Raw genomic sequence first — 56,403 nt, 5'->3', positions numbered from 1 at the left:
CGATGGCGATCAGGGCAGCCGGCAGCAGGCCGCTGGTCAGAAGGATACGTGCGGTGTCCGGCATGTGCTGCAGGGCGCCCGGTTCCAGCTGCAGGCCGAGACCGATGGAAAGCGAAATGGCGAAAATCACCATGTTGCGCCGGTTCCAGTTCACATCCGACAGCATCGAGATACCGGCGGCAACAACCATGCCGAACATCACGATGACACCCCCGCCGAGAACCTCGATCGGAACGGTGCGGATGACCGCGCCGACCTTCGGGATCAGACCGCAGACGATCAGGAAGATCGCGCCGATGGTCACCACATGGCGGCTCATGACGCCGGTCATGGCGATGAGGCCGACGTTCTGGCTGAAAGAGGTGTTCGGGAAACCGCCGAAGAAACCTGCGACAGCCGTGCCGAGACCGTCGGCAAAGGTCGCACCGGCGATTTCCTTGTCGGTCGCTTCCCGTCCGGCGCCGCCCTTGGTGATGCCGGATACATCGCCCACGGTTTCCACCGCGGAAACGAAGGCCATCAGGCAGAAGCCGAGCACGGCCGCGAACGAGAATTCGAAGCCGTATTTGAACGGCTGCGGCAGGGCAAAGACAGCCGCACGGTCCCAGGACGTGGAGACGGCTTCAAAGGTCAGCATGCCGGTGGCAAGGGCGAAGATGTAGCCGGCGATCAGTCCGAGCAGAACCGCGGAGACCGACATCATGCCCCTGCCGAAGAACTTCAGCCCGAGTGTCACCACGATCACCACCAGAGCGGCCGCCCAGTTGAGCAGCGAGCCGTATTCCGGCGTGCCGATGGCTGGGACACCGCCGGCGGCATACTGGATGCCCACCTGAACCAGCGCGAGACCGATCATCGTCACCACAAGTCCTGTCACCAGGGGAGGCAGGGCGAAGCGAATCTTGCCGATGACGAGGCCAAGGCACGCATGGAAGAAACCGCCGATGATCACGCCCCCGAACAGAGCCGCGAGACCGTCGACCCCCTTGCCGGCAACAAGCGGGATCATGATCGGCAGGAAGGCAAAGGATGTGCCTTGAACGATCGGCAATGCCGCACCGACCGGGCCGAGGGTGATCGTCTGCAACAGGGTCGCGACGCCGGCAAAGACCATCGACATCTGGATGAGATAAAGCAGTTCGGGAAAGTCGGGAGAATTGGACCCGAAGCCGAACCCGGCTGCACCGGCCACGATGATGGCAGGTGTGACGTTGGAGACGAACATGGCCAGGACATGCTGGATGCCGAGCGGGATCGCCTTGTAAAGCGGTGGCGTGTAATTGGGATCCCGGAGCTGCTCCGGAGATCCGATCGATGAATTAGACATTTCTGCTCCTCTGAAGGTCGTGTGAACGTCTCCGCCTCGTTGAGCGGGCAGGGATCGTTCTGAAAGGGAGGCTTATTCCTTGTTGTCGGCCTCCACTGTCCAAGGGTCGGGAAACCAGTGTTCCTCCAGGTTGGTTCCGTCCCCGATGCGGTCCACGACCGCGTAGCGGCCCGCTTGCCAGAGCGGGGCCAAAACACCGTGCCAGGTGCCGCGATACAGGTTGATCGCCTGTCCGGGCTGGCTGATGAATGCCTTCAGGTTGACCGGCAGGCCATTCTCGTCGTCAGCGACGACAACCAGCATCGGCACACCGTCCAGTGGTATGAAGGCCTGACTGCCTTCCGGGTGTCGCTCGACCATGTCGACGACATAGGGAAACGACCGGGCCTTGGCATCGAACAGGCTGATGCCTGCCCGGCCTTCGCCGAAGTCGAGCTTCGCCCGGTCATGATGACGGCCGCACATGCCTTGATTTATGATTTTGTCGGGCGCGCCCGCCACCTCGAGAACATCGCCATAGGGGGCGAAGGCCTCTGCGGTCAGGATCGATGGGGCAATGAGACGGCTCACGGCAGCAGGTCCTTGAGCCGGAACTGGGCAATCCGTTCCACCTGGCGGCAGGCTTCTTCGAATTCGGTCGCCCGGTCGTTGTCGATCCGGCGCTGGAAGGCGGCCATGATCGAGGCCTTGTCGTGATCGCGCACCGCGATGATGAACGGGAAGCCGTGTTTTTCGACGTAGGTATTGTTCAGCCGGGTAAAGGTCTCGCGTTCCTCGTCGGTCAGCATGTCGAGACCGGCGCTGGCCTGCTCGTTGGTGCTTTCCGCCGTCAGGCGGCCTGCCTGTGCCAGCTTTCCGGCAAGATCCGGGTGGGCAGTCAGAACGCCGAGGCGCTCTTCCTCGCTTGCGGAGCGGAACATCCGGCAAAGCGCGTTGTGAACACCGGCGGCACAGTCATGAGCCGGGCCGAGTTCCAGCTCGAAGGCACGTTCGGCGATCCAGGGGGAGTGCTCGAAGATGCCGCCGAAGGTTTTGACGAACTCGGCTTTTTCCATGCGGCTGGGGCGAAGACCCTTCTGCGGCGGGTGCGTCTTGGCCCAATGGTCCGCAATCTGGATGCGGCGCGGACACCAGACGCCTTCATGAGCCTGGATATGATCGATGAATTTCTTCAGCGCCATGATCTTGCCCGGACGGCCGACGAGGCGGCAATGCAGGCCGATGGACATCATCTTCGGCGTGTCCGTCGTGCCTTCTTCATAGAGCATGTCGAAGGCGTTCTTCAGATAGAGGAAGAAATCCTCTCCATCCGTCCATCCCGGTGCCGTCGCGAAGCGCATGTCGTTGGCTTCCAGCGTATAGGGAATGATCAGCTGATCACGGCCATCGGCATCCAGCCAATAGGGCAGATCATCATCATAGGTGTCTGAAATATAGGCAAAACCGCCTTCCTCGGCGACGAGGCGAACGGTATTTTCCGAGCAGCGGCCCGTGTACCAGCCGAGCGGGCGACTGCCGACCACTTCCGTGTGCAGTCGGATCGCCTCGGCAATGGCCGCACGTTCCTCTGCTTCGGGCATATCCTTGTGTTCGACCCACTTCAGGCCATGGCTGGCGATTTCCCAACCGGCGTCCTTCATGGCCTGCACCTGTTCCGGGCTGCGGGCCAAAGCGGAAGCGACACCATAGATGGTCAGCGGAATATCAGCCCGCGTAAACAGCCGGTGCAGGCGCCAGAAACCGGCGCGGGCGCCGTATTCATAGATGGATTCCATGTTCCAGTGGCGTTTGCCCTGCCACTGGGCGGCACCCGGAATATCGGACAGGAACGCCTCGGACGCCGCATCGCCATGCAGCACGCAATTCTCGCCGCCTTCCTCGTAGTTCAACACGAACTGGACAGCGACTCTGGCCCCGCCTGGCCACTTTGGATCCGGCGGGTTCTGACCATAGCCACGCATGTTCCGGGAATAGCGATTCAAGACGGACCTCCTCGTGATACCAACGTGTTTTGAACCAAGCAAAGACTATGCCTCATTCAAGGGCTGGCATGTTGTCTTCTTATAAAACAGAATAATGGACATGACTTTCTCGTCTTTTTAGAAAGTGCTTCCTGTGAACCACGGGTGCCCTTCGATTGAGGCCCACAGCATCATGCGCGCAAACTGACATTTGGAGGAGGCCAAGATGGCCGGTTACCTGACGACTCACGTGCTCGACACCGCCCAGGGTTGCCCTGGAAAAGGCATCAAGATCGATCTTTATGCAATTGATGGTGACAACAGGACCTACGTCCGCAGCCTGGAAACCAACGACGACGGCCGCACCGACAGCCCGATCCTGCCGAAAGACGAATTCAAGACCGGAACCTACGAGCTGGTGTTCCATGTCGGCGCCTATTTCGACGCCGCTGGGATCGCTTTGCCGGACCCGAAATTCCTCGACACGGTGCCGCTGCGGTTCGGCATGTCGGAAGAAGCCCACTACCACGTGCCGCTTCTGGTCTCGCCGTTCAGCTATTCGACTTACCGGGGGAGTTGAGGAAAGTCGCTGTTTCGAGTGTCTTTCCAAAGTTTCAGCCTCATCCTGAGGAGCGAGCCTGCTCGCGTCTCGAAGGATGGGACCCTTGCTCCAAACAAGCGGCCCATCCTTCGAGACGGACCCAAGGTCCTCCTCAGGATGAGGTTTTTTGCTGAGCTGGGGTATCGACAGCTTCGATCGGTGAACACCCGTCCGGACAAGGTTGAAGCGCTACCGGCTAATCGATTTCTTTCTGCTTTCCGCGGACCTCATGGAACGCCTCGGCAGGCAATCCATTGCCCGTCTCCTTCTTCAAAATAATCTCCCGATGCGGATAAGGGATGCCGACCTTATTTTCCTTGAAGGTGTCCCAAAGCGCCAGCAACACCTTGCCGCGTACGTTGGTAAGTCCCTGCTGCGGATCCCGGATCCAGAAGCGCAGGACGAAGTCGAGCGAACTGTCGCCGAAGCCCGTAAGCCAGCAGACCGGACGGCGGGAGCCTTCCACCCGGCCGACCGTCATCGCCGCTTCGATGGCAAGCTTCGAAACTTCATGCGGGTCGGCGTCGTAGGAGACGCCGAAATTGACGTCGAGGCGGACAAGTTCGTCGCTGAAGGACCAGTTGATCACACGGTGGGTGATGAAGTCCTCGTTCGGGATCAGATATTCGCGTCCGTCCCGCGTTACCACGGAAACGAAGCGGGCGCGCAACTCGCGGATCCAGCCGAACGTGCCTTCCAGCGAGATGGTGTCGCCCGGTTTGATCGACTTGTCGAGCAGGATGATGATGCCGGAAATGAAGTTGGAAATGACCTTCTGCAGGCCGAACCCGAGACCGAGGCCGACCGCCCCGGTAAAGACGGTGAAGGCGGAGAGATCGATACCGACCGAGGAAAGCGCAACCGTTCCGGCCACCAGGATCAGCCCGAACTTGGCGACCTTGCCGATCAACACGCGGATCGACGGGGTCAGCTCATCCGACTTTTGTACCTGCTCATCGAAATAGCGCCCGAGGACCACCGCGACCCAGACGGTTGCAAACAGTAGCAGAACCGCCTTCAGGATCAGCAGCAAGGACAACCGCATCTCGCCGAGTGGCAACGCCAGACTGTCGAGGAAGGTGCCGGCCTCATCGTCGAAACCTAAAATGACCAGCGCAACATAGATCCAGGCGAGCCAGCTGAGCGTTCTTGCCACCAGCCGGTTGCGGATAACCCTCGACAGAACCGAGACAAACAGCCAGGCGAGCGACAGCGACAGGGCAATCGCGATGAAATGGCTCCGGCTCGGCCAGGTGACGCTTCGCATCACCGTAAGGGCAATGAACAGGAATAGGCTGAAGAAGATCCACTCGATCCGCCGGAGCAGGGCCACCACCACACGAAGCAGGCCCGGATGGCCCCTGATTTCACGTGCACGGGCTTCTAGCCTCGGTTCGACACGAAGGCTCAGCAGCTTGGCCAGGCCGAACAGAACTACGATGATGGCAAGCTGATAGGCAAACCAGGGCGCAGTCAGGTAGCTGAGGGCCAGCGTGGCCCAGGATTGAAGTTCGGCAACGAAACTTTCGAGGTTCATCAAACCACCCGTCCGTCTGTTTCCCGTCGAAGCATCAACAGCTTAACAGCATTCCTGGCCCGCGGCCAAGGCGGCTGCAAAACGCCTGCTTGTTCGAGAAGGATACGGCGCGGCCGCGCAGGTGGTTCACACAGGCGGCTTTAGCTGGCGCTGTCGATCTCCAGCTCAGCGCGGAAACGGGACACCCAGTCGGCATTGGTGGCATCTGCCAGTTTGGCAACGCCGGGCACGACACCCTCCGCTGCTGACGCTTCCAGGCCGAGCCGCTGAAGAACCAGTCTCAGCGTGCCCTGCGGATCTGCCGAAAGCGCGTCATAGGTAATCCGCAGTGGGGAAATGCCCTGGATTTCGAACCAGGCTTGCCAGTCGCGGTCAAACCGGGTGAAGCGATCGTGACAGGCGCGGATTTCAGCGGCGTCATATTGCAATTCGCGCGGTTCCGACAATCGCTCGAGCTCGGTGCCGTCCGGAGCCCTGTGCCAGAGGCCGGATTGCTCGGCACGAACGAAGGAAACCGCCTGGTCGACCTTGTCAGCACGGGTCAGGTGAATGAACAGCGTCTTGCCGAAGGCGGCTTCAAGACGCGTTAGATCGCTTTCATGAGCCGGTTGCAGGATGGCAAGTTGTTTCATGAAGAAATCGAAGCTGTGCCGCTGCAGTCGCAGGCCAAAAAGACCTTTGCCCCGCGTGCCTTTTTCGATTGCTGCCGCAAAGATGCGGCGCAGCGTTGCCTGCTCGTTTTCCCCCGGCACAACATCGACATTCAGGTCCTCAAGCCAATCCTCCTGGGACGGCTCGTGAAAATAGGAGCCCGGATGCCCGGAAACACCCGTCGCCACCAGAAGCTTGCAGAGCAGCGTGCTGCCGCTACGGGGGGAGGTGCACAGGATGTAGGACGAGTAGCCGATCATGGGGTGTTCATTTCAAGGATCGGTGACAGGTGCAAGACACCTGAAGCAATGCGCGGGGACTGCACCGGACATTGGCTTGAACTTGCGACGGATTTTGATCAAGGGGTGTCTGGCGAGCAACACCCTGTCCGTGAATTTGCCAGAGAGGATCGCTCATTCCGAGGTTGGCCGATGCCTCGAACTATTGGCGGCAAATCCGGAGCAAGCGGCCCATCCTTCGAGACAGCGCTACGCGCTTCCTCAGGATGAGGGGGCTGGGGGCTGGAAGATCGTCTCTGTTGCCGGACAGGTTTTGGGATACCTTGCCAACCGCGCAGACGTTTCGTTTGCCATAGCCGGCAGTGCCGTTTTCGTTCAAGCCCCGCCCCCCAAGGCTGTCACCCCGGACAAGCGCAGCGCAGATCCGGGGCCTACTCGCAGAGGCAGCTCGCTGAAGCGGGCGCATTGAGAACCACGCCTGAGTTCTGGAAATGAGCAGACCTCGGGTCTCGCGTTGCTCGCCCGGGGGGGCTTCAAAGGGATGAGCACCGGCGTACATTTGCGTCTGAGGTCTTGCTGGCAAGCACTCAAGTTATGCCATGCGACGACTGTCAGACCGCCATCAGTCGCAGGCGGCGGTGATAATGATCTCGACCTTCAACTCCGTCCGGGCAAGTTTGGATTCGCCGCAGGCCCGTGCAGGGGCATGTCCTTCGGGCACCCAGGCGTCCCAGACGGAGTTCATGTCGGCGAAGTCGCTCATGTCCGACAGCCAGACGATGGCTTGCAGAATATTCTTGCGTGAGGACCCTGCCTTTTCCAGCAAAGTGTCGATGCGCGACAGGCAATCCCGTGTCTGGTCGGCGACGCTCGTGCCATCGCCCACCTGTCCGCACAAATAGGCAACACCGTTGTGCTTGACGATTTTGCTCATGCGGGGGCCGGTTTCGATGCGTTCTATCATGTGACGGGTTCCTGTTCGTCGGTTTCTAGGTCTGTCATGGCCGCCAGTTCACCGAGTGTGACCGGTTTCAGTGGTGGCCGGATGCGGTAATAGCCGGTGTCGTCCTGTGAACGTCCACTTTCGTCCGCAAGAAGGTTCGTGACCGTCAGGCCACAATAGCGGCCCTGGCACGGGCCCATGCCGGGCCGTCCGAAAGCTTTGGCCTGGTTGGGTCCAAGGCAGCCCAGACCGGCATAGCGGCGAATATCGCCTGCTGTGACTTCCTCACAACGGCAGACGATGGTGTCGTCGGCAGGCAGCAAGGCTTCGCGGAACGGCGGATAGGCCCTGTCTATGAATGGCCGGGCGGCCATTTCGGTTTCCAGTTGCCGATTCAGTGGGGTGGCGTCCCGGTCACGATCTGCCGGCGTGGTTTTGCCGAGATCGCACGAGATTTCCAGAGCGGCCAGCCTGCCCTGAAGCTGCGCAGCTGTTGCACCGCCAATACCCGCGCCATCACCGGCAATGAAGACGTCCGGAAGCTGCGTACGGCCCCAGCCGTCCTTTTCCGGCACGAAGCAGTGCTGATCTTCGTTCCAGTGATGCGGCACATCGATGGAACGTGCCGCCTGGGGGTTGGGTACCACACCATGATGCAGCAGCACCGTTGCACACTCCAGCCTGTGCCGTTTGCCTCCCGACGTGAAGCTTATCGTTTCGGCCTGCGCCTTGCCTTCAATGGCAATTGCCGATGCGCCGGTGTAGCGGGGAACGCCCGCCTTGCGGATTTCGGCAAGCAGACCCAACCCCTTGGCAAGCAGCCGCCAGCCGCGCAACGCACCGGACAAATGCCGAAGCGCTGCCTGCCTGTCGGCGAATGTCTGTGTTTCCACCAGAGCCACGGGCGGTGTGCCTGCCCGGCACATCTGGGCGGCAACCAGATAAAGCAGGGGACCGCTTCCGGCCAGAACCGCCCTTTCGCACATGAGGCCGGATTGCTTCAACAGGATCTGCGCCGCACCCGCGGTCATCACGCCCGGCAGGGTCCAGCCCGGGACTGGCATCGGTCGCTCCAGCGCACCGGTGGCTATCAGCAGGCGTCTGGATTTCGCGGCGGAGGCAGCACCGTCTCGTGTGAAGGAGACACATGGCCCTTTTTCGATTTGCCACGCGGTTGCGCCGCTCAGATGCCGGATCATCGGATGATTCAGCTCCTCGATGAGAGCGTTACCCTTGGTGTAATCGCTGCCAAGGATCTGCGCGCGGCCTTCCGGCACGTTTCCGACGCTGCGATAGATCTGTCCGCCGGGCCGGGCCTGCTCGTCCAGAAGCAGAACGGAAAGCCCGGCATCCGCCGCCGTTCTGGCAGCCGCCATTCCCGCCGGACCGGCGCCGAGGACAAGGAGGTCAGCTTCAAGCATCGCCATCTCCTCCGGTGCCCGGCATGCCAATATCCATGCCGGCACTGACCGTGCACATGCAGGCCTGCCGGGTAACGCCGTCTATTTCAACCAGGCAGTCGAAACAGGCGCCCATCATGCAGAACGGCCCACGCTCTGCGCCTGAAACGGGCGTCTGCCGGAAGGAACGGACACCGGCAGCCAGAAGTTCGGCTGCCAGATTGCCGCCGTCGCGCAGCATCAGGTCCTTGCCGGCGAAGCGAACGCGGACCCGCCCGGCACCTTGTTCCAGCTCACGAAAGGGCGAAGCGGTCTTCACTGAACACCTCCAGGTCTGGCGCCGTGTTTGTCTTTTCCAGCCAGTCGGGCAGGAAAGAGGCATGGGCGGCGGCAAGCGTGATGCCGCTATGACAGGTCACGAGGAACGCGCCCGGCATCTCCGGGCTTTCCTGATAAATCGGCAGGCCGTCAGGCGAGAGAACGCGCAAGGCACCCCAGCTGCGCACCAGTTGAGCCTTGGCCAGAATGGGATAGGCGGCGATCGCTTCGGCCGCGAGACCGGCAAGCCCCTTGGCGGTGACCTTGTCGTTGAAGCCGACTTCTTCGTTGGTCGCGCCGATCTGTATGCCACCTTCATCGACCTGGCGTGCAATCAGGGATGGCCGGTTGAGGATTCTGGGCAGTTTTTCCGTAATCAGAACCTGGCCGCGCTGCGGCCGGATAGGCGCCTTGAAGCCGAGTTTCGGGCCGAGTGCAGCCGAACCGAGACCGGCAGCCAGCACCAGCTTGTTCGCTTCGACCACGGTGCCATCGCTGCAGTTGATCCTGAAAGAGCTGTCACGCGTGACCGTGTCGACCGTCTTGCCGTTCAGCACGGTTCCGCCGTTGCCGCGTACACCGGCAGCAAGGCCTCGCAGCAACTTCAACGGATTGGCGTGGCCGTCCTGATGATGAAGAATGGCCCCGGCAACCTTCGGGCCGACTTCCGGCTCTTCCCGGCGCAGTTCGTTGTGGCCCAGGATTTCATAAGGATAATCACCGCCAAGCTTTGCCTTCAGAATTTCATACTGGGCAACTGTCTCGGCTAGTGTCTCGTCCGAGAAATGGAGATCGTAGCCGCCCTTCTGCTCCAGCGCAGCGTCAAAGCCGGTGGCTTCGCGCAAGCTGGCTGCGAAATTTGCCCACGCGGCGGCGGAGCGCTGAGACCAGCGGGCATAGGCAGGCTGTTTCATGCCCTTGGATTGCACCCAGACGAGGCCAAAGTTGCCCCGGCTGGCGCGGAAACTGCCGTCGTCACCGTCAAGAACGGTGACCGACCTGCCGCGCTGGAGCAGACCCCAGGCAACGGAAAGCCCCACGACGCCTCCACCAATGATGGCGTAGTCCGATTCCATGATGTTTCCCGAATAAGATCAATGTCCGGGCGGCGGTTGCCGCCCGGCGGTTCACGGCTGTCAGTTCAGCACACCTCAGTGAGGGGCCCCTCAGTTCAGGGCCTTGTCTAGGATCGACTGGCCCCACTCCTGACCGACATCGTTGAGAAGCTCCGGCCAGACCGTTTCGCGAACCTTGGCGGCCATGCCTGCAAGCTGTTCGTCGGTGAGTTCAACCACATTCGCGTCGAGTTCGTCAGCAAGACGCTGTTCCCATTTGCCCTGGTCTTCCTCGGCAACAACCCAGCGTGCCGCCTCGAAGTCTTCAGCAGCCTTCTTCATGGCCGCCTGATCGTCTTCATCGAGACCGGAAAGCGCCTCGTTGGAGATGATCATGAACCAGACCTCGAAATGGGTGTTCGCTGGAATGTAGGACTTGGTCACGTCCCGGAACGACGCGTAGTAGCCTTCCGCGCCGGAGCCGATGACACCGTCGACCACGCCGACCTGAATGGCCGTGAAGGCTTCGGAGAAAGGGATCGGTGCCGGAATATAGCCGAGCGCCTCACCGGTGAGCTGGAAGCTCTTGATGCCTGGGACACGAACCTTGATGCCCTTCGGCTCGGTGGTGCCCGGCGTGACAGCGTCGCGGTTAAGCGAAATACCGCCGAAATAGACCGGGTAGGCCGCGAGCATGGTGATGTCCTGCTTTGAGAACAGTTCAGCCATGGTTTCGTGCAGCACACCGCCGGGCCCATAGATCTTGCGGGCGTCTTCCCAGTTGGAGGCAAGGAACGGCACGGACGCGATCTGCATGCGCCGGTCCGTGCCGGTTGCCGCCGGCTGGGTTGCCATTTCGATGGCGCCGACGGACACACGTTCCTGGACGGTAGTGTAGTCGCCCAAGGCCGAAGCGGCGTAGATCTCGATGTTGACGTCGCCGCCGGTGGCTTCCTTCACGGCTTCGGCATAGGCCTTCAGTTCAACGTCTATGGTGGCGCCTTGCGGGCGGACATGGCTCATCTTGAAATCGGCCGCCTGGGCAGCGCCGGAAAGCCCGATCAGTGTTGCGACGGCAGTCGCGGTCAGAAACTTCTTCATGTTGGTGTTCCCCGTGGTTTTCATGTTTGTCCTCCCAAGAAAGTCGGTTCGATTCTGTGTTTGTGAGCCGGCTCAGTAGCCAAAGAGACGCGGCAGGTAGAGTGAAAGGTCTGGCCAGAAGGAGGTCAGGAAGACCACCGGCACATATCCTGTCAGCACCAGGAACATCGCCGGCGGAATGACCTTGGTGACCTTCACCTTGCCGATGCGTGCGCCGAGATAGAGGATCGACGCATAGGGCGGGGTGACCCCACCCATGGCGGTGTTGACGCCCATGATCGCGGCGAACTGGACCGGGCTGATATCGAGCGCCTGCATCAGCGGCAGCAGAAGCGGCGCCACCAGAATGATGGCGGTGGCATCGTTGACGACCATGCCGATCAGGAACAGCAGGATGTTGATCAGGATCAGCAGAACGATCTTGTTCTCGGTGATGCCGAAGATGACGCTGACCAGTTTCTGCGGTACGCCCTCATAGACGAACATCTGCCCCAGGATCATGGAAAACAGGATCATCAGCATGATCGCGCCGACAGCCGTTGCCGCTTCCTTGCCGGCAAAGAGGAAGTTGTCGAGACGCAGGCCCTTGTAGATCAGGAAGCCGACCGGGATTGCGTAGATGACGGCAAGGGCGGCGGATTCGGTCGGTGTCATGATGCCGCCGTAGATGCCGCCAAGGATCATCACCGGCATCAGGAGGGCCGGAAAGGCGTAGATGCCGCGTTTCGTGATATCGGCGGTGAACTCTCGCGCAGTCGGCTTTTCGTCCAGAACCAGATTGAACTTGCGCGCCATCCAGAGGTTCACGGCCGAGAAGTTGAACATGATCAGGAGGCCCGGGCCGAGCGTTGCCAGGAAACAGGCTGCAATCGACGTGTCCGTTACCCAGCCGAACAGGATCATGGAGAGAGACGGCGGGATCAAAAGGCCGAGGATCGACGAGTTTGCGATCAGCGCGGTGGCGTATTCCCGCGGATAACCGCGCTTTTCCATTTCGGGAATGAGCAGAGGCCCGATGGCGGAAATACCGGTGAGGCCCGAACCGGAAATCGCACCGATTATGGCGCAGCTGACCGCCGCAACGACGCCCAGACCGCCACGGACATGACCGACGAAGGAATTGACGAACCGCAGCAAGGCCGCTGCTATTCCGCTTTCCGACATGATGGTGCCGGCTAGAACGAACAGAGGAATGGCAAGCAGCGCGGGGTTGCCGAGCTGCTGGAAGCCCCAGAGCACCATGCCTTTCATGGTAACGTCGCCGATGAAATACATGACCATCAGTGCGGCGCCAAAGCACCAGGGTAGCGGGACGCCCAGGGTCAGCGTGATAACCAGAACAAGAATGGCCAGAAGCGCGATCTCGATCATCGTGCGCCTCCTTCCGCCGTCCGCAGGCTGCGGACATGCATCAAAAGATAGGTGACGGTGTAGGCCATCATCAGCACCAGCCCGACGACCAGCGCGACATCTGCATAGAAGGTCGGGATGTAAAGGGTCGGGCTCTCGCGCCAGACCCGCCAGGCATAGCGTGTGTAGTCCCACGCCCAGGTCAGCAGCCAGATGCCGACAACGAGGCTGATCAACTCGCCGACGATGGCCAGAATGGTGTGCTGGCGCTCTGTCTTGAGAAAGATTTCAAGGACGTTGGCGCGGATGTGGCTGTTTTCCCGCGAGGCGTTGACCGCGCCGAAAATATAGAGCCACAGCGTCGGATACATGATCGTTTCTTCCAGCCCCATCACCGGGACCTGAAGCACGTAGCGCGTGACGACCTGAACAAACTGGCCAAGCGCAACGATCAGGATCAGAGCCGTCAAAAGGCACTGCGTGAACCGTTCCAAAACCACCCCCGTATTGTTGGCGCCCTTTTTTTGGCGCTCGAACACCCTCTGTCTGGAAGGGGAGTATGGAGTTGGCTAATCCATAAAGGCAAATTCGAAATATTGCTACTTTCATAGAGTGACTTTATAGTTTGGTTATGAACCTCTCCTTCCGCCAATTGCAGACTTTCGTGCAGGTGATGCGCACCGGATCCGTCTCCGAAGCAGGGCGTGCGCTGGGGCGAACCCAGCCTGCCGTCAGCGCCATGATCGCAGGGTTGGAACGGGAGGTCGGCTTCCAGCTGTTCGAGCGAGAACGCGGCCGCCTCGTGCCCAAGCCCGAAGCGCACTATTTTCTGGAGGAAGCTGAGTTTCTGCTGGAACGGCTGACACGTTCCACCCGCACGCTGCAGGACATCGGCAACCTGGAAAAGGGCAAGCTGCGTATTGCCTGCAATCCGGCTGCCTCCAGTTTCTTCATGCCCCGGGTTCTGGCCAACTTCCTGCGGGACAAGCCCGACATCGAAGCCTCGCTGATGATGCGCTCATCTCCCGTCGTCACCGACTGGATCGCCTCCCAGCAATACGATATCGGCTTTGCCGAAACACCGGAGCCGCGGCGAACCATAATTTCGGAGGTCTTTGCCTTGCCGGGGGTCTGCGCCGTGCCTAAGGACGATCCGCTTGCCCGCAAGAAAGTCATCACACCCGCTGATCTTGATGGCAAGCCGATGGCAATGCTGTTTGACGATCACTCGATCAGCGAACAGACCCGCAAGGCCTTTAATGAAGCCGGAGCTAGGCTCAACAAGCGTTTCGAGCTCAGGACGTTCCTGCCCGCACTGCAGCTGGTTTCCGAAGGTCTGTGCTACACGATCTGCGAGGGACTGTCGGCGATCAGCCACCAGGAAAGTTTCGGCGACCAGAACAGCCTGGTCTTCCGGCCTTTCAAGCCGGAGTGCTTTCTCAACATGTCGCTGCTTACCCCGGCCAACCGGCCGCTTTCCCTTCTGGTGGAAAGCTTTGCTGAAGTTTTGCGTGCCGAGATCAAGGCACTCGTGGAGAGAGCCGCCGGTCTCCGCGATCTTCCTTGAGGTCTTGGTGAAGAGGTGCGACGGCTAACCCTCAGTGGGTGTTTGCCAACTCCGCAAGTGACTTCTGGATATGCGCCACCATGAAATCCAGGAACAGGCGTACTTTCGGGTCTTGGCGGCGGCGGTGCGTGTAAAGGCAGGCCATCTGCACCGGGATCGGCGGTTCGTTTTCCAGCACCGGCACCAGTTTGCCCGAAGCCAGATAGTCGGCAACTTCAAACGCCGGTTTCAGCACGATGCCGTGGCCTTCCAGCGCCCAGCCGGTCAGGACATCGCCATGGTCGGATTCGAACGGGCCGGATACCGCGACTCGCTTGACGCCAGTATCCGTCTGCAGCGGCCACTGGAATTCCGGCGCACCGGGATAACGCATGTTGAGGCAGTCATGGCGGCCGGCGGCAAGCTCGTCGCTTGTTTTCGGGTTGCCCTTGCGGGCGAGATACTCCGGAGAGGCGCAAAGCAGCCGGTCGCAATCGGCGATCTTGCGGATCTTGAGATTGGAATCTTCCGGCAGGCCAAGGAAGAACGCGGCATCGAGACCTTCGCCCGTCAAGTCGACCTTGCGGTCGGACAGGCGCAGGCGAATGTCGATCAGCGGATTGGCTTCCTTGAATTTCGGGATCGCCGGGGCGATCAGCCGCTGGCCCATGCCGATGGGGGCGGCAACAAACAGCGTGCCGCGCGGTGAACGGGTGACATTGCTGATCTCCGCTTCTGCTTCTTCCACCGCCTCGATTATTTTTGTTGCACCGCGATAGAACAAGTTGCCATGCTCTGTCGGGCTAAGGGCTCGGGTGGTTCGCTGGAACAGGCGAACGTTCAGGTGCTCTTCCAGTTGGGACACCCGCGACGACGCGACGGCGGAGGAAATCCGCAGATCGCGTGCGGCGGCGGACATGTTGCCCAGCTCGTAAACGCGCAGAAAGGTTCGGATGTTTTCCAGATACGCCATGAGGATGTCCAACCGGGCCGGTTTATTGTTCCGATTTTTTTGAAACTGCTCGGAATTATCCCGAGATACCAGAAAATTCTTGCATGAGCTAGCTTGGGTCAAACGAATTTGGAGGGGAAGCAATGCTGGACATTGCCATCATTTGGGACTGGATCGCCTTTGCGGTTCGCTGGCTGCACGTGATTACGGCGATGGCCTGGATCGGCTCGTCGTTCTATTTCGTCGCGTTGGACCTTGGCCTGAAGAAAGCCCCGGACCTGCCCAAGGGGGCCCATGGCGAGGAATGGCAAGTCCACGGCGGCGGCTTCTATCACATCCGCAAGTTCCTGGTGGCCCCGGAAAACATGCCGGAACACCTGGTCTGGTTCAAATGGGAAAGCTATTCCACGTGGCTGTCCGGCGCGGCTCTCCTGATGGTCGTCTACTGGGTCGGCGGCGAGCTTTACCTGATCGATCCGGCAAAGGCCGATCTTGCCCTGTGGCAGGGTATCCTGATTTCCGCCGGTTCTCTGACCATCGGCTGGCTGGTTTATGACCGGCTGTGCAAGTCGAAGCTCGGCGAAAGCCCGACGCTGCTGATGCTGCTGCTGTTCGCGCTGCTGGTGGCCATGGGATACGGGTACAACGAGATCTTCACCGGCCGCGCCACCATGCTGCATCTCGGTGCCTTCACCGCGACGATCATGACCGCGAACGTGTTCTTCATCATCATTCCGAATCAGAAGATCGTGGTGGCGGACCTGAAGGCAGGGCGGACCCCGGACGCAAAATACGGCAAGATCGCCAAGCTGCGCTCCACCCACAACAACTACCTGACCCTGCCTGTCGTGTTCCTCATGCTGAGCAACCACTACCCGCTCGCCTTCGCTTCGGAATACAACTGGTTGATCGCTGCCCTTGTCTTCCTGATGGGGGTCACCATCCGGCATTACTTCAACACCAAGCACACGGGTGCTCCGGCACCGACCTGGACCTGGCTGGCAACGGCGATCCTGTTCGTCGCCATCATCCAGCTGTCCATGGCACCGCTCCAGCAGGATACCTGGGAAGCGTCGGATGCCCGTCCGTTGACGCAGACCGAACAGGTATTCGCCAATGCGGAAGGCATCGATGATGTCATGAACATCATTCCCGGCCGCTGCGGCATGTGCCACGCCCGCGAACCCTTCTACGAAGGCATCCACTGGGCACCCAAGGGCCTGCATCTGGAAACCAAGGCAGACGTCGTGCGCGCCGCAAAGCAGATCTACCTCCAGGCAGGCGTTACCAACGCCATGCCGCCCGCCAACGTCTCCTTCATGGAAGAAGACGAGCGCAAGAAGATCATCGAATGGTACAAGAACGCCCGCGAACAACTGCCTTTCGGTATGGCCGCAACGCACTGAGCATCTGCAGATGAACCACCCGGGACGCTCCTCCTTGCGGGGAGCGTTTTTTGTTTGGGGCAACGCCCATGTGGGCGTGCTGACAGGCAAACGGCAATCAGATGCGTTGCGGACTGCGCAACGCGTTCAGATTTGTTCCGGCACTTCCGCCACAGGCAGCGTCACGAGGGCTATGCCGGGATCGTCCGGAGAAGTGCCGACGGAAAAGCCGAGCGACTGGCACATGGAGATCATCGAGGTGTTTTCTTTCAGAACCTCGCCCTTGATGACCTCGATGCCGTCTTCCCTGGCGTAGCGAATGAGCAGTTTCATCAAGGTCCAGCCGAGGCCCTGTCCCTTCAGGTCGGAGCGGACCATGATCGCGTATTCGCCGGTTTGATGGTCGGGATCCGCGTGCAGGCGGACGACGCCGAGCAAACTGCCGTCTTTGGGTTCGATGGCAGCAAAGGCGATTGCGCGGGCATAGTCGAGCTGCGTCAGCCGGGACAGGAACCTGTGGCTGAAATCGCGCACAGGTGCAAAGAACCTTAGGCGCAGGTCTTCGGGTGTTACCTGCTCGAAAAACGTCTTGAACAGGTCCTCGTCCTCCGGGCGCACGGGCCGGATGAAGATCTCGTGCCCATCCTTCAACTCAAGTGTCTGTTCCCATTCCTGGGGATAGGGGGCGATGGCCAGGCGGGAACTGCCGGCACGTCCCGGTCGCTTTTCCGGATGGCACAACGTCATGCGGGCATCGAGCCCGATAAGCCCGCTCGGCAGGGCAACCAGTGGGTTGATGTCGAGTTCCTGTATCTCGGGAATATCGATGGTGATCTGGGAGAGTTTCACCAGCGCCTGGGCAAGGGCTGCCTTGTCGAGGGCTGGGCGCGCCGGTCCGCCATCCAGAAGCCTGGCAATTCGTGTGCGGGAAATCAGTGCTTCTGCCAGATTGAGATCCAGCGGCGGCAATTCCAGCGCGACGTCTTCGCTTTCCTCGATTGCGGTACCACCATGGCCGAACACCAGGACCGGGCCGAAGTCCTGTGTTTCGGCAACGCCCATATAAAGTTCCAGCCCGTGCCGGTCTTCCAGCATCGGATGAATGGAGAGCCCGGCGATCCGGGCGTCCGGGTAGTCCCGTCTGGTCTTTTCGATCAGTTCTTGTGCCGCGTGACGGACGGCTTCAGGGCTTTCCAGCCCCAGCCGCACACCATCGATGCGCGACTTGAACGGCAGATCCGGTGAAATCAGCTTGGCAACGCAATGAGCCGCGGTCTTGAAGAAAGGCTCCGACAGTTTGCCGGCTTCCTCTGGCGTTGTCGCCATGGCGGTTGCCATGATCGGCAGATCATATGCTTCCAGAACGGAGACCACTTCCGGCGGGCTGAGCCAGGTGCGGTCTTCCTGTAGCGCCGCTGTGACAATGCCGCGTGCCCGCGCAACATCAGGTGAAAACGTGCTGGGCAGGCTGGCCGGGGCCGCCATAAGGAATTCGCGCGCCTGCGCATCATGCGCCAGATGCATCAGGCTGCGGGCAGCCTCTGCCGGGCTGGCATAGTTCGGGATGCGCGCTTGGGAAAGGGCAGCACGCGTTGCCCCATCACCACCGATAAGACCGGCGACAAGGGCCTTGCGCCGCCCGGTGCGTCGCCTGTCCAGTGCCGCCGCATCGGCAATTGCCTTTGCGATGGCCGACAAGGGCTGGAAGGCACTGGCAGCCTGAAGCACGACCGCACCATCCACATTCGGATCTTTCAACACCGTGACGATTGCCTCGGTGATCTGTTCCGGTGTCACGTTCTCCTTCAGGATTACCGAACCATCGGCAGCGGGTGTCACCGACAGGCCGGCATGGCTCCGGCTGGTGTCTTCAAGGGCTGTTCGAGTTTCGGTGCCAAGCTCGGCGAAGGAGCCGCCCAGATCCATCAGCCTGTCGACGGCAAGACTGGCAAGACTGCGCCCGTTCGCAATGACGGCAAGCTTGTCGCAGCGGGGAACGCGAATGTGGGAGAGGGTTTCCAGTGCCTCGAACATCTCGTCAAGATCATGCACCCGCAAAAGGCCGGTGCGGCGAAACACGGTCTCATAGACCCGGTCAGTTCGTGCGAGTCGCCCGGCGTGGGTTCTGCCCGAGCCGCCTGTATCCCGGCTCTTGCCGGAGCGGATCACGATTACCGGCTTGCTGCGGGCAGCTGCCCTGGCGGCGGAAATGAACTTTCGCGGGACCGCGATGCCTTCCAGGTGAAGCACGATCGCACGGGTATGATAGTCCTGCGCGAAATAGTCGATCAGGTCGCTGATATCGACATCCATCCGCGCGCCGAGAGAAACGACAGCGGAAAATCCGGTGTTGTGGGTCTTCGCCCAGGAAAGCGTTGCATTGAGCACGGCACCGGAACGAGCGAAAAACGCGACTTCCCCCTTTTCGGGGCGCTCCGCGCTGAGGAGTGCGTTAAGTCCCCTGGCGGGAACGGCAAGGCCAAGCGTGCCTGGTCCGATAAGTCGCAAGTTCGTCGCCTGCGCGGCTTCGCGGCACTCCTGAAGCAACTCTTCAGGCCAGGTTTCAAATCCGGGCGAAGGGATAAGCACGGCCTTGGTTCCACCGGCAGCAAGGATCCGGATCTTTTCCGGCAGCGCTTCCGCTTTGGCGAGATAAATTGCCAGATCCGGCATTTTCTCCAGATCGGCCAGCCGAGCGACCTTTCGGCCCTTGAAAGGGACATCCTCGTCGATCCCGACGAGCGTTACCGGATGGCCGGCCTCGATATCCTGCAGGCAGGAAATCAACTTGCTGGTCAGGACGCCCGGATGCCTGCAAGGGCCGATAATGGCTATCGATCCTGGCGCAAAGAAACCGTCGAGGTTGCGAATGGTCATGAGATCGATCCTTTGAAAAGCTCCGCAAGGAACAAGGCGTCTGAAACGAACCTAGGTCTCGCGTCGCAAAATTCACGAACAAGAAGCGAAAAACAACAGGGTGGTTGCAGACGAGCGTCCGGCCTTGCCGGTGTTTCGAGCCTGCAGTTTCATCATGTTTTCCGGTCAAAAAAAGCCCGCGGACCGGAGTGTGTCAGGTTCGCGGGCTTCATGCATCGCAAAATCTCGGCGATCGAGTGTGCGCCAGTGGCTTAATGGGCCATCAGAACCGGTACGGTCATGGCTTCCAGGATTTCCCGGGTTGCCCCGCCGAACAGGAATTCACGCATGCGGCTGTGGCCGTAACCGCCCATCACAACCAGATCGTTGCTGTTGTCGGAGACATGGTTGAGCACCGTGTCGGCAATGCCGGCTTGCGGGTTGGTGACAACCTCGACGGTGACATCCATGTTGTGGCGTGCCAGATAGTTGGCGACGTCGGCACCCGGTTGGCCGGTTGCTTTCGTGGCTTTCTTCTCGACGACCAGGACCGTGATCTTCTCCGCCTTTTCCAGAACGGGCAGAGCCGCATGGATGGCCCGTGTCGCGGTGGAGCTGCCGTCCCAGCCAACCAGCACGTTCTTCGGCTGGAAGGATTTGCTGCCGATGTAAGGCACAAGCAGAACCGGTACGCCGCTTTCAAACAGGACGGTCTCGATCAAGAGTTCACGCATCGGCTCCGGCTTGTCCGGATTGGCCTGACCGATGACCACCAGGTCTGTCGGGCGGCAATGAACCAGCACGTTTTCCAGGGGGCCGCCGGTGAGGATTTCCGCGAGCCTGCTTTCGCTCTTCACACCTGCCAGACGGGCCAGCTCGTCGAATTCCTTCTTGGCCTCGGTGGCCGCGGCAACCGCCTGTTCGTGTGCTGCCTGCAAATAGTCGACCGGCATCGGCGCGGCCGCGAATGCGGGAACGACCGGCTCGAACGACACAGCCAGTCCGGTGACATGGGCATCGTAGTTTCGGCCGAATTCCAGGGCGTATTTGGCGGCCGGCTGGTCACCTGCGAGATCCAGAACGGTCAAAATATCTTTGATAGGCATATATCCCTCCAGCGGCCGGTATCATGTCATCGAACCAGCCTCGTTAAAAATCTATAGGTCTGAATGTGGTGAGTCCTTGACGCGCATCAATGTCACCAACTTGTTCTGATAGCCGGTCGGGTGGCGGGAATGAAAAAAATGCGCAATATGGAGCCATGTCAAACCGCTGGCTCTATCTGGCCCTGCCACCGTTCCTGCTCGTGGCTGTCGCCTTCATGCTGGTTCAGCTCTTCATGGAGCTGGATGAGGACAGCGTTGACAGGAAGGCCGCCGAGCGGCTGACGCTTTATCGCCAGACGATTTTGGGCGAATATCAGAAGTACCGCTATCTGCCTTACATGATTGCGCGGGATCCCCGCGCAACGTCAGCGCTGGGCCTTGGCCAGCCATCGGAAAGCGCCAATCGGTTCCTGCAGGAAATGGCCGAAAATTCAGGCGTGGATCTGCTCTATGTCATGAATGCTGAAGGCACGACCCTGGCGTCCAGCAACTGGCAGGAAGACTTGTCGCTGGTCGGCCGAAACTACGGTTTCAGGCCTTATTTTTCAGCCGCCATTGAAGGCGAGGAAGGTCGCTTCTTTGCAATCGGCGCGACCTCGGACGAGCCGGGCTTGTTCCTGGCACGGCCGACGCCGGTCAGCGGCAAGCCGGTTGGTGTGGCTGTGGTCAAGGTGGACATGGGCCCCCTGGAAGAAGCCTGGGCCGAAGGTGGTGAGACCGTCTTTGCCTCCGACGCCAATGGCGTGATTTTCCTGTCGAGCCAGCCCGATTGGCGCTACCGGACGTTGACGGCGCTGCCGCAGGAGGTGCGCCAGATGATTGAGGCAACGCGCCAGTATGCCGGTCGGGAATTGTCCCCGGTCAGCGATAGTTTGGATCAGGAAAGACAGCAGCTCGTCATCGACGGCAAGAACTACCGGCACAATTCGGCGGATGTCGGCCTGCTTGGCTGGACCCTGCATTTCCTGGTCCCGGTGGAAGAGACCCGCAAGAGCGTGCTGCCGATCTGGGCGGCAACCATTTCGCTCTGCCTTGTATATGCGGTCATTGTCCTTGTACTGCGCGGTCGGCGTCTGCGCCAGGCCTCCGCGTTGCTGCGTCAGGAATCGGCCGGACTGAAAGAGCTGAACACCCGTCTGGTGGAGGAGATTCAGGAACGGCGGCGCGTTGAAAAAGAGCTTCTGGAAGCACAGCGCGGCCTTGCCCGCTCCAGCCGTCTGGCGGCTGTGGGCGAAATGTCCGCGGCAGTCGTGCACGAACTCAGCCAGCCGCTGGCGGCCTTGCGCATGTTCGTTGCCGGAACACGCAAGTTCCTGGAAAAGGGCGACACGGAAACCGCCTCGGAAAACCTTGACGAAATCGATTCCCTGCAGATGCGCATGGCCAGCCTCACGCAGGAACTGAAGCGCTTTGCGCGGCCCGGTGAAAGCCGTATCGAGAAGATTGACCTGACAGAAAGTGTCCGGACCGCCGAAAAGATCGTGCGGCCCCGGTTTGAAGAGACCGGCTGCCTTTTGAAACTGGACCTTCCGCCCGATCCGCTGGAGGCGGAAACCGCTCCGCTCAGGATCGAGCAGATCCTGGTCAATCTCTTGCGCAACGGTGCCGATGCAACGGCGGGCGAAGAGGCCGGTGAAGTCAAACTGCACGCGGAACGGCAAGGGACAGAGCTGGTGCTGGCAATTTCCGATAACGGCCCCGGCATCCCGGAGGACCTGAAGGAACGGATCTTCGACCCGTTCTTTTCCACCAAGACCAGCAGCGGGGGCATGGGGCTCGGCCTTGCCATATCGATGCGGCTCGCGGAGGACCTGGGCGGCAGCTTGTCGGTGCGTGCAAACACCCCCAAGGGTGCTGTGTTCGAATTGCGTCTGCCTGCCTTGTCCGGCGAGAAAGCCAGTGAAAGAGCCAGTGACAGCGCCGGTGACAGGGCCTCCGGCACCAGGACCGAACGGGAACCAGAAGCCGCAGAATGACCGACCTTTCCCAGAAGATTCCAGTCCTCATCGTCGACGACGATCCGTCCATGCGCGCGGCCCTGCGGCAATGGATAAGACTTGCAGGTTTTGAAACCCATGAAGTTGCAACGGCAGGTCAGGCGCTTGCCAGATTGTCCGCCGAATTCCGGGGTTGCGTCGTTTCGGATGTGATGCTGGACGGGGAAGACGGCGTCTCGCTTCTGCGCAAGATCGGGGCGCTCGACGCGGATCTTCCAGTGGTGCTGATTACCGGTCACGGCGATGTGCCGATGGCGGTCGAGGCGATGCGGGCCGGGGCCTATGACTTTGTCGAAAAGCCGTTCGATCCAGATCTGATTGCCGACGTGGTTCGCCGGGCGTGTGACAGGCGTGCGCTTGTTCTGGAGAACCGTTCGCTACGCACGCAATTGCTCGATAGCGCGGGTCTGGAAAGCCGCCTGATCGGCAATAGCCCCGCCATGCAGGCCCTGCGCCAGCAAATCCTGCATTTTGCTGCAACGGATGCTGCGGTTCTCATTACCGGTGAAACCGGCACAGGCAAGGAAGTGATTGCCCAGGCTCTGCATGATTTCAGCCCGCGCAAGGCGGGGCCTTTCATGGCGATCAACGCGGCAGCCCTGCCGGAGGCCATGGTGGAAGCGGAGCTGTTCGGCCATGAGGCCGGCGCTTTCACCGGTGCAGACAAGCAAAGGACAGGAAGGATCGAGGCGGCAAGTGGCGGCGTCCTGTTCCTGGACGAGATTGTCTCCATGCCGCTGGCGTTGCAGCCGAAGCTGTTGCGCGTGCTGCAGGAGAAAAAGGTAGACCGTATCGGCGGCACAAGACCCGTCGATGTCGATATCCGTCTGGTCAGCGCCGCCAATGTCGACCCCAGGGAAGCAGTGCGCAGCGGACGGCTGCGCGAGGACCTGCTCTTCCGGTTGAATACGATTGAACTGCGGGTACCGCCACTGCGCGAGCGAGGCCGTGATGCGCTCCTGCTGTTCGACACGTTCCTGAACCGCTTCGCCGCCCAGTATGGTCTGGATGCCCCGGCCACAAGCGCCCGCGACGAGGCTTTCCTTCAAACCTATGGCTGGCCGGGAAACGTCCGGGAGCTGCGCAATGCCGCCGAGCGCTTCGTGCTCAACGCACCGGTCACGCCGCAGCCGCTGGAAGAACTGGTGACCGGCCAGCGGGAAACGGGACCGGTTCCCGTTGGAGGTGGCCTGAAGGAGCTGATGGACGCCTATGAGCGCAACCTGATCGAAGGTGCCTTGCGTCGTCACGGTGGGCGGATGGCCGACGTGATGCAGGAACTCAACCTGCCGCGGCGAACGCTCAATGAAAAAATGACCCGCCTCGGCCTCAGCCGCGATCAGGCGAATGCCGAGACTGTCGAGGGATAGGCATTCCTGAGAGCATTCACCCGAGCGATGCCCCAATATCCAGCCTCATCCTGAGGAAGCGCGTGAGCGCTGTTTCGAAGGACGGGCCGCTGGCTCCCGAGTGTGCTGCGCATCCTTCGATACGGACCTGATGGTCCGCCTCAGGATGGAGGTAATCGGGAAATGAGACGGCGGTCTGAAGCTGGCAGACAAGCTCCCCACATCATCCCGAACCGGCGGAAATCCGCCGAGGGTATCGGGCTATCGGCAAGATCTTGCCGAGCTGCACTGCAGCAATTCGAGGGTGGGGCGGAAAGAAGCATCGATTTCCTGCCGGAAAGTGTTGCCAGCAAGAACTGGCACGGGTCATGCTACAGGCTCATCGACTTGGCACGGGCTTGTGCGCGGAGGCGTTCAGGCCGAGCTGTCAAGGAAATGAGCAAACGTCTTGGGAGGATTGCATGCTCTTTTCACTGAAATCCGCAACCGCTGTATCCGCGGCTGCGCTGTCTCTGGTATTCGCCACCGAAACCTTCGCCGCCGACGTAACCTGGAACGTGTCGCTCTGGGGCAAGCGCCGTGCGTTTACCGAGCATGTCGAAAAGCTGGCCGAAGAAGTGGCCGCAAAGACCGACGGCAAGTTCGAAATCAAACTGCAGTACGGCGAAGCCCTGTCGAAGTCTCGCGAGAACCTCGATGGCATTTCCTTCGGTGCGTTCGAAATGGCGCAGATCTGCGCCTCCTATCACCCGGACAAGAACCCGAGCTTGACGGTTCTGGAACTGCCGTTCCTGGGCGTGAAGGACCTTGACCAGGAAATCAAGGTATCGATGAAGCTCTATGAGCATCCCGCCGTGAAGGAAGACCTTGGCCGCTGGAACGCTCAGGCTCTGATGCCTTCGCCGATGCCGCAGTACAACTTTGCTGGCAAGGGCGATGTGCCGAGCTCGATTTCCGACTTTGACGGCATGCGCGTGCGTGCCCTTGGCGGCATCGGCCAGTTGATGGAATCTGTCGGCGCGGTGCCGACCTCCGTGACCGCTTCGGAAACCTATCAGGCGATTGATTCCGGTACGGTGGCGGCTGCCAGCTTCGCACCGCATGCGCATCTGTCGTTCAAGGTGGTTGAAGTCGCCAACTGGTGGACCAAGAACCTGAACCCGGGAACCGTGCAGTGCCCGGTAATCGTGAACATCGACGCTTACAACGCTCTTCCGGACGACTTCAAGGCAGCTCTCGACAGCTCGGTTGAGCCGGCCCTGGCGCATTACCTGGAGACCTATGACAAGGTCTACGAAAAGTGGTGGCCGGAACTGGAAAGCCGTGGTGTGACGCAGGTCGAGTTCTCCGATGCCGAACTGGCTGCCTTTGCCGAAAAGGCCGGTCCGATCCAGGCCGCCTGGGTGGAAGAGCAGTCCGCCAACGGTCTGCCGGCGCAGGACATCCTGGACATGGTCAAGTCGACCCTCGCGGAATAAGCCCGGCAAGCCTGGACTGTTTCACACTCTTCCCGGCGCGACCTGCGCCGGGAAGCCAATGCTCGGGGCTTAACTCATGAACACAATCGATCCCGGAGGACGTTCCGTTTCGGAGCGCCCGGTCACCTATATCCGCTTCGACGGCTGGCTCGCTCACGTCGAGAATGCCTTCAACCTGTTTGCCGCAGGAGCCATCTTGGCCTTGATGCTGCTGGCCGTCCTTCAGGTTGTCGGCCGCCTGGGCTTCAATACCCCGGTACCCGGCTTCATCGACATCACCGAACAGGCAATGGCCATCTTCGCCTTCGCCGGTATTGCCTATTGCCAACGCGTCGGGGGCCATATCCGCATGGAGATCGTGCTCGGCCGGCTCAGCGGCCGGACGCTTTACATCTGCGAAATGCTGGGTGTCATCCTGATCGCCTTCACGGTCGCGCTCCTGATCTGGGGCTCCTGGTACCATTTCGACCGGTCCTGGACGATCGGCGACAGCACCATGGATATCCGCCTGCCGACCTGGCCGTCCAAGCTGATGGTTCCGGTCGCGCTCAGTCTCCTGTTCCTGCGCCTGTGCATGCAGATCTACGGGTACGCCCGTCTGGTCGTGAACCCGTCTCGTGAAGCCTATTGCGTGCCGATGATCGAGGGTGTCGAGGAACACGCCAAACACGAGATCGAAGAAGCCTTTGGCGATGACGTGGAAGAAGGAGGCGCGCGATGACGCCGTTTGAAGTTGGCCTCCTGATGACCGGCGTCCTGCTGGTCCTCGTCGTCCTGGGTGTGCGTGTGGCTTTTGCCGCGGCCTTTACGGGACTGGTCGGCCTTATCGTGCTGTTCTCCCTGAAAATGGGGTTCTCGAAAGGCTTCTTCGTGGCCTTGCAGATGGCCGGCACGATCCCGCATTCCAAGTCGGTCACCTATGCCCTGTCGGTGCTGCCGACATTCATTCTGATCGGCTTCCTGGCTTTCTACGCCGGGTTTACCAAGCAGCTTTTCGAAGCGGCAAAGCGCTGGCTGGGCTGGCTGCCGGGCGGCATGGCCGTGGGCACGGTGTTCTCCACTGCCGGTTTCGCAGCCGTATCAGGTGCATCGGTGGCAACGGCCGCGGTCTTTGCGCGTGTCGCCATTCCCGAAATGCTGGCCGCCGGTTATTCCAAACGACTGTCGGCTGCCGTCGTTGCCGCCGGTGGCACGCTGGCCTCGCTCATCCCGCCGTCCGCAATCCTGGTGATCTACGCCATTCTGGTGGAACAGTCGGTCGGCAAGCTCTTGATCGCCGGTTTCCTGCCGGGCGTGTTCTCGGCATTGATCTACGTCGGCATCATCGTGGCCGTTGCCGCCTGGCGCGGCGATGCACCACCGGTCGGCGGCTTTACCTGGAAAGAGCGCTTTGAAAGCGTCCCCGGAACCCTGCCGATCATCGCCGTCGTCGCGATCATCTTCTGTTCGTTCTTCTTCGGTCTGGCCACCCCGACCGAAGCCGGTTCGCTCGGCGCCTTCGTGGTGCTGGTTGTTGCGTTTATGAAAGGTATGCGGACCAAGCAGCTCGGCCAGGCCTTGCACGAGACCGCGAAACTGACGGTGATGATCTTCACCCTGATCTGGGGCGTGCTTGTCTACGTGCGGTTCCTGGGTTTTGCCGGCCTGCCGGACGCCTTCAAGGACTTCATCGTCGCCCTGGATTATTCGCCCTGGGTGGTGATGGTCTGCATCCTCCTGGCTTACGCCGTTCTCGGCATGTTCATGGATGCGATCGGCATGCTCATCCTCACGCTGCCGGTGGTCTATCCTGCGGTGATGGCGCTGAACGGCGGTGAAGGCGTGTCGGCTGCCGACAGTGCGTTCGGCATGTCGGGTGAGGCCTGCTCGATCTGGTTCGGCATTCTGGTGGTGAAGATGGCGGAACTCTGTCTGATCACACCACCGATCGGGTTGAACTGTTTCGTTGTCTCGGGAGTGCGGCCGGATATTCCGGTGCAGGAAGTCTTCCGCGGCTGCGTACCGTTCTTCGTTGCAGACGTCCTGACCATCGCAGGTCTTTTGGCATTCCCTTCGATCATCACCATCCTGCCCGAGCTGATGGCCTGACGGGAAAGCCGAGATGAAGAAAACAAAACGCCGCCGGAAGGTCTTTCCGGCGGCGTTTTTTGTTGCTGGCCGGGGAATTGCCCCGGGTTCGGGTTAATCGAAGATGTGAGCCTGGCTCTGCGGCGTATCGAACCGGTTGGGTCCCTGTGTGCCGGAGAAGAACATGTTGGCGAAGCCCTGACAGAGGGCGAAGAGACTGCCGACAATCGGAATGAACCAGACGAGCAGCCAATAGCCCGACACATCCCTGTCGTGGAACCGGCGAACCTGAACGGAGAGGTTCGAAATGGAGAACGGCAGGATCAGCAACCACATGGTCAGTCCACTTCCGCTTGCCAGCAGTTCGTCCGCGTTTGCGTAGTATTGAATCTCGTTCTCGATCGCGGTGAAATAGGCAAAGATGACCGCGATCATCATGATCAGGTTGAATGTGCCGATACCCCAGTAACCGAGCCTGCCGATGCGGCCGTTGAAGCTGAAAAAGAAACCGAGGAACTGCATCACCGCATCGATGATGGAAAGACTGCTGTCGCCGGCAACCTGAACGGCGGCGCCCCCGGCGCGCGCATACCCGCCAGCGCTCGAAGCATAGGCATTGTTGCCCGAATAACCGTTCTGGCTCGGGCCCCACTGGCCCTGACCTTGCGGGTCCAGTCCACGTTTTCCAAATTGCTTGCGCTGCACAGGCATGAGTATCCCCCGTCCGAAAATTTCTTGTCAGAACGAAGGTAACCTTACGCGAGCCGGCTTAAGATTGACGTAAGGGACGTGGTTAAATCTTGGTGAAATTGCGGAGGGTTTTCTTCCCGTTCAGAACAGGCTGCCCTGGCTGGTTGCCGGTCCCTTGCCGGTCGCCGGTTTTTTCACTTTGGCAGGCTTCGGGCCGGCACTGTCGCTGAGCGCGACGGCGTCAACCGTACCGTCCGCCAGTTCTATGGAAAGGGCTGCACCAGACGCGATCGCTGCTGCCGAGCGTACCGGTTGGCCGCTGTCGTCGCGCACCACGGCATACCCGCGTGCAAGCACATCCTTGTAGGAAAGCGACTTCAGGAGTTTCTGCAAACCGTCAAGGCGCGCCTTTTCCTGCGAAAGACGGGCAAGATAGGCCCGGTCAAGCCGGTCACCCAGACCGGACAGGCGCTCGGTCCCGAGCGTCGTCTGCTGGGCGAGCCGGGCCGGTGTCAGCCGCACGGCCAGGGCTTCGAAGGCATGCCGCTTTTGCGAGACAGCGACTTGCAGCGCGCGTTGCTTGCGTTCGCTCGCCTGGACAAGGTCCTGCCGGGCTTTCGTGCTCAGGCGGGACAGGAGCAGCGGTGACAGGCGTCCGGCAAAATTCTGGTAATGGGTCCGGTGCGTTCTGGTGCTCACGATCAGTGCGCGTTCCAGGCTGCTGGCCAGGGTGTCGAATTTCTGGCGCGGCAGGGCGAGAAGGTCTTGCGGCGCGGGCAGGGCGGCGCTGGCGGCGCGCAGTTCTGTGCGCCGGGAAGTCACGAACCGCACCAGGCCCGAATTGAGCCTGCGGGAACGGTCGTCGACCATGGCCATCAGCTCGGCCTTCACCGGCACGGCAAATTCGGCAGCGCCTGTCGGCGTCGGGGCACGCAGGTCGGCGGCAAGGTCGATCAGCGTCCAGTCGGTTTCATGGCCGACGGCCGAGATCAGCGGGATCTGGCTGTCTGCGGCTGCACGGACGACGGCTTCCTCGTTGAAGCCCCAGAGGTCCTCGATGCTGCCGCCTCCGCGGGCTACGATCAGGACGTCCGGCCGCGGGATCGGTCCGCCGGGTTGCAGGGCGTTGAAGCCGCGAATGCCGTTGGCGACTTCCGCACCCGAGGTCTCGCCCTGGACGCGGACCGGCCAGACCAGCACATGCAGCGGAAAGCGGTCTGCGATCCGGTGCAGGATATCGCGGATGACGGCACCGGTCGGAGAAGTGACCACGCCGATGACACTCGGCAAGGGCGGCAGCGGGCGCTTGCGCTCCTCGGCAAAGAGGCCTTCCGCAGCAAGTTTCTTCTTGCGCTCTTCCAGCAGCGCCATCAGGGCGCCAGCTCCCGCCGGTTCCAGGGAGTCGATCACCATCTGGTATTTCGACTGGCCCGGGAACGTGGTGATCTTGCCGGTGGCAATCACCTCCAACCCCTGTTCAGGCTGGATCTTCAGCTTGGAGGCAGCCCCGCGCCAGATAACGCCGGACAGGACCGAGCGGTCGTCCTTCAGGTCCAGATAGATATGACCGGACCCCGGCCGGGAGATCCGGCCCAGCTCGCCGCGCACACGCACGTAACCGAAAGCATCCTCCATCGTACGCTTGATGGAGAAGGAAATTTCGGAGACTGAGAATTCGGCGACGTTGGACTGGGTTTCGCTCACGCAGGTGATTCCTCTTCTGCCCCGAAAGTGGCCGTTCGGGGAGGCAGGGTCAAGGACCGTGCGGACCGCCTTTGCCCAAGGCTTGGGAAAAGAAGATACGGCTTAAGCAGGCGCGTAAGAATCGAATAGGCTGTGGAAGCTTCCACAGCCATCCGAACCGCCTTGAAACCCTCACAATCGAGCGCATACCTAAGCACCATGGCCAAATACGAGTTCAATATGCAACGACTGTTCCTGCGACATATCCTTGCCGATGGCGCACGCATAGATGCGGACCGCAGCCAGGCGAACTATCTGCTGAACGTTCTGCGCCTCAAGGATGGCGACTACGTGCTTGTCTTTAATGGCAATGATGGTGAATGGCTGGCCAAGATCGTCAGCAACGGCCGGCGCGACTGCACTTTGCAGCTGATGGAACGCACTCGCGAGCAAACCTCGGCAAATGACCTGATGTACATGTTCGCGCCGCTCAAGCACGCCCGGCTGGACTATATGGTGCAAAAGGCAGTGGAGATGGGAGCTGGCAGCCTGAAGCCGGTGCTGACCCAGCATACCCAGGCCAGCCGAATCAATCTTGAGCGGATGGAAGCAAATGTGATCGAAGCGGCCGAGCAATGCGGTGTTCTGGCCGTACCGGAAGTTCTTGCGCCCCAGCCGCTGACAGATGTGCTTGCGGTCTGGAACGAAGCACAGCCCGGCCGCAGGTTGCTGTTCTGCGATGAAGCGGAAGGGACAAACAATCCGCTTTTGACCTTGGCCCAGATGAAGGAAAGCGGTCCGAAGCCGCTCGCCATACTGATCGGGCCGGAAGGCGGGTTTTCCGATGAGGAACGGTCTCTTCTGCGCAGTCTCGATTTTGTCACGCCAATTCCCCTGGGCCCACGTATCCTGCGCGCCGACACGGCAGCTGTCGCGGCCCTGGCGGTTCTGCAGGCAACGGTGGGCGACTGGAGGTAGGCGGCTGTCCGGCTGTCCGGCTGCACGGAACCGTTATTCATGTTCAGGATCACGTGAAAGCTTTGGGGGAGGGGACCTTGCTTGATCTGGTATCGCTCCTCTGCGAGGTCAGGGCAAAGCTGGGATCGGCGCCGTCGCAGAAGCCGGTTGCACATTCCCCGACGAACGGCTTGCGTTCCTGAAACGGACCGGCATGATCACCACGCACACTTCGGTGTCGTTTCCTTGCTTGCATTCTTGTTTCAAGAAACCTAAATCACCGAGGCTCAAAAGCGTTCCTCCCGGAACGCGCCGGATCACTGCGGTTTGTAGGGGGCAGCCTGACGGGCCGCGCAGTTTTTAGGACGCTTTCATGGCCCGCGATACGGTCGACTCCACCCCGATTGAAACGGTTGCGGATCTTGCCGCGACGCTCGAGGAGGGCTGTAAGCCGGAAGAGAAGTTTCTCATCGGCACCGAGCACGAAAAATTCGGCTTCTGCCTGAACGAACTGACGCCAATTCCCTATGGCGGTGAAAAGGGCGTCGAGGCCATCCTGACCGGCATGGAAAAGCTGATCAACTGGGAGCGGATCGAGGACGCCGGCAAGATCATCGGTCTGGCAGACGACCGCGGCGGCGGCGCGATTTCCATCGAGCCGGGCGGTCAGTTCGAACTTTCTGGCGCGCCGCTCGACAACCTGCACCTGACCTGCCGCGAAGCCAACCAGCACCTTGCCGATGTGCGCCGCGTGGCCGAACCGCTCGGCATCGGCTTCCTTGGCATCGGCATGACCCCGACGTGGTCGCGTGCCGACATGCCGCGTATGCCCAAATCCCGCTATGACATCATGACCAACTACATGCCGAAGGTCGGCTCGCTTGGTCTCGACATGATGTACCGGACCTCCACCATCCAGGTGAACCTCGATTTCTCGTCCGAAGCGGATATGGCCCTCAAGATGCGCGTCGGCCTGGCTCTGCAGCCGATCGCGACCGCCATTTTCGCCAATTCACCCTTCACGGAAGGCAAGCCGAACGGCTTCAAGTCTTTCCGCGCCCAGATCTGGACCGACACAGACCACGACCGCACCGGCGACATGCCTTTCGCTTTCGAGGAAGGCTTCGGCTTCGAGCGTTATGTGGAATGGGCAATTGATGTGCCGATGTATTTCGTCAAGCGCGGCTCGACCTACTACGACGTTACGGGCACCACTTTCCGCCAGTTCATGAACGGCGCGCTGGAAGGCAAGGTTCCGGATGCAACGCCAAATATGGGTGACTGGAACAACCACCTGTCCACGCTATTCCCGGATGTCCGGTTGAAGAAATACATCGAGATGCGCGGCGCCGACGGCGGCCCGTGGCGGCGCATCTGCGCTCTGCCCGCACTCTGGGTCGGCCTGCTTTACGACAAGGGCGTGCTCGATCAGGTCTGGGAACTGGTCAAGGACTGGACCCAGGAAGAGCGCGCGGCTCTTCGTGCGGGCGTACCCAAAACCGCCCTGCAGACACCTTTCCGCTCAGGCACCGTTCTGGATGTCGCCAAACAGGTGCTTGCCCTGTCCCAGGAAGGTCTCAAGCGTCGCAATCGCCTGAGCGATGGCGATCTGGACGAGCGCGTGCATCTGGCTCCGATCGAGGAAGGCCTCGCCTCCGGCATGTGCCCGGCAGACGTTCTGCTGCAGCGCTATAACGGTTCCTGGAAGGGCGATATCAGCCAGGTCTTCCGCGACTACGCCTACTGAAGAAGCTCCGCCCGCAGCATCAAGTTGTGGGCGACCGGCGCTGTCCGCAAAAGGCCTGAATTGACCTGAGGCCCGCGAAGCGTCACTCTGTCTGTGATCGGTCTTTTTTCTCAAGGCCTTGCAACAGCGTGAGCGGAGCGACGCAAATGACTGGCAGCGAGACGGGAGCTCCTCCCTTCGACATCTTTTCCTTGTCGGAAGATGTGCGCAACCGCTTCGGCTGGTCGAATGAAGACCTTAGCCGGGTGATGGAGCAGCTCCTGCCTGCCGCGCTCAACGGTTTCCGCTACTTTGGCAGTACGGTACCGGGCTTTTCCGAGTTCCTCGGGCAGACGTCGCCTCTTGGCACAGTCGCGCAAAACCCCTTTGCCGGCTACGCAGGCCTGTTCCAGAGCCCGTCCGATGCAGCCCTGACACCCTTTTTCGGGCCTGAAGCTGTTCAAAAGGCGCTTGCCAGCCAGATTTCCGGCCTCACAGGCCTTCAGCGTGATGCCATCCAGGAAATGATGCCAGTGGCGGCGACGCTTGCCATGGGGCAGATCGCCAGGCCCTTTGTCCACGGCGAAGCTCGTAACCTGCTAGACGCCTATCTGCGCGGCTTTGCAAGAGGCCGGCCGAAACCGCAGCCGACCCCGGTCGACTACCTGCAAGGCTATGCCGAGGCGATGCAATCCTTCTGGGGCGCGTTTCTGCAACCGGCCAGCATCGTTACCAAACCCGCGGCGCCAGAGCCTGAGCCCGAGCCGCTGGAAGAAGAATTGCCGCCGGACGACGAGCCGGATGCCCCTGAAGGCAATGCGTCCGAGTTTGAGGAAATGGTGTCGAGCTGGATGTCAGCCGGCCGTGATTTCCAGTCCAACCAGTTCAAGGCTTTCGACAGTTTCTTCGAAAAGGCCGCCAAGGATTTCCGCGACGTTTGAGACGTCTTCAGGCTTGGGCCGCCCCAAAAGCATTTTGCAAAAAAAAAGACCCGCCGGGGAGGCGGGTCAGGTTCGTCAGCAAGGCTTGCCGACAGGGGCTGCAAATGAGGGGAGGTCAGCCGAAAGGTCAGGCCGCCAGCTGGCGGGTCTTGCTTTCGGTCACGAGTGTCATCACCGGCTTGTCCTGCGCCGAATTGGCGGCGCTATAGCCGATGGTCTCGCGGAGCGCTGAAGATCCGTTCACCAGGGATGTCGGATCGGTATAGAACGGTTGGGCCAATGCGCGTCGAACGTCGCTCCGCGTCAGGCCGATGTCCTTCAACTGCTCGTCGGACCAGTCATTCAGTTCCGCGAACTGACGACGGTTTTTGGACACACGCCATACACGGGCAACCATCTGCCCGAAGAGAGCGAAGAACGGGGTGCTTGCTGTATGTGTCATGGCAAAATTCTCCTGTTGGCGGACGGAGGGATTCCGACTGCCTGTTCCGAGCCTGATTTGGCGTCGCTTGTTGTGGAACATCCCCTATGTGGACTGTTTGCTGCTATTAATCCAACGAATGTTTGTGATTGAAATTATCACTTTCTGTGAAGTCAAAATCCCCAAAGCGCTTCGATTCAAGCAAGGCGGCCGCTTCGCGAAATCATTTCCCCTTTAAATGGATGCCATGTTAAATATGAGCATCCTTTATCAGTGAGGCGCTCATGCTCGACCTGGATCAGCTCCGGACCTTTGTGGCCATCGCCGAAAGCGGCAGCTTCACCAAGGCGGCGGACAATGTGCACAAGACACAGTCGGCGGTGTCGATGCAGATGCGCCGTCTGGAGGAGCGGATCGGCAAACCGCTCTTTGTCCGGGTTGGCCGGCAGTCCCGCCTGACCGAGCATGGCGAGCGTCTGCTTCACTATGCGCGCCGGCTCGTGCAATTGAACGACGAGACGCTTGCCGCTTTCGATGACACGGAACTTGCCGGGCTCGTGCGTCTGGGCACACCGGACGACTACGCAGATCGGTTCCTGCCGGAAATTCTGGCGCGCTTTTCCAGGTCCAACCCCAAGGCGGAAGTCAGCGTCGTCTGCGCCCCGACACCCAATCTGGCCGACATGATCGCCGAGGGTGAGCTGGATGTCGCCATCATCACCCACGTACAGAAGCGTGGTCGCAAGAACGTTGATCTGGTACGGCGTGAACCTTTGCTCTGGGTTGTTTCGGCCCGCCACGCGGTGGAAAACGAGTCGCCTCTGCCTCTGGCGCTGGGGCGCGCTACCTGCGACTGGCGCCGGGCTGCGATCAATGCGCTCAGCGATCAGATGCGCGAACATCGCCTGCTTTATTCAAGCTGGAACTCTACGGCAGTCGGCGCCGCCGTCCTTGCCGGGCTTGCCATTTCCGTTCTGCCGGAATCTGCGCTTCGGTCCGGCATGCGGGTTCTGACGGAAGCCGAGGGTTTCCCGAAATTGCCCGATTGCGAAATAGGTATCATGCGGTCCTGGCATAACAATTCCCGGGTCACGGATGCCCTGGTCGAGCACATTGTTTCATCGCTCGACAACCTTTCGGTTCCGCTCGCGGCCGAATAGTTGCAGGCGAACGGAATTCCCGGAACGATTTCAAAATCTTACCTAGAGTATTGATTTGTCCTGCTGGCCAAATATCGATTGAAGTGTAAGAAGTTGTGATGTATCTTTAGTAAATCAATTCGAATCTCAAATTTCACCACCGGTTTTGTGGCTCATTTCATAGGGTCCTTGCATGCATCACGCACTGGACATCGACCAACTTCGAACGTTTTTGGCGATCGCGGAGTTGGGAAGCTTCACCAAGGCTGGTGAGGCTGTGCACAAGACGCAGTCGGCAGTCTCCATGCAGATGCGGCGGCTGGAAGAGCGTGTTGGTCAGCCGATCTTCATCAAGGACGGGCGCCAGTCCCGGCTGACGGAAAACGGCCTGCGGCTGGTCGAGTTCGCCCGCCGGATGATCATGTTGAACGACGAGACCCTGTCTGCCTTCAATGGCCAGAAGGAAGTCGGCCATGTGAAGCTGGGCGTGCCGGACGATTATGCCGACCGGCTGCTGCCGCAGGTGCTGGCGGCCTTCAACCGGCTCAATCCTTCCATTGAAGTGCAGGTGGAATGTCTGTCCAGTGCCCGGCTGACGGATGCGATCCGGGAAGGAACGCTCGACGTCGCCATCACGACCTCCCAGGATACGATGGACCTGCGCGGTGAAATCATTCGCCGTGAGCCGCTCTACTGGGTTACGTCGAACCAACATTGCGCCCACACACAGGACGTTGTCCGGTTGGCACTCGGACCGGTGACCTGTGGCTGGCGCCGGATTTCGATGGATGCGCTCGACCGGGCGGGACGCCCCTACCGGGTCTCCTACACAAGCTCCAGCGCGGCGGCTCTCGTCGGTGCGGTTCAGGCCGGACTTGCCGTGACGGTGTTTCCTGAAAGCGCGATTCGAGACGGCATGCGTATTCTGGACGAGAAGGACGGCTTTCCGACGCTGCCCTATTGCGACATCGCCCTGCTGCGCTCGGATACGGCACGCGAAACCATGCACGATACGTTGTGCAACCACCTGGTGGCGGCCATCGGCAACGTTGGCAGCGGCACAACGCAACTGGCGGCGGAATAAACCTCCGCCGTCCGGTTTCTTCTCATGTCAGGGATGGACCTACCGGGCGCGCAGCATCATCAGGTTGCCGCCGATAACACAGGCCAGACCGGCGGCGGCCACTGGCGTCCACTGATAGCCTTCGAAAATGGTCGACAGAGTGAGAGCGACCACCGGGAACATCACGGTGGCATAACCTGCCCGCGCCGAGCCGATGCGGCCGAGCAGGGTCAGGTAGGAAGCAAAGGCGATGACCGAGGCGACAACAGCCAGATAGATCAGGCTTCCGAAATAGTTCACGGACCATTCGACGGAAAAGCTCTGGCCGCGCAGGGCCGAGAAGACCCCCAGAAAAAGCATGCCGTAGACCATGCCCCAGGCAGTGGCCGGTGTAACGCCGATGCCGCGCCGCTGGGTGTCAGCCGACAGCATGTTGCCAAGGCAGAAGGACAACGTACCGCCGACACACATGGCGAGGCCAATGGCAGCTTCGTCATTGAACTCTGCCCCGGCCAGCTTCGGCCAGAACATCAGGCCGATACCCAGAAAGCCGAGCAGCCCGGCACCGAGAGCGATCGGGCTTGGTCGTTGGCCGAACAGGATCAGTCCCAGAAACAGGTTGAAGATCGAGGCGGTCGAAAAGATCACCGCCAGCAAACCGGACGGCAAAATGGCCGCGCCGTAGTAGAACAGCGTGAAGTTGGTGGAAAACAGAAACACGCCAAGTCCGGCAAACCGCAGGTGATCCTGGAGGCCGAAGGCAAGATGGTGTCCGCGAAAGCGTGCCCACGCCATCATGATCGACGCTGCCAGCACAAAGCGCCAGAACACAGACACTTCAGGCGCGACTGTTGCCACCTGGCCCTTCATCGCAATCCAGCTGAAGCCCCAGGCAAGAACCGTCGCCGCGTAAAGACCATAGTCGGTTGCACTGAAACCGGCAGAGCCGGGCCGGAGGCTGGGGGATGCAACGCTCATGAATGAACCGATCTTTATGGGGATGTTGTTCCTAAGATTGGCGGTCAGGACACTTCAATGCAAATGATTGTTTTTGATGTTTTCATCAAGGTTGCGCATGGATAAAGTCCTGCCGGAATTGAAGCGGTAAGGCTCGTGAGCAGGTTAGAGGACAACATGCATTTTCTCGTCGTTGAGAACTATCAGCATACGGAACTTGGCGTTCTCGGCCGTGTCGCTACGCAGGAAGGTCACAGCTGGCACACCGTCAAGGCATTTGAAGGCGAGCCGCTACCCCAAGGCACCGATGCTTTTGCCGGCTTGGTCGTGCTGGGCGGAGCCCAGGACGCGCTGGCGGACGAAGCCTACCCGCATCTGCCGAAGGTCTGCGACCTGATCCGTGCCTTTGACGATGCCGGCAAGCCCGTGCTCGGCATTTGTCTGGGCTCGCAGCTGATCGCCCGCGCCTTTGGTGGAGAGAACCTTCTCGGCTTGCCGGTTGAATTCGGCTGGCGCAACGTGACACCGACCGACGCAGGGCTGGAAGACCCCGTGGTCGGCAAGCTCGGGGCCGGTGCTCCTCAGTTCCACTGGCATTCCGACACCGTAACGCTGCCGGACGGGGCGGTGCTTCTGGCGAGCAGCGCCATGACACCGGTCCAGGCCTTCCGCATGGGCGATTTGACCTACGCAATCCAGTTCCATTTCGAAACCGGCCTTCCGGAAGTACGTAACTGGAGCGAAGCCTTCAGTGACGACATTCTTGCGCATACGCCGGACTGGCACAGCCGTTTCGACACCGAAGCGTCCCGCCATGCAGCAAAGGCCGACGAGACCGGAGCCGCAATTGCAAAGGCCTGGCTGTCGTTGCTTTGAGAACTTTCGCGCTTCTGGTTCCGGGGGTGTGTCCCGGGATATTATCATCCCGGTATTCAGACCACCGGCGTTCCGCCGGTCAGAACTGTCTGCATTGCCGTTTCGTCCAGGTTGCCTCCTGACAGAATGATACCGGCCTTCCTGCCTTGAAGCTTCGGCGCATCCTGCATCAATGCGGCGAGGGCGGCAGCACCGGCACCTTCGGCAAGATTATGCGTATCTGCAAACAGGACGCGGATGGCGGCAGCGATTTCGTCATCCGTAACCGTTGCGATCCGGTTGGAGCCGGTCTGCAGGATATCAAGCGCCGCCTGTACCGGCTCCCGGCAGGCCATGCCGTCGGCGAAAGTGGCTGCGGTTTCCGTGGTCACGATTTTTCCCGCCTCGACGGACAGGCGGTAGGCGGGGGCGTTTTCCGTAACGACAGGAACGATCTCGGTTTTAAGCCCCAGAAGGTCGCGCACCGTGATCAGTCCGCAGGCGCCGGAGCCCATGCCAACGGGGACATAAACCACGTCGAGATCGTCATGCGCCCTGAAAAATTCCAGCGCGTAGGTCGCAACGCCAAGGACGATGTTCCTGTGAAAGCTCGGCACCATCAGGAAACCGCTTTCACGGGACAGCCGCTCGGCAGTGCGCCGGGAAATGTCGAAGTCGCGACCGTCGATCACGAGATCAGCACTAAAGGCCTTCATCGCCCGGTTCTTGCCCTCCGCATTTCCTTCCGGCACCACGATGGTGGCGGGCAGGCCAAGTGTTCGGGCGGCCAGCGCCATGGACTGGCCGTGGTTTCCGCGGGTGGCCGTAACGACGCCGCTGGGGCGGCCGTGTTCTTCGATATGTTTCTGGATGTAGACGATGGAGCTGCGCGCCTTGAAGGCGCCGATCGGGGTGTGGTTCTCGTGTTTGACCACGATTTCCAGGCCGAACCGCTCCTTCAGGAGTGGCCAGGCATAACTTGGCGTTTCCGGCACAAGCTGGCGCACGATCGGAAAAGCGGCTTCAAGGTCGTCCAGGGTGAAGAGAGCGGTCATGGGCGTGGTCAGGTCCGGTTTCTGGTGTTGGTCGGCCGCGAGTATATCCGCGTGGTCCGCACTGTCTTTCAGGATCCTGAACCTATTCGGACTTGCGCGGCCCCTGTTCCTGCGTCAGGTTTGCGCGCCATGCAAACGGACACTGTTCATACCCAGTCTGGATCTGTGCCCATCCACCGGGAGGTCGCCGGATATGGGCTCCGCCTTTTGCCGGCCGCCGGTTACGATGTCGGTTTCGTGGCAGATACGGGCTCCATCGGCTTTGCGTTTGACTGTCAATCGGGCAGCCATGCCATCGCTTCGGACAGGCGGGAAGATTTCGTTCGCTTGCCCAATACACTGGCTTTGACACCCAGCGGCTGCGACATCCGCTCACGGTCAGAAATGGGCGGTGAATATCTTCTGGTCAGCGGTCGCGAAATCCGTCTGACGGAAGGGGGTTACCGCACCAACATCCTGTCGAAATCTGCTTCCATGGCCGCAGGCAGACTGCGCAAGTGGATGTTGTCCGATACGCCTCTGGATCATCTGGACACCGAAGCATGCATCAACGCACTTGCAGAGGCGGGGCTGAAGCCGCAGCGCCCTGGCAAGGCTGCCAGATGGATGACAGGCAACCGGTTTCGGAAAGTGGCGGACAGGATCGAGGCCGATCTCGGGTCAAATCTGTCCGTTGCCGTTCTGGCGCAGGAAATCGGCGTTTCGGCCAGTTTCCTGAGCCGTGCCTTCTCGGCTTACTGTGGGCAGTCGCCCTACGACTATATCGTCAGCCGACGGCTGCAGCGCGCCCGGGCGCTCATCGTTTCCACCGGCAAGCCGCTTTCGGAAATCGCTCTCAGGTCGGGCTTTTCCTCGCAAAGCCACATGACGGCGAGTTTCCGGACGCGCCTCGGGGTCAGTCCCTCCAAGTTCGCGCGCCCGGATCGGTGACCCGTCAGAGCACCAGGTTGTGGCGGCCGACCTTTTTGATGTCGGTTTCGCCGCAAAGGCCCATGGTGACGTCCAGTTCCTTGTGCATCATTTGCAGCACCTTCGAGACCCCTTCCTTGCCCATGGCGCCGAGACCATAGATGAAGGCGCGGCCGATGTAGGTGCTCTTGGCTCCCATTGCGACGGCCTTGAAGACATCCTGGCCGGACCGGATGCCGCTGTCGAAATGCACTTCGATCTTGTCGCCGACCGCATCGACGATGTCCTGAAGCACCTCATAGGACGCAAGAGCTCCGTCAAGCTGACGGCCGCCATGGTTGGAGACGACGATCGCATCGGCCCCAACGTCCGCCGCGATCTTCGCATCCTCCACATCGTTGATGCCCTTGAGAATGAGTTTGCGCTTCCAGTGGGACTTCACCCATTCCACCGAGGACCAGTCGAGGGTCGGGTCGAACTGGCTGTTGGTCCATTCGGCAAGCGAGGTCATGTCGCCAACACCGGACACGTGGCCATGGATGTTGCCGAACTGGCGCCGCTTGGTCTGCAGCATGTGCCAGCACCAGCGCGGCTTGAACGCAAGATCCAGCAGAACGTGCGGTTTGGGCTTCGGCGGCGTGGACAGGCCGTTTTTCAGATCCTTGTGCCGCTGGCCCAGAACCTGAAGATCAAGCGTCAGAACGAGTGCCGAACAGCCGGCAGCCGTTGCACGCTGCATCAGGTTTTCCGAAAAGCCCCTGTCGCGCATGACATAGAGCTGGAACCAGAACGGGTTCTTGGTGTTCTCGGCGACATCCTCGATCGAGCAGACGCTCATGGTGGACAGGGTGAAAGGGACACCGAATTCTTCTGCGGCCTGGGCCGCGAGAATTTCACCGTCGGCGCGCTGCATCCCGGTCAGGCCGACAGGGGCAAGGGCAACCGGCATCGTTACGTCCTGGCCGATCATGGTGGTCTTGACCGAGCGGTTGTCTATGTTGCAGGCCACGCGCTGGCGCAGCTTCTGGCGCTGCAGCGCCGCTTCGTTCTCGCGGTAGGTGCTCTGCGTCCAGGAACCGGTATCCGCATAGTCGTAAAACATCTTCGGTACCCGGCGCCGGGCCAGGGCCTGCATGTCGGCAACATCGGTCACAACAGTCATCGAATTCCTCCTGAGGCTCACGCGCGAGCCGGTTTTCGGGTCCGTCTCAGGCCGGCCAGCTGCTCGCGCCGGTCCAGATCCTTCGTTTCGGCAAGGGTGCCGCGCACATAGTCGATATGGTTTTCCGAGGCCTGCCTCGCGCGGTCGGCATCCCCGGTCTGAATGGCGTCGGCAATGGCCTTGTGCTGCTGCAGCAGCTCGACCCGTGCCGACGGGTGGTGGTAAAGGCGCCCGCGATTGTAGAAGACGCCGTTTTCCAGAAGCCGGTAACAGGACCTGAGAGTGTGCAGCATCACCACATTGTGGGCCGCTTCGCCAACCGCGTGATGAAAGGCAACGTCCAGCCGGCTTTCGGCAGGCAGGTCCTCGCTGTCATGCGCTTCCTGCATCTGGCGGACAATGTCCTGCAGCCGGGCAAGGTCGGATGGGGCGGCCCGTGCGGCTGCAAGGGCTGCCGCCTGGCTCTCGATGCCCCGCCGGAATTCGAAATAGTCGTTTACCGCGCCCGGGTGCCGGGCAATCAGCTGGACCACTGCTTCCGAAAAGATCGGGCCGATCAGCTCGGCAACATAGGTGCCGCCACCCCGGCGCGACGAAATCAGCTCGCGGTCCTCAAGCGTCTTCAAGGCATCGCGAAGCACGGGACGGGAGACATTCATCTGGTCGGCAAGGTCGCGCTCGGCTGGCAGCCTGTCGCCGGACTGCAGCACGCCCTTCAGGATCAGATCTTCGATCTGCTCCACCACGGCATTTGCCGTTTTCTGATGATCGACCGGCTGAAACATGCCGCTCCCGTTCCAATTGTTGGCGCGGAAAATAGCGCCGCTTTCAAAATCGGTCAATTTTTTTGTCCAATTATTTGTTGCTGAAATGTCTCTCCGGAAACCCAATTGTCTGCTGCGGCAAAAATGCGGATTGGTTTCGGCGGTGCCTTAGCGGAATGTAGAATTGACAGAACATTTCCAAAGTCGGGGTTACTCCTTGGATCAGGGATCAGAAAACGGGTCCACCTTTCCTGCCTTTCGCACATCTCCCTTGCGGGAAAAGGTGTTGGGGGAGGTTCATGCGCGGCCGTTTCGTCCGCTGCCCTGTCCGCGGACGGTGCTCCACTACGCTTTCCTGACAGATGCTGAGGAAGCCGCCAGAGATCATGCCTGGCTGTCAGAGTTCTGCATTTCCCGCGGTGGCCACGGTCCTGCGCCCGGAGCCCGTCATCACACCGTCAATTTCGGCGGCGGCACCCTGAGCTGGGAACAGCACGCGGAATTCACCACCTACACCTGGGATGGTGGCGCCCACGAACAAACGATTTTCGGGCAGGTGCCGATCAAGCACCCCTTTGGCGCTGCGTTTCGGGCGCCCGGCGATCTGCTGGTCGCCGTCCGGTTGGAATTGCGCGGCGGTGATGAAGGCAAGGAATGGCGAAGCCAGTTCGATGAAGCCAGCCTGACGGTTTCCAACCTTGAAGACGGCGCTGCCATGGTCGCGACCGACTTCCGGCAGGATGGCGATGGTCTTACACGGCTCCTGGTCTGCAACCGGACCTTGAGCGACGTTCAGTCCGGCGCCGTTGTCCAGCGGCTTCTCGAGGTTGAGACCTATCGAACGCTGGCCATGCTGGGCCTGTTCGAGGCAACCAGACTTCAGCCGGATATCAGGCGTTTCGAGATCGAGCTTGCGGAACTGACCGGCCAGATGCAGGAGACCTCCGCGCTCGGCGCCAACCAGGAGCTTCTGGACAAACTGAGCGGCCTTGCCGCCGCGCTGGAAGCGGGGGCAACCGCCAGCACGTTTCGGTTCGGCGCGAGCCGCGCATATGACCAGATCGTCCGGGCACGGCTGGAAACCTTGCGTGAAGAGGCTGCCCCCGGCGAACTTTCAATGGCGTCCTTCCTCGTCCGCCGGCTTGCCCCGGCCATGCGCACCTGCCAGGCGATCGAAGACCGTCAGGCGATGCTCTCGCGCAAACTGGCGCGGGCAACCACGCTCCTGCGCACGCGGGTCGACGTCGAACTGGAAGAGCAGAACCGTTCGCTGCTGGAATCCATGAACCGGCGTGCCCATCTGCAACTCCGCCTGCAGCAGACCGTCGAAGGCCTGTCCGTTGCCGCGGTGAGCTACTACGTTGTCGGCCTGATTTCCTATCTGGCGAAAGCCGCCAAGGAAACCGGCTTGCCTCTGCCTGACTCCAACCTGATGACCGGCATATCCGTGCCACTGGTCGTGCTGGTGATCTGGTGGACCGTCAAGCGCATCCGTCAGCAACACGGTGAGCATTGAAACCGTCAAGACAATGTACCAGGAAGCTGGTGCGGAAAGATCGACCCGATTAATTTCGAGGCGAGGACCGTTTCCCTGGACTATCTCCCATTTGGTGCGAGCCGATCGAGATAGTGTGACAAGTGGGACAAGGCTGTTTCCCCGGACTGTTGGCCAATCAGGACAGCTGTTCCCAAGCCATGTATCAGCCCGATAAGGATTGCCGCTTCGGCTTCTGCATCCAATTCGGAACGAAAGTCACCGGTTCCAATCCCCTGTTTCACTATTTCTGAAATGCGCCCCTTCAGCTTGTTCGGACTGTCGATGAACGCACGACCGGAAATTTCGTCACTGGTCAGCGCAAGGACTGTGTAAGACATCCATAGAAGATGGAATTCACGGCTTTTCCGGTCTGTTGGCATCGCTTCTTCAAACAGTGTCAGCAACGCCGCGCGTGGCGAAGTCTGGTCCGAGTGGCCGTCGAGCCGCGCAGTCCAGCGCATATTGCTTTGGGCCTCCAGAAAGCTGAGCCCAGCCTGCATCAAGCCGGATTTGGTTTCGAAATAATACTGCACCAGCCGCAAGGAAACGCCTGCGGCTGACGCGACATCGCGAAGCGAGACGGCATGCAGTCCTTTCGCCAGAGCAACTTCGACAAAGGCCGTCAAGATCATCGATTTGCGTTCGTCATGGTCAACGGTTCGCGGCATGGGCTCTGTCTCTGGAGCGATGAAATTTTTTATGATACAAGTGTACCATAAAAAATTCGGAAGGGTCCATTGTTATCGTCATGAAACCCGAAATATCGCGCATACCACCGAGACTTTGGGCCGTTGCAACTGTGACCGGGGCTGGAGCTTTCATGGCCATGCTCGATACCTCCGTGGCAAACCTTGCGCTTCTCCCGCTCCAGGAAAATTTCAGAACGTCTTTGGGGGACGTGCAGTGGGTGGTGACCGGCTATCTGATCGCTCTGGCCGTTTCGATGCCGATGACGGGTTGGCTGTGCAGGCGGTTTGGGCACGGCCGCGTTTGGCAAATGAGCATGACAGGATTTGTTGCGGCATCTGCGTTGTGCGCACTTTCCGAAACGTCTTTGATGCTGAGCCTCGCGCGCGGACTGCAAGGGCTTGCCGCCGGGATAATGGTGCCTTCAGGCCAAGCGGTGCTGGCAAGTGTTTCAAAGCGCCGGCAATTGGGCCGTCTGATGGGGACCGTCGGATTTGCGGTGGCCTTGGGACCAGCCCTTGGGCCTGGGGTGGGCGGTGTTCTGATCGAAACGGTTTCGTGGCGCGGTTTGTTCTGGATGAACGTACCGATCGGGGCCGTGGCAATTGTCGCCGGTAGATATCTTGTCCCGGCTGGTGATGGAAAGCCGTCAAGCAGGCTGGACGCCAAGGGGTTGCTTCTGTGTGCCGTGGGTTTTCCGCTGGTGCTGTTCGGGCTTGCCGAAATCAGCACCGCCAATATCAATTGGCAGGCACTGGTCAGCGTTTTTCTTGGCGGCGCATTTCTGAACTGGGCACTACGGCACTTTCGCCATGTGGACGCGCCTCTCATCAATCTTGCACTGTTCAGTCGTCCCGGTTTTGCCGGAGCCGCCGCCACGGCAGGCCTTACGGGAGCTGCAATGTATTCCGGACTCCTGCTGTTTCCAATCTATCTGCAGTTAGAGCTGAACTTTGGAGATATCGAAACAGGCGGGATGTTGCTGGTGATGGGGCTCGGAGCCGCGATTGCACTGCCGTTCGCCGGATACCTGACGGACCGATACAGACCTGCCGAGGTCTCCGGTTCGGGGGCCGTGCTCCTGTTGCTTGGCACGTTGCCTTTCGGCGTCTGGCCGATATGGGCAGCAACTCCGATTGCGGCCTTGTTGTGCCTGCGAGGTATCGGTCTTGCATTGGCTCAAATGCCTGCGATGACAGCGGCGTTCACCGTGGTGCAGGAAACGGAAACCGGAGATGCCGCAACGCTGGTTAATGTGATGCAACGCGTTGGCGGCGCCTTGGGAGCGACTGCCATGGTGCTGGTGATCGAACAGGGTGGAACAACACAGAACGGTGCACTGGCCTTCCCGCTACTGATCTTGCTTGCAGCGGGGCCGGTATTGACGTCTTTCTGGCTCAGGCCTGCCGGCAGGACGTAAGACCAGTGGACGCTTGCTATCCCCTGAAAAGACTTTCTCAGGACCCAACACAATGATCCCATGGACTTATCGATACGCTTCCAGAGACTTCGGCTCCTTTTTGTCGGACGCAAAGCAGCGAATGGATCTTGTATCCGACAATTCCACCTACACGGCGGTCGATGCAGTCTTTCAGGTATTCAGGCGGCGGCTCACGGTTGAACAAGGTTTGGCTTTCGCCGGCGCTCTGCCTTCTGTTCTTTGCGCGATCTTCATTAGGGAATGGGACGTGACCCGAAAGCCTGTGCCATTCTCAAGCAGAGAAGTAATGTCCAGGGAGGCGCAGCAGGTTCGAAAGCACCATAACCTCACGCCGGACAATGCCATTGAAGCAACCGCATGGGCCCTTAGGCGGCATGTCGATCAACGGGATCTCGACCGGGTTCTTGAAGCTTTGCCCCTTGCGGCTCGAGAATACTGGCACGTGGATGTCGCCGATCCTGCGGAGCTGCAACAACGCATCTTCTGAGCACGGGCCGATTGTCAGACGCCACCTTGGAAACGATTGCCAACAGTTGCTGAAAAATCAATTGGCCCGCCAGGGTTCCCTGGCGGGCCAATTGATTGGTCTGGCAGCCAGTGGCGGCCGTCAATGTGACGCGCAAGCAGTGCTTACTTGCTCGTACCGTCTTCGTTGTACTGGTTCAAATAGGCGATCACGTTGGCGCGGTCATCTTCCTTCTTCAGGCCGGCAAAAGCCATCTTGCCTTTCGGAATCAGATCCTTCGGCTTGGTCAGGTAAACGTCAAGCGTCTCCTCGTCCCACACCTTGCCATCGGCCAATTCGAGCAGGTTGGCGGAATACTTGTAGCCGTCAACCGCGCCCCATGCCCGGCCGACAATGCCGTTCAGTTCCGGACCGACCTTGTTTTTGGCTTCGGGTCCAACCGCATGGCACGCGGCGCATTTCTTGAATACTTTCTCACCCTTGGCAGGGTCGCCTTCGGCGCTTGCCTGAACGGTCAGGGCCAGAAGCGCGGTTCCGGCGATCATCAGCAGTCGCTGCATGTATATCTCCCTCGGTTTGGGTGTTTAAAACCCCCGTCAACAGAACAGGATGTCAGGCCTTGATGCAAGTGACGGACCGTCGCATCCCGCATGCCAACCCGCGATCACCGACTGGGATCGTTTGGCGTCCGGGTGGAAGGTCAGCCTGCGCGGGCGTTGCTCGGCAGGCGTAACCAGTCCTCAAGCCCGTGATCCCAATAGGGGGATGAGCCATAGAGTCCGGCGAGGAAGTCGATAAAGACACGCACCTTGGCCGGCAGAAACTGGCGGCTGGGGTAAACGGCATAAAGCCCGACATCCTTGGAGGCCCGGTACTCGGGCAGGAGAATTTGCAGTTTGCCTTCACGCAACTCCGGACCGACGTCCCAGGTTGATCGAAGCGCAACGCCGACGCCGGCCAACAGGCATTCGCGCACGACCTCGTTGGAGTTGGTCTTGACCGGCGCCTGCGTGCGGACGGTCTCGATCCCGTCCGGACCGGCGAGCCGCCACGGGTCCTGGTTGGTTGCGGCAATGGTCACATGGTTTGCGACAAGATCCTCGATGCTGTCCGGAGTGCCGTATTTTTCGAGATAGGTCGGGCTTGCGCACAGGACGCGGTGAACCGGTGCCAGGCGCCGCGCGACGAGGCTGGAATCGGAGAGCTCCGCAATGCGGATGGCAAGGTCGTAGCCGTCACCGACGATGTCGACAAAATCGTCGGACAGATCGAGATTGACCGAAAGATCGGTGTTTTCAGCCAGGAACTTGCCAAGGTGCGGAGCAATGTGAAGCCGTCCGAAGGACGTCGGAACGGCCACCTTCAGGTTGCCGCGTGCCTTGGCCGAGCCGCGCGAGACAAATGATTCGGCTTCTTCCACGGAGGCAAGAATGGCCACAACGCGCTCGTAAAAGCCCTGTCCGGCCTCGGTCATGGCAATCTGGCGAGTGGTTCGTTGCAGCAGTCTGGTACCGAGTTTTTCTTCCAGACGCCGGATGCGTTTGGAGACGACTGCGGGCGACAGGCTCATTTCGCGGCCGGCTGCCGACATGCTGCCGGCGCTTACCACCCTTGCGAAAATCTCCATGTCGGTCAGATTGCTCATTTTCAATCTCTCAGAAAGACAATTAGTATTTGCCGGTCGTTTTCCTCGGGCGCGAACCTTGCCACACTTAAGCAAGGGTAATTCACTGCCATCTCATGTTACGTAGGACCAATTCAACTGGATCAACGTATTAAAAAGTAGAAGGAGTTCATTTCGTGACCGCCATTGCGATGCCCGCGCCAGATCAGGCCGTATTGGCCCGCCGCCAGGAAATCCTGAGCGCGCTTCAGGCGATTGTGCCCGGAGAAGGGGTGATCCATGACGAACGCGAGATGCGCGCCTATGAGACCGATGCGCTGACGGCTTATCGCCAGCTGCCACTGATCGTCGTCCTGCCGGAAACGGTCGAGCAGGTATCGAAGGTTCTGAAATACTGTCATGACAATGACGTGAAGGTCGTGCCACGCGGGGCGGGCACGTCGCTTTCCGGCGGCGCGCTGCCTCTGGAAGACGGCGTTCTGCTGTCAATGATGAAGTTCAACCGCGTGCTCGATATCGACTATGACAACCGGGCCGTTGTCGTTCAGCCGGGTGTCACCAATCTGGGCATTACACGTGCGGTCGAGCACGAGGGCTTCTACTACGCGCCGGATCCCTCGTCGCAAATCGCCTGTTCCATCGGTGGCAACATCGCGGAGAACTCCGGTGGTGTGCACTGCCTGAAATACGGCCTGACCACCAACAACGTTCTTGGCCTTGAAATGGTGCTTGTCACAGGCGAGGTCATTCGCCTCGGCGGCAAGCATCTGGACAGCGAGGGATATGACCTGCTGGCGTTGATGACCGGTTCGGAAGGCCTGCTCGGCGTCGTCACCGAAGTCACCGTGCGGATCCTGCAAAAGCCTGAAACGGCGCGGGCGCTCCTGATCGGCTTTCCGACCAGCGAGGACGGGGGGCGCTGTGTGGCCGATATTATCGCCGCCGGCATCATTCCAGGCGGAATGGAGATGATGGACAAGCCCGCCATCCACGCGGCGGAGGATTTCGTCAACGCTGGTTATCCGCGTGATGTCGAGGCCTTGCTGATCGTGGAACTGGATGGGCCGGAGCGCGAGGTCGATTACCTGATCGGCCGTGTCGAGGAAATCGCCAGGGCCAACCAGGCCAGCCACGTGCGCATTTCCGAAAGCGAGGAAGAGCGCATGACCTTCTGGGCCGGCCGCAAGGCCGCGTTCCCGGCGGTGGGCCGCATTTCCCCGGATTACCTGTGCATGGACGGCACCATCCCGCGCCGCGAACTGCCGAAGGTGCTGGCCCGCATGCGGGAGCTGGCCGAAAAACACGGGTTGGGCGTTGCCAATGTCTTTCACGCCGGTGATGGCAACCTGCACCCGCTCATCCTTTACGACGCCAACAAGCCGGGTGAACTCGATGCGGCGGAAGCCTTTGGAGCCGATATTCTTCGGCTTTGCGTTGAGGTTGGCGGCGTTCTGACCGGCGAGCACGGTGTCGGCATCGAAAAACGCGACCTGATGACAGACATGTTCTCCGAAGCGGACCTGAAGCAGCAGCAACGGGTCAAATGCGCTTTCGATCAGAAGCATCTTCTCAATCCGGGCAAGGTTTTTCCGGTGCTGCACCGCTGCGCCGAGCTTGGCAAGATGCATGTACACAAGGGCCAGTTGCCCTTTCCAGATATTCCGCGGTTCTGAGGGTAGGGGCATGGACGCGACAATGAAACCGCGAAACACCAGCGACGTGGAAAAGGTGGTGGCCTGGGCCGCTGCCGAAGACCAGCCGCTGGAAATCATCGGTCAGGGCTCGAAACGAACGCTCGGACGCCCTGTGCAGGCCGCTCATGTGCTGGACCTGTCGGGTTTGACCGGGGTCGAGAGCTATGAACCTGCGGAACTGGTGCTGACGGTCAAGGCGGGTACGCCAATTGCCGAAGTGGAAAAGCTGGTCGATGACAACGGTCAGGAGCTTTCGTTCGAGCCGATGGACTTCGGCCCGCTCCTGGGCGTCACGCCGGCACAGGGGACAATCGGGGGCGTGCTTGCAGCCAACCTTTCCGGCCCCCGCCGGATCAAGGCCGGGGCTGCTCGCGATCACGTGCTGGGCATGGAGGCGGTGTCCGGGCGCGGCGAGATCTTCAATTCCGGCGGCAAGGTGGTCAAGAACGTCACCGGATATGACCTGCCGCGGGCTCTGTGCGGCGCATATGGCACGCTTGCCGTTGCAACGACCGTGACGCTGAAGGTCAATCCCAAGCCGGAAACCTCTGCAACATTCGTGCTTTCCGGGCTCGATGACGACGATGGCATCAAGGCATTGTGCCAGGCCATGGGATCGTCGGCGGAAGTGTCCGGCGCGGCCCATTTGCCTGCGGGGGTGAACGGCGGCAGCAGCTCAACCGTATTGCGCCTGGAAGGATTCTCGACCTCGGTGGATTACCGCTTCAAGACCCTGCAGGCGTTGCTTGGCACCTATGGCACGCCGTCGAGACTGGAGGCGGCGGAAACTGGTGCTCTCTGGCAGACGATCCGGGATGTCAAACCCTACGCCGGTGGTGAAACCCCGGTCTGGCGGCTTTCCGTTGCCCCGACTGCGGGGCCGCAACTGGTTGCCAGCCTGAGGGAGACATTCGAGCTTCAGGCCTATTACGACTGGAGCGGCGGCCTTGTCTGGCTGTCGTGTCTGGATGGCAGCCTGCATGAGGCGGAAATCAGGGCTGCGATCGATGCCGTCGGCGGCGGTCACGCAACACTTGTGCGGGCCGATGCGTCCCAGCGGTCCAATGTGCCGGTGTTTCACCCGCAGCCTGCTCCGCTCGCGGCACTGTCTCGCCGCCTGAAGGAACAGTTCGACCCGAAAGGCATTCTAAATCCTGGAAAAATGGTCAGTGGTGTGTAGTGTGAGGCCATAATTGTCACACGCATTTCCAACGGAGTGCCTTCATGGATCAACAGTCCGACGTTTCAGGCTACATGGAGCCAGGCGGCAAGAACGCCACGCTCATCTATATTCTTTATCTGGCAAATATCATCGTGCCGTTCACCGCCATTGTCGGTGTCATCTTTGCCTATCTCAATCGGGGCAAGGGCTCGGCCTGGGTTGATAGTCACTACACCTATCAGATCCGCACTTTCTGGATCGGGCTCCTGTTCGGCATCGTCAGTGGCCTTTTGACCCTGATCCTGATCGGCTTCCTGATGCTGATTGCCGTACTGATCTGGATGATCGTCCGCTGCATCAAGGGGCTTCAGCTTGCAGGCCGTAACGAGCCTGTGCCCAACCCGGAAACCTGGATGTTCTGACAAGAGGGCAAGGCCCGTCCGCAAGGCGCGGCACGGGCCATGAACCTTTACCAGGCTGCCGGTGCGGCGAACGTCATTGCGCCGGCAGGCACTTCACCGTCACGTCGTAACCATAACCATCGCGCTGATGCGTGGTGTTCTTGAACGACCACTTGTTCTTTTCGGCCTTGTTCTTCTTCGCTGCGACAGCGTCCAGCTCGAAATAGGCCTTGGCGGACACCGTCCAGGTCTTGCTGAGTGCGACCGACTTCTTCATGCCGCTTTTAAGAACCTTGTCCAGGTTGAGCGAGCAGGCCTGGACCGGATCCCAGCCCTGCCACTTGACCTTGGCCATCGGGATAACCGGCGTGTAGGAAATGGAAACCGAGCGCTTCGTGCCCGCGCCGACGTCGCGGTTCTGGAAGCTCTTGCTCCAAAGGTTGCCGTCCCCTTCGAAGTAAAGCACGTTCTTGAAGGAACCCACCTTCATCGCAACAATCCGCTCGCCATTCGTCGCCTTTGCCGACAGGCGCAGCATGAACCGGTGATTGCCGGACTTGATCTTGGTGTAATTGTAGGTGTTGGCCTTCACCTCGACGGGAATGACGTCGATGCCGTCGCGCTTGACTTCCACTTTCTCGATCCAGTCCTTGGCCATGGCTCCGGTTGCGACACTGGCGAGAACAGCGGTCAGAACGGCAGTTTTTGAAATCGTCTTAATCATCAAATCAATTCCTTGGTTGGCATTTCTTGCGCCCACGCTTCGGAACTTAGGCAGACCCGGTTGAACCGGTTCTGAGTGCACTGTTTATCCCGGGTTCATGTTCCAACTGTCCGTTCAGGGAAGGAGGAGGTGGTGAGGCAGAAAGTCCGTGCCGGCAAAACCGTTGTGCCACAAAGGTGCCTTGTGCCGCTTTCCTTCTGACCGTACGATCCGCCTCGCTCGGAAGGAGAAACCCGCAACGACGGGTCATTGAGGGATACGGGGAGCAATGCAGACAAATTTCACCGCAGAGCAGCTCAAGGACAGTCACGTTGCAGCGTCGGAGAAGATCCTGCGCAAATGCGTGCACTGCGGTTTCTGTACGGCCACGTGTCCGACCTTCACACTGCTTGGAGATGAGCTCGACAGCCCTCGAGGCCGGATTTACCTGATCAAGGACATGCTGGAAAACGACCGTCCAGCAGACAAAACCATCGTCAAGCATATCGACAGATGCCTGTCCTGCCTTGCCTGCATGACCACCTGTCCGTCCGGCGTGCACTACATGCATCTGGTCGATCACGCACGCATCCACATCGAGAAGACCTACAAGCGACCGTTTGCCGACCGCCTGATGCGCTCGGTCCTTGCGTTTGTCTTGCCCTATCCGAAACGGTTCCGGCTGGCGCTGATCGGCGCCTATTTCGGCCGACCCTTCGCCGGGCTGCTGAAGATGATGGGCGGCCCGCTTGCCCGGATGGGCGCCATGCTGGAACTGGCCCCGGCAAAGGCGCCGGGCCGCGGCCAGCTGGAAGGACCGGGGGTCTTTGCGGCCGAAAGCCCCAAACGCAAGGGGCGTGTTGCACTCCTCAGCGGCTGCGCCCAGCCTGTGCTCAACCCCGGCATCAACGATGCGACCATCCGGCTCTTGCGCAGGGCCGGGTACGAGATCGTGATGCCGAAGGGGGAAGTCTGCTGCGGCGCGCTTGTTCATCACATGGGCAAGGAAGAAGCGTCGCTGGAAAACGCCCGTCGCAACGTCGATGTCTGGATGAAGGAAGCCGAGGGCGAAGGGCTGGATGCCGTCCTGATCACGGCATCCGGTTGCGGCACCACAATCAAGGACTACGGCTTCATGCTGAAGGACGATCCGGCCTATGCCGAAAAGGCGGCGCGGGTGTCAGCCCTTGCGAAGGACGTGACCGAGTTCCTGACCGGTGTCGATCTGGGTGAGCCGCTGATGAAGCCCGGCCTGACGGTTGCCTATCACTCCGCCTGTTCCATGCAGCACGGCCAGAAGATCACCCGGCAGCCGAAGGATCTCCTGAAGGCTGCAGGCTTTGCCGTCAAGGACGTTCCCGAAGGCCACCTTTGCTGCGGCTCTGCCGGCACCTACAACATTCTCCAGCCGGAGATCGCGCGCCGCCTGCGCGACCGCAAGGTTGCCAATATCGAAAAGACCCGGCCGGACGTGATCGCGACCGGCAACATCGGTTGCATGACGCAGATCGGTCTTGGCACGGAAATTCCGATCCTGCACACGGCGGAACTGCTCGACTGGGTCTATGGCGGCCCTCAGCCCGACAGCTTGACGCCGGTACTTCAGCAGCGCCAGGCAGCGGAATAGCCGGACAGCGTGACAAGTGGCTCGCGGGCTTGTTTGCAGCCCGTCAGCTCTCCCGTGTGCCCAGCTGAACCGGTGTCTTGTCTCCGTCCGGAGGGCCGTCCACAGGCTGTCCGGCAAGCCGCAGCGTGCGTTCCAGCAATTCCTCGTAGATGGGGCGACCACCCATGTGGTGTGCCGTCAGTGATGCCGTCGTACAGGTGATCAATACCGGCATGATCAGCGAATAGGCGCCGGTCAGTTCCATAACCAGCACAACACCGACAAGTGGTGCGCGCACAGAGGCTGCGAAGAAGCCGCCCATGGCGGCAACGGCACAGGCGCTGCGGAAATCGTCTTCCACCGGCAGGAATTCGGCCGACGCGACACCGAAGGCGAGGCCGGCACAGGTCGCGATGGACAGCATCGGCGCAAAGATGCCGCCGGGAACACCGGACGCGTAGGAAAACAGCACCCCGCCGAAGCGCAGGAGCGTCAGCACCAGCAACGTGATCACGCCATAGTTCGACAGAATGAGGTTGTGGACCAGTTCTTCGCCGCCGCCGGTCGCTGCGGGAAGCGCGTTGAGCAGCAGGCCTGTTACCGCACCGATGACAAGCGCCGGGACCCAGCGCAAGCCGGAGGGGATCTTCAGGAAGAGATCCATGACCGTGATCAGCGCCCGGTTGAAGAACACGCCAAGCGCGCCGAGGAAAACCCCCAGAACCGCCAGCAGCGCGAAGCTCCAGACCGGAACATAGCCGACATCCACCTGCAGGGGCGGGCCGATATGGGTCAGCTGTTCGGTGATGGCCGCACTCAGGATCGATGCGATGATGACGGCCATGTAGGTGCGATAGCCGAAGGGAAACTGTCGGCGGGTTTCCTCGACAATGAACAGGATCGCGGCCAGGGGGGCATTGAAAGCGGCGGCCAGTCCCGCGGCTGCGCCGGCCGCCAGCAGGCCCTTGTGATCATCGGGCGAAAGATCCTGCGACCGCGACAGGGCCTCGGCGGTCATCGCACCCATGTGGATGGTGGGGCCTTCCCGGCCGAGCACAAGCCCTGACCCAAGCGCCAGCAGACCGCCGAAAAACTTGGCGAACAGGACGCGCGGCCAATGCAGCGGCCGCTTGTCTTCCATGGCCCCTTCGATTTCCTGGATCCCGCTTCCTGCCGCTTCCGGGGCAACCCGCCTGATGAGCAGAAAGGCTCCCGTGACGCAGGCTGCCGAAATGGCCATGGATACGACATAAGGCATGTATCCCGGGCCAAGAGCCAGCCGCAGTGCCGCATAACGGGAGAATAGGAAATCGAGTCCGGTGTGAAATCCGGTTGCCAGACCGCCAACCAGAATACCGACCAGCGTCGCCTTGAGAAAATAGGCGGCATCCGATCGAACCGAAAAGGAGATGTGGGGGGCTTTCATGCCGCGGTCCTGAAAGAGGATTTAAGGAGACTGCTCTAGGCCGGCGATTCGACCTGTCGTGACGTCAGACTGCAAAGAAAAGCAGGTGCCGGCAACAAAAACGCGCGGCAGAGCCGCGCGTCTGTGTTCCGTTTGCCGGAAAGCGGAAAACTTCGTCAGATCACGTGCACCGTGGTGCCGACCTTGACCCGTTCGTAGAGATCCATGACGTCTTCGTTGCGCATGCGGATACAGCCGGAGGAGACCGCGTGGCCGATGGTCCACGGCTGGTTGGAGCCGTGGATGCGGTAAAGGGTGGACCCGAGATACATGGCGCGTGCGCCGAGCGGGTTATCCGGTCCGCCGGCCATGAAGGTCGGCAGGTCGGGACGACGCTTGCGCATTTCCGCCGGCGGACGCCAGTCCGGCCACTCCGCCTTGCGGGTGACCTTGTGGGTGCCCGCCCATTCGAAACCGGGCTTGCCGACGCCTACACCATAGCGCCGCGCGGTGCCGTCGCTCTGAACCAGATAGAGGAAGCGTTCGTTGGTATCGATCACGATCGTACCGGCCTTGTGCGGGCCGTCATAGTTCACGATGGTCGGCAGGAACTGCGGAGCAATCTGCCGCGACTGCGGGGCCCGTGCCTGGCGTTGCGGCTGCTGACGGACCGGCTGCTGGCGGGGAGACCACCAGTTGGCGCGGCGCACCTGCGGCTGTTGCTGCTGGACACGTGGCCGTTGCACACGTTGCTGCTTGAACTGGTAGCGCTGTGCCGTCGAACGCCGCTGGACCTGGGGCTGCAGTTGCAGCATCCAGGGCTCTGTCAGGTTCGGGCTGAGCACGAGCGGCGGTGGCGAGACCTGGCCCGCGGTTGCCGGAGTGCCGGAAAGGCCGGTGGAAAGAACCAGGACACCGGCAAACGCGAGAGCCTTGGGAAACATATTTTGCAGCAGGAACATGGCAGTACTCATCAACTTGTCATCGACCACGTTCAGCGGCCTTTTACAGCCGCCGGTTAACGGATTGGCAAGGATGATAAGCAGCTCAGGCTGTTGCAAAGATGAATCCGGCGCACGGAAATCAGGTAATCTTTTCTTATGGTTAGTTGTTGGTTGAGGAACAGGCTTAATGAAATCCTAGGCGCTTCGGTCGTCGCCGGATTAACCTTTGAAGGCGGTTTGAAAAGACAAAGCTTTCCGCGATTCCTTGGTTAACGCACGCGCCTTCTGGCATCGCGCGCCACCAGCGGCAGGATCGGCCGGGTCTGCTGCATCGACATGCCCGGTTTGATACGCGGATCGTAAAGCATGTTCAAAATGATCTGGTCGAACACCGTAAAGCGGCTGTGGCGCGAGGAATCGTTAAACACCGAATGGGTGAGTTGCTCGTCGTCGTTCATCGGGCCCAGCCCCTGCAGAAGTTCCTCGACAAGACAACGCTTGAAAAGAAATTCGCCTTCGTCGGAAACGATGACCGCCGCCGAGCGCTTGATGCCCTTGCGGCCGGAAACGACACGAACAAGGCACCTGCCTGGAACCCGGGCATGTTCGTTCTTGTAGATGTCCTTCTTCACCACCGGTTCATACTGAGCCCGGTCGACCACATAGATCTCGAAATTCGCCTTGGCCGGATCGTTCGTAACGCCAGTCGTCAATCCGCCAATGCGGTTGTCGATTTCCCTTATGAAGCGATGGACCGTCTGTGTCCTGTCGCGGGCGGACAGGTTATGGACGTAGAACAGGACCGGGGTGGTGAACTTCTTGACCAGATAGGGACGCCAGCTCCAGCTGCGGTACTCGAGCCCGAATACGGTCTTCTCGAACCCTTCCAGCAGCTCTTCCGTTGAAAAGGAATCGTTTGCTGCCGAAGGGGAACTCAGCGTGACGGGGGCCGTAAGAAAGAGCAGGCAGGTCAAAAGGATGCGCAGGAAATTCATCTAGGTCAAAGCACCGTTTGCAGCCACATTGGCCTGAGGGTCATGCCTGATCATGCGCGCAGCAGTTCGTTGTCAATCTGCGCGAGGATAACCAAAGCGCCGCCGCGAGGAAAGCCAAGAAACCGTTACCAAACACCAAATTATGCCGTAAGGCGCGCCAAGCATTGAAAAAACAATTCTTTAAACTTCCCGCGCTA

General features: G+C 60.4%; 51 protein-coding genes (1 of these 51 cut by a window edge). 22 read left to right on the top strand and 29 right to left on the bottom strand.

Annotated elements, in window-relative coordinates:
- The 3 genes from HEP89_RS03590 to puuE form a co-directional block, all read right to left on the bottom strand.
- A protein-coding gene (locus HEP89_RS03590) for a nucleobase:cation symporter-2 family protein (protein ID WP_023002143.1) crosses the window boundary here: on the bottom strand, window positions 1-1,327 show its 5' portion. It extends 110 nt beyond the left edge of the window; the window shows 1,327 of its 1,437 coding nt (coding positions 1-1,327); the start codon lies at window positions 1,325-1,327; the stop codon falls past the left edge of the window.
- A 72-nt stretch (window positions 1,328-1,399) separates the two neighbouring features.
- Window positions 1,400-1,897, bottom strand: a complete 498-nt coding sequence (locus tag HEP89_RS03585; RefSeq protein ID WP_077290785.1) for an ureidoglycolate lyase — start codon at window positions 1,895-1,897, stop codon at window positions 1,400-1,402.
- Complete coding sequence (puuE, locus tag HEP89_RS03580) at window positions 1,894-3,288, bottom strand: allantoinase PuuE (protein WP_209014476.1); 1,395 nt, start codon at window positions 3,286-3,288, stop codon at window positions 1,894-1,896. Before puuE ends, HEP89_RS03585 begins: the two co-directional genes overlap by 4 nt.
- A gap of 226 nt (window positions 3,289-3,514) precedes the next feature.
- Between puuE and uraH the strand changes: the two genes are divergently transcribed.
- A complete protein-coding gene (uraH, locus tag HEP89_RS03575; RefSeq protein ID WP_077290783.1) occupies window positions 3,515-3,868 on the top strand; it encodes a hydroxyisourate hydrolase in 354 nt (117 codons plus the stop codon).
- 217 nt (window positions 3,869-4,085) lie between these two features.
- Here the strand turns inward: uraH and HEP89_RS03570 are convergent, their stop codons facing one another.
- The 9 genes from HEP89_RS03570 to HEP89_RS03530 form a co-directional block, all read right to left on the bottom strand.
- The gene (locus HEP89_RS03570) at window positions 4,086-5,426 is read right to left on the bottom strand and encodes a mechanosensitive ion channel domain-containing protein (protein ID WP_077290782.1); all 1,341 of its coding nucleotides are present in this window, start codon (window positions 5,424-5,426) and stop codon (window positions 4,086-4,088) included.
- Window positions 5,427-5,566: 140 nt separating this feature from the next.
- Window positions 5,567-6,337, bottom strand: coding sequence for a Stf0 family sulfotransferase (locus HEP89_RS03565; protein ID WP_168691344.1), 771 nt, complete (start codon window positions 6,335-6,337; stop codon window positions 5,567-5,569).
- 601 nt (window positions 6,338-6,938) lie between these two features.
- Window positions 6,939-7,280 carry a RidA family protein gene (locus tag HEP89_RS03560; protein WP_055657656.1) on the bottom strand — a complete coding sequence of 114 codons (342 nt, stop codon included), beginning with the start codon at window positions 7,278-7,280 and terminating at the stop codon, window positions 6,939-6,941.
- A complete protein-coding gene (locus HEP89_RS03555) occupies window positions 7,277-8,680 on the bottom strand; it encodes an NAD(P)/FAD-dependent oxidoreductase (protein ID WP_197923134.1) in 1,404 nt (467 codons plus the stop codon). The genes HEP89_RS03560 and HEP89_RS03555 overlap by 4 nt, the downstream gene beginning before the upstream one ends.
- Complete coding sequence (locus HEP89_RS03550) at window positions 8,673-8,951, bottom strand: (2Fe-2S)-binding protein (RefSeq protein WP_286201027.1); 279 nt, start codon at window positions 8,949-8,951, stop codon at window positions 8,673-8,675. Before HEP89_RS03550 ends, HEP89_RS03555 begins: the two co-directional genes overlap by 8 nt.
- A gap of 1 nt (window position 8,952) precedes the next feature.
- On the bottom strand, window positions 8,953-10,053 hold the full coding sequence (locus HEP89_RS03545; RefSeq protein ID WP_168691341.1) for an FAD-dependent oxidoreductase: 1,101 nt from the start codon (window positions 10,051-10,053) through the stop codon (window positions 8,953-8,955).
- Between the two features lie 90 nt (window positions 10,054-10,143).
- Window positions 10,144-11,157 (bottom strand): TRAP transporter substrate-binding protein DctP, encoded by a 1,014-nt coding sequence (gene dctP / locus HEP89_RS03540; RefSeq protein ID WP_209014434.1) that lies wholly within the window; start codon window positions 11,155-11,157, stop codon window positions 10,144-10,146.
- Window positions 11,158-11,205: 48 nt separating this feature from the next.
- Window positions 11,206-12,504, bottom strand: coding sequence for a TRAP transporter large permease (locus tag HEP89_RS03535; protein ID WP_023002131.1), 1,299 nt, complete (start codon window positions 12,502-12,504; stop codon window positions 11,206-11,208).
- The gene (locus HEP89_RS03530) at window positions 12,501-12,977 is read right to left on the bottom strand and encodes a TRAP transporter small permease subunit (RefSeq protein WP_055659371.1); all 477 of its coding nucleotides are present in this window, start codon (window positions 12,975-12,977) and stop codon (window positions 12,501-12,503) included. Before HEP89_RS03530 ends, HEP89_RS03535 begins: the two co-directional genes overlap by 4 nt.
- Window positions 12,978-13,114: 137 nt before the next feature.
- Here HEP89_RS03530 and HEP89_RS03525 point away from each other — a divergent pair, with 137 nt between their 5' ends.
- Entirely contained in the window at window positions 13,115-14,050 is a 936-nt protein-coding gene (locus HEP89_RS03525; protein ID WP_055657664.1) for a LysR substrate-binding domain-containing protein, read from the top strand.
- 31 nt (window positions 14,051-14,081) lie between these two features.
- Here the strand turns inward: HEP89_RS03525 and HEP89_RS03520 are convergent, their stop codons facing one another.
- A complete protein-coding gene (locus HEP89_RS03520; RefSeq protein ID WP_168691340.1) occupies window positions 14,082-15,002 on the bottom strand; it encodes a LysR family transcriptional regulator in 921 nt (306 codons plus the stop codon).
- 122 nt (window positions 15,003-15,124) lie between these two features.
- On the opposite strand from HEP89_RS03520, the gene HEP89_RS03515 reads away from it, so the two are divergent.
- Window positions 15,125-16,387, top strand: coding sequence for a urate hydroxylase PuuD (locus HEP89_RS03515; RefSeq protein ID WP_168691339.1), 1,263 nt, complete (start codon window positions 15,125-15,127; stop codon window positions 16,385-16,387).
- Between the two features lie 126 nt (window positions 16,388-16,513).
- Here HEP89_RS03515 and HEP89_RS03510 read toward each other — a convergent pair whose 3' ends face one another.
- Together HEP89_RS03510 and HEP89_RS03505 are read right to left on the bottom strand one after the other, a co-directional pair.
- A complete protein-coding gene (locus HEP89_RS03510) occupies window positions 16,514-19,243 on the bottom strand; it encodes a GNAT family N-acetyltransferase (protein WP_168691338.1) in 2,730 nt (909 codons plus the stop codon).
- Between the two features lie 251 nt (window positions 19,244-19,494).
- Window positions 19,495-20,328 carry a universal stress protein gene (locus tag HEP89_RS03505; protein ID WP_055657672.1) on the bottom strand — a complete coding sequence of 278 codons (834 nt, stop codon included), beginning with the start codon at window positions 20,326-20,328 and terminating at the stop codon, window positions 19,495-19,497.
- A gap of 155 nt (window positions 20,329-20,483) precedes the next feature.
- On the opposite strand from HEP89_RS03505, the gene HEP89_RS03500 reads away from it, so the two are divergent.
- The 5 genes from HEP89_RS03500 (at window position 20,484) to HEP89_RS03480 (ending at window position 27,240) form a co-directional block, all read left to right on the top strand.
- Window positions 20,484-22,304 carry an ATP-binding protein gene (locus tag HEP89_RS03500; RefSeq protein ID WP_077290774.1) on the top strand — a complete coding sequence of 607 codons (1,821 nt, stop codon included), beginning with the start codon at window positions 20,484-20,486 and terminating at the stop codon, window positions 22,302-22,304.
- Window positions 22,301-23,695 (top strand): sigma-54 dependent transcriptional regulator, encoded by a 1,395-nt coding sequence (locus HEP89_RS03495; protein WP_168691337.1) that lies wholly within the window; start codon window positions 22,301-22,303, stop codon window positions 23,693-23,695. The genes HEP89_RS03500 and HEP89_RS03495 overlap by 4 nt, the downstream gene beginning before the upstream one ends.
- A gap of 440 nt (window positions 23,696-24,135) precedes the next feature.
- Window positions 24,136-25,152 (top strand): C4-dicarboxylate TRAP transporter substrate-binding protein, encoded by a 1,017-nt coding sequence (locus HEP89_RS03490; protein WP_023002122.1) that lies wholly within the window; start codon window positions 24,136-24,138, stop codon window positions 25,150-25,152.
- 76 nt (window positions 25,153-25,228) lie between these two features.
- On the top strand, window positions 25,229-25,873 hold the full coding sequence (locus HEP89_RS03485) for a TRAP transporter small permease (protein ID WP_023002121.1): 645 nt from the start codon (window positions 25,229-25,231) through the stop codon (window positions 25,871-25,873).
- Window positions 25,870-27,240, top strand: a complete 1,371-nt coding sequence (locus HEP89_RS03480; protein ID WP_023002120.1) for a TRAP transporter large permease — start codon at window positions 25,870-25,872, stop codon at window positions 27,238-27,240. The genes HEP89_RS03485 and HEP89_RS03480 overlap by 4 nt, the downstream gene beginning before the upstream one ends.
- Before the next feature lie 93 nt (window positions 27,241-27,333).
- On the opposite strand, the gene HEP89_RS03475 is transcribed toward HEP89_RS03480, so the two are convergent.
- Entirely contained in the window at window positions 27,334-27,930 is a 597-nt protein-coding gene (locus HEP89_RS03475) for a DUF805 domain-containing protein (protein WP_168691336.1), read from the bottom strand.
- Window positions 27,931-28,050: 120 nt separating this feature from the next.
- Entirely contained in the window at window positions 28,051-29,613 is a 1,563-nt protein-coding gene (xseA, locus tag HEP89_RS03470; protein ID WP_077290771.1) for an exodeoxyribonuclease VII large subunit, read from the bottom strand.
- 198 nt (window positions 29,614-29,811) lie between these two features.
- Between xseA and HEP89_RS03465 the strand changes: the two genes are divergently transcribed.
- The 3 genes from HEP89_RS03465 (at window position 29,812) to HEP89_RS03455 (ending at window position 33,216) form a co-directional block, all read left to right on the top strand.
- Window positions 29,812-30,570, top strand: a complete 759-nt coding sequence (locus HEP89_RS03465) for a 16S rRNA (uracil(1498)-N(3))-methyltransferase (protein ID WP_075284587.1) — start codon at window positions 29,812-29,814, stop codon at window positions 30,568-30,570.
- A gap of 352 nt (window positions 30,571-30,922) precedes the next feature.
- The gene (locus HEP89_RS03460; RefSeq protein WP_168691335.1) at window positions 30,923-32,296 is read left to right on the top strand and encodes a glutamate--cysteine ligase; all 1,374 of its coding nucleotides are present in this window, start codon (window positions 30,923-30,925) and stop codon (window positions 32,294-32,296) included.
- A 146-nt stretch (window positions 32,297-32,442) separates the two neighbouring features.
- Window positions 32,443-33,216, top strand: coding sequence for a DUF937 domain-containing protein (locus tag HEP89_RS03455; protein ID WP_168691334.1), 774 nt, complete (start codon window positions 32,443-32,445; stop codon window positions 33,214-33,216).
- A gap of 127 nt (window positions 33,217-33,343) precedes the next feature.
- Here the strand turns inward: HEP89_RS03455 and HEP89_RS03450 are convergent, their stop codons facing one another.
- Entirely contained in the window at window positions 33,344-33,658 is a 315-nt protein-coding gene (locus tag HEP89_RS03450; protein ID WP_168691333.1) for a DUF1127 domain-containing protein, read from the bottom strand.
- A gap of 263 nt (window positions 33,659-33,921) precedes the next feature.
- On the opposite strand from HEP89_RS03450, the gene HEP89_RS03445 reads away from it, so the two are divergent.
- Window positions 33,922-34,797, top strand: a complete 876-nt coding sequence (locus HEP89_RS03445; protein ID WP_006935582.1) for a LysR substrate-binding domain-containing protein — start codon at window positions 33,922-33,924, stop codon at window positions 34,795-34,797.
- A gap of 172 nt (window positions 34,798-34,969) precedes the next feature.
- Entirely contained in the window at window positions 34,970-35,860 is an 891-nt protein-coding gene (locus tag HEP89_RS03440; RefSeq protein ID WP_055657693.1) for a LysR substrate-binding domain-containing protein, read from the top strand.
- A gap of 39 nt (window positions 35,861-35,899) precedes the next feature.
- Here HEP89_RS03440 and HEP89_RS03435 read toward each other — a convergent pair whose 3' ends face one another.
- Window positions 35,900-36,817, bottom strand: coding sequence for a DMT family transporter (locus HEP89_RS03435; protein WP_023002111.1), 918 nt, complete (start codon window positions 36,815-36,817; stop codon window positions 35,900-35,902).
- 156 nt (window positions 36,818-36,973) lie between these two features.
- Between HEP89_RS03435 and HEP89_RS03430 the strand changes: the two genes are divergently transcribed.
- The gene (locus HEP89_RS03430) at window positions 36,974-37,672 is read left to right on the top strand and encodes a type 1 glutamine amidotransferase (RefSeq protein WP_168691332.1); all 699 of its coding nucleotides are present in this window, start codon (window positions 36,974-36,976) and stop codon (window positions 37,670-37,672) included.
- 56 nt (window positions 37,673-37,728) lie between these two features.
- Here HEP89_RS03430 and HEP89_RS03425 read toward each other — a convergent pair whose 3' ends face one another.
- A complete protein-coding gene (locus HEP89_RS03425) occupies window positions 37,729-38,706 on the bottom strand; it encodes a threonine dehydratase (RefSeq protein WP_168691331.1) in 978 nt (325 codons plus the stop codon).
- Between the two features lie 129 nt (window positions 38,707-38,835).
- Between HEP89_RS03425 and HEP89_RS03420 the strand changes: the two genes are divergently transcribed.
- A complete protein-coding gene (locus tag HEP89_RS03420) occupies window positions 38,836-39,636 on the top strand; it encodes a helix-turn-helix transcriptional regulator (RefSeq protein ID WP_168691330.1) in 801 nt (266 codons plus the stop codon).
- Window positions 39,637-39,640: 4 nt separating this feature from the next.
- Here HEP89_RS03420 and HEP89_RS03415 read toward each other — a convergent pair whose 3' ends face one another.
- Together HEP89_RS03415 and HEP89_RS03410 are read right to left on the bottom strand one after the other, a co-directional pair.
- Window positions 39,641-40,777 (bottom strand): alpha-hydroxy acid oxidase, encoded by a 1,137-nt coding sequence (locus HEP89_RS03415; protein ID WP_023002107.1) that lies wholly within the window; start codon window positions 40,775-40,777, stop codon window positions 39,641-39,643.
- Between the two features lie 17 nt (window positions 40,778-40,794).
- A complete protein-coding gene (locus HEP89_RS03410) occupies window positions 40,795-41,619 on the bottom strand; it encodes a FadR/GntR family transcriptional regulator (RefSeq protein WP_286201021.1) in 825 nt (274 codons plus the stop codon).
- Between the two features lie 139 nt (window positions 41,620-41,758).
- Between HEP89_RS03410 and HEP89_RS03405 the strand changes: the two genes are divergently transcribed.
- A complete protein-coding gene (locus tag HEP89_RS03405) occupies window positions 41,759-43,057 on the top strand; it encodes a DUF3422 domain-containing protein (RefSeq protein ID WP_152504617.1) in 1,299 nt (432 codons plus the stop codon).
- 80 nt (window positions 43,058-43,137) lie between these two features.
- Here the strand turns inward: HEP89_RS03405 and HEP89_RS03400 are convergent, their stop codons facing one another.
- Window positions 43,138-43,746 carry a TetR family transcriptional regulator C-terminal domain-containing protein gene (locus HEP89_RS03400; RefSeq protein ID WP_197923133.1) on the bottom strand — a complete coding sequence of 203 codons (609 nt, stop codon included), beginning with the start codon at window positions 43,744-43,746 and terminating at the stop codon, window positions 43,138-43,140.
- 80 nt (window positions 43,747-43,826) lie between these two features.
- Between HEP89_RS03400 and HEP89_RS03395 the strand changes: the two genes are divergently transcribed.
- Together HEP89_RS03395 and HEP89_RS03390 are read left to right on the top strand one after the other, a co-directional pair.
- Window positions 43,827-45,185 carry a DHA2 family efflux MFS transporter permease subunit gene (locus tag HEP89_RS03395; RefSeq protein WP_168691329.1) on the top strand — a complete coding sequence of 453 codons (1,359 nt, stop codon included), beginning with the start codon at window positions 43,827-43,829 and terminating at the stop codon, window positions 45,183-45,185.
- Window positions 45,186-45,237: 52 nt separating this feature from the next.
- Complete coding sequence (locus HEP89_RS03390; RefSeq protein WP_168691663.1) at window positions 45,238-45,693, top strand: DUF2267 domain-containing protein; 456 nt, start codon at window positions 45,238-45,240, stop codon at window positions 45,691-45,693.
- Between the two features lie 143 nt (window positions 45,694-45,836).
- Here HEP89_RS03390 and HEP89_RS03385 read toward each other — a convergent pair whose 3' ends face one another.
- The gene (locus HEP89_RS03385) at window positions 45,837-46,232 is read right to left on the bottom strand and encodes a cytochrome c family protein (protein ID WP_168691328.1); all 396 of its coding nucleotides are present in this window, start codon (window positions 46,230-46,232) and stop codon (window positions 45,837-45,839) included.
- A 140-nt stretch (window positions 46,233-46,372) separates the two neighbouring features.
- Complete coding sequence (locus tag HEP89_RS03380) at window positions 46,373-47,317, bottom strand: LysR family transcriptional regulator (RefSeq protein ID WP_168691327.1); 945 nt, start codon at window positions 47,315-47,317, stop codon at window positions 46,373-46,375.
- A 155-nt stretch (window positions 47,318-47,472) separates the two neighbouring features.
- Between HEP89_RS03380 and HEP89_RS03375 the strand changes: the two genes are divergently transcribed.
- From HEP89_RS03375 to HEP89_RS03365, 3 genes are read left to right on the top strand one after another with little or no spacing between them, the layout of a single operon-like run.
- Window positions 47,473-48,969 carry an FAD-linked oxidase C-terminal domain-containing protein gene (locus tag HEP89_RS03375; protein ID WP_031269770.1) on the top strand — a complete coding sequence of 499 codons (1,497 nt, stop codon included), beginning with the start codon at window positions 47,473-47,475 and terminating at the stop codon, window positions 48,967-48,969.
- A gap of 22 nt (window positions 48,970-48,991) precedes the next feature.
- Window positions 48,992-50,170 (top strand): glycolate oxidase subunit GlcE, encoded by a 1,179-nt coding sequence (glcE, locus tag HEP89_RS03370; protein WP_209014431.1) that lies wholly within the window; start codon window positions 48,992-48,994, stop codon window positions 50,168-50,170.
- Between the two features lie 44 nt (window positions 50,171-50,214).
- Window positions 50,215-50,574, top strand: coding sequence for a DUF4870 domain-containing protein (locus HEP89_RS03365; protein WP_023002100.1), 360 nt, complete (start codon window positions 50,215-50,217; stop codon window positions 50,572-50,574).
- 73 nt (window positions 50,575-50,647) lie between these two features.
- Here the strand turns inward: HEP89_RS03365 and HEP89_RS03360 are convergent, their stop codons facing one another.
- Window positions 50,648-51,277 carry a hypothetical protein gene (locus HEP89_RS03360; RefSeq protein WP_168691325.1) on the bottom strand — a complete coding sequence of 210 codons (630 nt, stop codon included), beginning with the start codon at window positions 51,275-51,277 and terminating at the stop codon, window positions 50,648-50,650.
- 268 nt (window positions 51,278-51,545) lie between these two features.
- Here HEP89_RS03360 and glcF point away from each other — a divergent pair, with 268 nt between their 5' ends.
- Window positions 51,546-52,883 (top strand): glycolate oxidase subunit GlcF, encoded by a 1,338-nt coding sequence (gene glcF, locus HEP89_RS03355; protein ID WP_168691324.1) that lies wholly within the window; start codon window positions 51,546-51,548, stop codon window positions 52,881-52,883.
- Between the two features lie 43 nt (window positions 52,884-52,926).
- On the opposite strand, the gene clcA is transcribed toward glcF, so the two are convergent.
- From clcA to HEP89_RS03340, 3 genes are all read right to left on the bottom strand, one after another.
- Window positions 52,927-54,288, bottom strand: coding sequence for a H(+)/Cl(-) exchange transporter ClcA (clcA, locus tag HEP89_RS03350; protein WP_023002097.1), 1,362 nt, complete (start codon window positions 54,286-54,288; stop codon window positions 52,927-52,929).
- Window positions 54,289-54,443: 155 nt separating this feature from the next.
- Window positions 54,444-55,241, bottom strand: coding sequence for a L,D-transpeptidase (locus tag HEP89_RS03345; protein WP_286189341.1), 798 nt, complete (start codon window positions 55,239-55,241; stop codon window positions 54,444-54,446).
- Window positions 55,242-55,480: 239 nt separating this feature from the next.
- Window positions 55,481-56,206 carry a DUF2927 domain-containing protein gene (locus HEP89_RS03340; protein ID WP_168691322.1) on the bottom strand — a complete coding sequence of 242 codons (726 nt, stop codon included), beginning with the start codon at window positions 56,204-56,206 and terminating at the stop codon, window positions 55,481-55,483.
- Window positions 56,207-56,403 lie beyond the last annotated feature (197 nt).

Origin of the sequence: Labrenzia sp. 5N, assembly GCF_012395805.1 — a bacterium.
Classification (GTDB): Bacteria; Pseudomonadota; Alphaproteobacteria; order Rhizobiales; family Stappiaceae; genus Roseibium; species Roseibium algicola.
This window is presented reverse-complemented; position numbering and strand designations above follow the sequence as displayed.

What these genes read in the sequence shown, in the direction of transcription:
- puuE (WP_209014476.1), bottom strand. Translation starts at nt 3,288, where the DNA reads ATGCGTGGCTATGGTCAGAACCCGCCGGATCCAAAGTGGCCAGGCGGG.
- uraH (WP_077290783.1), top strand. Translation starts at nt 3,515, where the DNA reads ATGGCCGGTTACCTGACGACTCACGTGCTCGACACCGCCCAGGGTTGC.
- HEP89_RS03570 (WP_077290782.1), bottom strand. Translation starts at nt 5,426, where the DNA reads ATGAACCTCGAAAGTTTCGTTGCCGAACTTCAATCCTGGGCCACGCTG.
- HEP89_RS03565 (WP_168691344.1), bottom strand. Translation starts at nt 6,337, where the DNA reads ATGATCGGCTACTCGTCCTACATCCTGTGCACCTCCCCCCGTAGCGGC.
- HEP89_RS03560 (WP_055657656.1), bottom strand. Translation starts at nt 7,280, where the DNA reads ATGATAGAACGCATCGAAACCGGCCCCCGCATGAGCAAAATCGTCAAG.
- HEP89_RS03555 (WP_197923134.1), bottom strand. Translation starts at nt 8,680, where the DNA reads ATGCTTGAAGCTGACCTCCTTGTCCTCGGCGCCGGTCCGGCGGGAATG.
- HEP89_RS03545 (WP_168691341.1), bottom strand. Translation starts at nt 10,053, where the DNA reads ATGGAATCGGACTACGCCATCATTGGTGGAGGCGTCGTGGGGCTTTCC.
- dctP (WP_209014434.1), bottom strand. Translation starts at nt 11,157, where the DNA reads ATGAAAACCACGGGGAACACCAACATGAAGAAGTTTCTGACCGCGACT.
- HEP89_RS03535 (WP_023002131.1), bottom strand. Translation starts at nt 12,504, where the DNA reads ATGATCGAGATCGCGCTTCTGGCCATTCTTGTTCTGGTTATCACGCTG.
- HEP89_RS03525 (WP_055657664.1), top strand. Translation starts at nt 13,115, where the DNA reads ATGAACCTCTCCTTCCGCCAATTGCAGACTTTCGTGCAGGTGATGCGC.
- HEP89_RS03520 (WP_168691340.1), bottom strand. Translation starts at nt 15,002, where the DNA reads ATGGCGTATCTGGAAAACATCCGAACCTTTCTGCGCGTTTACGAGCTG.
- HEP89_RS03515 (WP_168691339.1), top strand. Translation starts at nt 15,125, where the DNA reads ATGCTGGACATTGCCATCATTTGGGACTGGATCGCCTTTGCGGTTCGC.
- HEP89_RS03510 (WP_168691338.1), bottom strand. Translation starts at nt 19,243, where the DNA reads ATGACCATTCGCAACCTCGACGGTTTCTTTGCGCCAGGATCGATAGCC.
- HEP89_RS03505 (WP_055657672.1), bottom strand. Translation starts at nt 20,328, where the DNA reads ATGCCTATCAAAGATATTTTGACCGTTCTGGATCTCGCAGGTGACCAG.
- HEP89_RS03500 (WP_077290774.1), top strand. Translation starts at nt 20,484, where the DNA reads ATGTCAAACCGCTGGCTCTATCTGGCCCTGCCACCGTTCCTGCTCGTG.
- HEP89_RS03495 (WP_168691337.1), top strand. Translation starts at nt 22,301, where the DNA reads ATGACCGACCTTTCCCAGAAGATTCCAGTCCTCATCGTCGACGACGAT.
- HEP89_RS03490 (WP_023002122.1), top strand. Translation starts at nt 24,136, where the DNA reads ATGCTCTTTTCACTGAAATCCGCAACCGCTGTATCCGCGGCTGCGCTG.
- HEP89_RS03485 (WP_023002121.1), top strand. Translation starts at nt 25,229, where the DNA reads ATGAACACAATCGATCCCGGAGGACGTTCCGTTTCGGAGCGCCCGGTC.
- HEP89_RS03480 (WP_023002120.1), top strand. Translation starts at nt 25,870, where the DNA reads ATGACGCCGTTTGAAGTTGGCCTCCTGATGACCGGCGTCCTGCTGGTC.
- HEP89_RS03475 (WP_168691336.1), bottom strand. Translation starts at nt 27,930, where the DNA reads ATGCCTGTGCAGCGCAAGCAATTTGGAAAACGTGGACTGGACCCGCAA.
- HEP89_RS03465 (WP_075284587.1), top strand. Translation starts at nt 29,812, where the DNA reads ATGGCCAAATACGAGTTCAATATGCAACGACTGTTCCTGCGACATATC.
- HEP89_RS03460 (WP_168691335.1), top strand. Translation starts at nt 30,923, where the DNA reads ATGGCCCGCGATACGGTCGACTCCACCCCGATTGAAACGGTTGCGGAT.
- HEP89_RS03455 (WP_168691334.1), top strand. Translation starts at nt 32,443, where the DNA reads ATGACTGGCAGCGAGACGGGAGCTCCTCCCTTCGACATCTTTTCCTTG.
- HEP89_RS03450 (WP_168691333.1), bottom strand. Translation starts at nt 33,658, where the DNA reads ATGACACATACAGCAAGCACCCCGTTCTTCGCTCTCTTCGGGCAGATG.
- HEP89_RS03445 (WP_006935582.1), top strand. Translation starts at nt 33,922, where the DNA reads ATGCTCGACCTGGATCAGCTCCGGACCTTTGTGGCCATCGCCGAAAGC.
- HEP89_RS03440 (WP_055657693.1), top strand. Translation starts at nt 34,970, where the DNA reads ATGCATCACGCACTGGACATCGACCAACTTCGAACGTTTTTGGCGATC.
- HEP89_RS03435 (WP_023002111.1), bottom strand. Translation starts at nt 36,817, where the DNA reads ATGAGCGTTGCATCCCCCAGCCTCCGGCCCGGCTCTGCCGGTTTCAGT.
- HEP89_RS03430 (WP_168691332.1), top strand. Translation starts at nt 36,974, where the DNA reads ATGCATTTTCTCGTCGTTGAGAACTATCAGCATACGGAACTTGGCGTT.
- HEP89_RS03425 (WP_168691331.1), bottom strand. Translation starts at nt 38,706, where the DNA reads ATGACCGCTCTCTTCACCCTGGACGACCTTGAAGCCGCTTTTCCGATC.
- HEP89_RS03420 (WP_168691330.1), top strand. Translation starts at nt 38,836, where the DNA reads ATGCAAACGGACACTGTTCATACCCAGTCTGGATCTGTGCCCATCCAC.
- HEP89_RS03415 (WP_023002107.1), bottom strand. Translation starts at nt 40,777, where the DNA reads ATGACTGTTGTGACCGATGTTGCCGACATGCAGGCCCTGGCCCGGCGC.
- HEP89_RS03400 (WP_197923133.1), bottom strand. Translation starts at nt 43,746, where the DNA reads ATGCCGCGAACCGTTGACCATGACGAACGCAAATCGATGATCTTGACG.
- HEP89_RS03395 (WP_168691329.1), top strand. Translation starts at nt 43,827, where the DNA reads ATGAAACCCGAAATATCGCGCATACCACCGAGACTTTGGGCCGTTGCA.
- HEP89_RS03390 (WP_168691663.1), top strand. Translation starts at nt 45,238, where the DNA reads ATGATCCCATGGACTTATCGATACGCTTCCAGAGACTTCGGCTCCTTT.
- HEP89_RS03385 (WP_168691328.1), bottom strand. Translation starts at nt 46,232, where the DNA reads ATGCAGCGACTGCTGATGATCGCCGGAACCGCGCTTCTGGCCCTGACC.
- HEP89_RS03380 (WP_168691327.1), bottom strand. Translation starts at nt 47,317, where the DNA reads ATGAGCAATCTGACCGACATGGAGATTTTCGCAAGGGTGGTAAGCGCC.
- glcE (WP_209014431.1), top strand. Translation starts at nt 48,992, where the DNA reads ATGAAACCGCGAAACACCAGCGACGTGGAAAAGGTGGTGGCCTGGGCC.
- HEP89_RS03365 (WP_023002100.1), top strand. Translation starts at nt 50,215, where the DNA reads ATGGATCAACAGTCCGACGTTTCAGGCTACATGGAGCCAGGCGGCAAG.
- HEP89_RS03360 (WP_168691325.1), bottom strand. Translation starts at nt 51,277, where the DNA reads ATGATTAAGACGATTTCAAAAACTGCCGTTCTGACCGCTGTTCTCGCC.
- glcF (WP_168691324.1), top strand. Translation starts at nt 51,546, where the DNA reads ATGCAGACAAATTTCACCGCAGAGCAGCTCAAGGACAGTCACGTTGCA.
- clcA (WP_023002097.1), bottom strand. Translation starts at nt 54,288, where the DNA reads ATGAAAGCCCCCCACATCTCCTTTTCGGTTCGATCGGATGCCGCCTAT.
- HEP89_RS03345 (WP_286189341.1), bottom strand. Translation starts at nt 55,241, where the DNA reads ATGAGTACTGCCATGTTCCTGCTGCAAAATATGTTTCCCAAGGCTCTC.
- HEP89_RS03340 (WP_168691322.1), bottom strand. Translation starts at nt 56,206, where the DNA reads ATGAATTTCCTGCGCATCCTTTTGACCTGCCTGCTCTTTCTTACGGCC.